Annotated in this window: 48 protein-coding genes and 4 tRNA genes (1 of these 52 running past the window's edge); 18 read left to right on the forward strand and 34 right to left on the reverse strand. The window is 69.6% G+C overall.

Annotated elements, in window-relative coordinates:
* The 3 genes from murI to AC07RM_RS16280 all read left to right on the forward strand — a co-directional run.
* Positions 1-323, forward strand: partial view of a glutamate racemase gene (gene murI, locus AC07RM_RS16270; RefSeq protein WP_495335190.1) — the 3' end only. 541 nt of this gene lie to the left of the window's left edge; the window shows 323 of its 864 coding nt (coding positions 542-864); its start codon lies off the left edge, out of view; it ends in the stop codon at positions 321-323.
* A 16-nt stretch (positions 324-339) separates the two neighbouring features.
* Complete coding sequence (locus AC07RM_RS16275) at positions 340-1119, forward strand: PA3715 family protein (RefSeq protein WP_495335191.1); 780 nt, start codon at positions 340-342, stop codon at positions 1117-1119.
* Between the two features lie 96 nt (positions 1120-1215).
* Entirely contained in the window at positions 1216-3408 is a 2193-nt protein-coding gene (locus AC07RM_RS16280) for an Ig-like domain-containing domain (protein ID WP_495335192.1), read from the forward strand.
* 3 nt (positions 3409-3411) lie between these two features.
* On the opposite strand, the gene AC07RM_RS16285 is transcribed toward AC07RM_RS16280, so the two are convergent.
* From AC07RM_RS16285 to AC07RM_RS16345, 13 genes are all read right to left on the reverse strand, one after another.
* Positions 3412-4731, reverse strand: coding sequence for an MFS transporter (locus tag AC07RM_RS16285; RefSeq protein ID WP_495335193.1), 1320 nt, complete (start codon positions 4729-4731; stop codon positions 3412-3414).
* A gap of 41 nt (positions 4732-4772) precedes the next feature.
* The gene (locus AC07RM_RS16290; protein ID WP_093344220.1) at positions 4773-5411 is read right to left on the reverse strand and encodes a DUF6806 family protein; all 639 of its coding nucleotides are present in this window, start codon (positions 5409-5411) and stop codon (positions 4773-4775) included.
* Positions 5412-5432: 21 nt separating this feature from the next.
* A tRNA-Leu gene (locus AC07RM_RS16295) sits at positions 5433-5524 on the reverse strand.
* A gap of 97 nt (positions 5525-5621) precedes the next feature.
* A tRNA-Cys gene (locus AC07RM_RS16300) sits at positions 5622-5695 on the reverse strand.
* Positions 5696-5759: 64 nt separating this feature from the next.
* Positions 5760-5835: transfer RNA gene (locus AC07RM_RS16305), tRNA-Gly, on the reverse strand.
* 75 nt (positions 5836-5910) lie between these two features.
* The gene (gene lon / locus AC07RM_RS16310; protein ID WP_093344222.1) at positions 5911-8349 is read right to left on the reverse strand and encodes an endopeptidase La; all 2439 of its coding nucleotides are present in this window, start codon (positions 8347-8349) and stop codon (positions 5911-5913) included.
* A gap of 119 nt (positions 8350-8468) precedes the next feature.
* Positions 8469-9734 carry an ATP-dependent Clp protease ATP-binding subunit ClpX gene (gene clpX, locus AC07RM_RS16315; RefSeq protein WP_093344223.1) on the reverse strand — a complete coding sequence of 422 codons (1266 nt, stop codon included), beginning with the start codon at positions 9732-9734 and terminating at the stop codon, positions 8469-8471.
* 126 nt (positions 9735-9860) lie between these two features.
* Entirely contained in the window at positions 9861-10469 is a 609-nt protein-coding gene (gene clpP / locus AC07RM_RS16320) for an ATP-dependent Clp endopeptidase proteolytic subunit ClpP (protein WP_093344225.1), read from the reverse strand.
* 116 nt (positions 10470-10585) lie between these two features.
* A complete protein-coding gene (gene tig / locus AC07RM_RS16325; RefSeq protein WP_093344226.1) occupies positions 10586-11905 on the reverse strand; it encodes a trigger factor in 1320 nt (439 codons plus the stop codon).
* Positions 11906-11931: 26 nt separating this feature from the next.
* A tRNA-Leu gene (locus AC07RM_RS16330) sits at positions 11932-12018 on the reverse strand.
* A gap of 183 nt (positions 12019-12201) precedes the next feature.
* Positions 12202-15408 (reverse strand): efflux RND transporter permease subunit, encoded by a 3207-nt coding sequence (locus tag AC07RM_RS16335; protein ID WP_495335194.1) that lies wholly within the window; start codon positions 15406-15408, stop codon positions 12202-12204.
* Positions 15405-16601, reverse strand: a complete 1197-nt coding sequence (locus AC07RM_RS16340) for an efflux RND transporter periplasmic adaptor subunit (protein WP_296799532.1) — start codon at positions 16599-16601, stop codon at positions 15405-15407. The genes AC07RM_RS16335 and AC07RM_RS16340 overlap by 4 nt, the downstream gene beginning before the upstream one ends.
* A gap of 117 nt (positions 16602-16718) precedes the next feature.
* Positions 16719-18632: a potassium transporter Kup gene (locus tag AC07RM_RS16345; protein ID WP_495317874.1), complete on the reverse strand. Its 1914-nt coding sequence runs from the start codon at positions 18630-18632 to the stop codon at positions 16719-16721.
* 60 nt (positions 18633-18692) lie between these two features.
* Between AC07RM_RS16345 and hpnC the strand changes: the two genes are divergently transcribed.
* The 4 genes from hpnC to AC07RM_RS16365 are packed head-to-tail and all read left to right on the forward strand — an operon-like array spanning position 18693 to position 22007.
* A complete protein-coding gene (hpnC, locus tag AC07RM_RS16350; RefSeq protein ID WP_495325923.1) occupies positions 18693-19619 on the forward strand; it encodes a squalene synthase HpnC in 927 nt (308 codons plus the stop codon).
* A complete protein-coding gene (gene hpnD / locus AC07RM_RS16355; RefSeq protein WP_093344234.1) occupies positions 19616-20455 on the forward strand; it encodes a presqualene diphosphate synthase HpnD in 840 nt (279 codons plus the stop codon). Before hpnC ends, hpnD begins: the two co-directional genes overlap by 4 nt.
* Positions 20452-21705: a hydroxysqualene dehydroxylase HpnE gene (hpnE, locus tag AC07RM_RS16360; RefSeq protein ID WP_495335195.1), complete on the forward strand. Its 1254-nt coding sequence runs from the start codon at positions 20452-20454 to the stop codon at positions 21703-21705. The genes hpnD and hpnE overlap by 4 nt, the downstream gene beginning before the upstream one ends.
* Positions 21702-22007 (forward strand): hypothetical protein, encoded by a 306-nt coding sequence (locus AC07RM_RS16365; RefSeq protein WP_495335196.1) that lies wholly within the window; start codon positions 21702-21704, stop codon positions 22005-22007. The genes hpnE and AC07RM_RS16365 overlap by 4 nt, the downstream gene beginning before the upstream one ends.
* Here the strand turns inward: AC07RM_RS16365 and AC07RM_RS16370 are convergent.
* A complete protein-coding gene (locus AC07RM_RS16370; protein WP_493207852.1) occupies positions 22004-22648 on the reverse strand; it encodes a LysE family translocator in 645 nt (214 codons plus the stop codon). The genes AC07RM_RS16365 and AC07RM_RS16370 overlap by 4 nt on opposite strands.
* Before the next feature lie 124 nt (positions 22649-22772).
* Between AC07RM_RS16370 and AC07RM_RS16375 the strand changes: the two genes are divergently transcribed.
* Positions 22773-23078, forward strand: coding sequence for an NIPSNAP family protein (locus tag AC07RM_RS16375; protein WP_495335197.1), 306 nt, complete (start codon positions 22773-22775; stop codon positions 23076-23078).
* Between the two features lie 3 nt (positions 23079-23081).
* Here the strand turns inward: AC07RM_RS16375 and AC07RM_RS16380 are convergent, their stop codons facing one another.
* Positions 23082-23813, reverse strand: a complete 732-nt coding sequence (locus AC07RM_RS16380; RefSeq protein WP_093344241.1) for an HAD family hydrolase — start codon at positions 23811-23813, stop codon at positions 23082-23084.
* Positions 23814-23828: 15 nt separating this feature from the next.
* Between AC07RM_RS16380 and hemH the strand changes: the two genes are divergently transcribed.
* Both hemH and AC07RM_RS16390 read left to right on the forward strand, forming a co-directional pair.
* Entirely contained in the window at positions 23829-24851 is a 1023-nt protein-coding gene (gene hemH / locus AC07RM_RS16385) for a ferrochelatase (RefSeq protein ID WP_495335198.1), read from the forward strand.
* Positions 24848-25696 (forward strand): class I SAM-dependent methyltransferase, encoded by an 849-nt coding sequence (locus tag AC07RM_RS16390; RefSeq protein ID WP_495335199.1) that lies wholly within the window; start codon positions 24848-24850, stop codon positions 25694-25696. Before hemH ends, AC07RM_RS16390 begins: the two co-directional genes overlap by 4 nt.
* A 19-nt stretch (positions 25697-25715) precedes the next feature.
* Here AC07RM_RS16390 and AC07RM_RS16395 read toward each other — a convergent pair whose 3' ends face one another.
* The 13 genes from AC07RM_RS16395 to AC07RM_RS16455 all read right to left on the reverse strand — a co-directional run bounded on the left by AC07RM_RS16395 (position 25716) and on the right by AC07RM_RS16455 (position 37805).
* The gene (locus tag AC07RM_RS16395) at positions 25716-26279 is read right to left on the reverse strand and encodes a thioredoxin family protein (RefSeq protein ID WP_495335200.1); all 564 of its coding nucleotides are present in this window, start codon (positions 26277-26279) and stop codon (positions 25716-25718) included.
* Positions 26280-26432: 153 nt separating this feature from the next.
* Positions 26433-26939, reverse strand: coding sequence for a DUF1993 domain-containing protein (locus AC07RM_RS16400; RefSeq protein ID WP_495335201.1), 507 nt, complete (start codon positions 26937-26939; stop codon positions 26433-26435).
* A gap of 67 nt (positions 26940-27006) precedes the next feature.
* A complete protein-coding gene (locus AC07RM_RS16405) occupies positions 27007-27897 on the reverse strand; it encodes an alpha/beta fold hydrolase (protein ID WP_495335202.1) in 891 nt (296 codons plus the stop codon).
* An 8-nt stretch (positions 27898-27905) separates the two neighbouring features.
* Positions 27906-28982: a branched-chain amino acid ABC transporter permease gene (locus tag AC07RM_RS16410; RefSeq protein WP_495335203.1), complete on the reverse strand. Its 1077-nt coding sequence runs from the start codon at positions 28980-28982 to the stop codon at positions 27906-27908.
* Between the two features lie 10 nt (positions 28983-28992).
* Entirely contained in the window at positions 28993-29973 is a 981-nt protein-coding gene (locus AC07RM_RS16415) for a branched-chain amino acid ABC transporter permease (protein ID WP_209545137.1), read from the reverse strand.
* Positions 29970-30695 carry an ABC transporter ATP-binding protein gene (locus AC07RM_RS16420; RefSeq protein ID WP_495335204.1) on the reverse strand — a complete coding sequence of 242 codons (726 nt, stop codon included), beginning with the start codon at positions 30693-30695 and terminating at the stop codon, positions 29970-29972. The genes AC07RM_RS16415 and AC07RM_RS16420 overlap by 4 nt, the downstream gene beginning before the upstream one ends.
* On the reverse strand, positions 30692-31459 hold the full coding sequence (locus AC07RM_RS16425) for an ABC transporter ATP-binding protein (protein ID WP_208508136.1): 768 nt from the start codon (positions 31457-31459) through the stop codon (positions 30692-30694). Before AC07RM_RS16425 ends, AC07RM_RS16420 begins: the two co-directional genes overlap by 4 nt.
* A gap of 45 nt (positions 31460-31504) precedes the next feature.
* The gene (locus AC07RM_RS16430; RefSeq protein ID WP_495335205.1) at positions 31505-32962 is read right to left on the reverse strand and encodes an extracellular catalytic domain type 2 short-chain-length polyhydroxyalkanoate depolymerase; all 1458 of its coding nucleotides are present in this window, start codon (positions 32960-32962) and stop codon (positions 31505-31507) included.
* A 180-nt stretch (positions 32963-33142) separates the two neighbouring features.
* Positions 33143-34330 carry a substrate-binding domain-containing protein gene (locus AC07RM_RS16435; RefSeq protein WP_057594307.1) on the reverse strand — a complete coding sequence of 396 codons (1188 nt, stop codon included), beginning with the start codon at positions 34328-34330 and terminating at the stop codon, positions 33143-33145.
* A gap of 144 nt (positions 34331-34474) precedes the next feature.
* Positions 34475-34750: a hypothetical protein gene (locus AC07RM_RS16440; RefSeq protein WP_495335206.1), complete on the reverse strand. Its 276-nt coding sequence runs from the start codon at positions 34748-34750 to the stop codon at positions 34475-34477.
* Positions 34747-35079: a hypothetical protein gene (locus AC07RM_RS16445; protein WP_057594309.1), complete on the reverse strand. Its 333-nt coding sequence runs from the start codon at positions 35077-35079 to the stop codon at positions 34747-34749. Before AC07RM_RS16445 ends, AC07RM_RS16440 begins: the two co-directional genes overlap by 4 nt.
* A 49-nt stretch (positions 35080-35128) precedes the next feature.
* Positions 35129-36238 carry a DUF4272 domain-containing protein gene (locus tag AC07RM_RS16450; protein ID WP_495335207.1) on the reverse strand — a complete coding sequence of 370 codons (1110 nt, stop codon included), beginning with the start codon at positions 36236-36238 and terminating at the stop codon, positions 35129-35131.
* Positions 36239-36278: 40 nt separating this feature from the next.
* On the reverse strand, positions 36279-37805 hold the full coding sequence (locus tag AC07RM_RS16455) for a sigma-54 interaction domain-containing protein (RefSeq protein WP_495335208.1): 1527 nt from the start codon (positions 37803-37805) through the stop codon (positions 36279-36281).
* A 302-nt stretch (positions 37806-38107) separates the two neighbouring features.
* Here AC07RM_RS16455 and AC07RM_RS16460 point away from each other — a divergent pair, with 302 nt between their 5' ends.
* The 4 genes from AC07RM_RS16460 to AC07RM_RS16475 are packed head-to-tail and all read left to right on the forward strand — an operon-like array spanning position 38108 to position 44798.
* The gene (locus AC07RM_RS16460) at positions 38108-38872 is read left to right on the forward strand and encodes a CerR family C-terminal domain-containing protein (RefSeq protein WP_495335209.1); all 765 of its coding nucleotides are present in this window, start codon (positions 38108-38110) and stop codon (positions 38870-38872) included.
* Positions 38869-40467 (forward strand): efflux transporter outer membrane subunit, encoded by a 1599-nt coding sequence (locus tag AC07RM_RS16465; RefSeq protein WP_495335210.1) that lies wholly within the window; start codon positions 38869-38871, stop codon positions 40465-40467. Before AC07RM_RS16460 ends, AC07RM_RS16465 begins: the two co-directional genes overlap by 4 nt.
* Positions 40464-41672 (forward strand): efflux RND transporter periplasmic adaptor subunit, encoded by a 1209-nt coding sequence (locus AC07RM_RS16470; RefSeq protein WP_495335211.1) that lies wholly within the window; start codon positions 40464-40466, stop codon positions 41670-41672. Before AC07RM_RS16465 ends, AC07RM_RS16470 begins: the two co-directional genes overlap by 4 nt.
* A gap of 21 nt (positions 41673-41693) precedes the next feature.
* The gene (locus tag AC07RM_RS16475) at positions 41694-44798 is read left to right on the forward strand and encodes an efflux RND transporter permease subunit (protein ID WP_296781904.1); all 3105 of its coding nucleotides are present in this window, start codon (positions 41694-41696) and stop codon (positions 44796-44798) included.
* On the opposite strand, the gene AC07RM_RS16480 is transcribed toward AC07RM_RS16475, so the two are convergent.
* From AC07RM_RS16480 to AC07RM_RS16505, 6 genes are all read right to left on the reverse strand, one after another.
* Positions 44795-47224 (reverse strand): TonB-dependent receptor, encoded by a 2430-nt coding sequence (locus AC07RM_RS16480; protein WP_495335212.1) that lies wholly within the window; start codon positions 47222-47224, stop codon positions 44795-44797. The two genes, AC07RM_RS16475 and AC07RM_RS16480, sit on opposite strands and share 4 nt — an antisense overlap.
* A gap of 127 nt (positions 47225-47351) precedes the next feature.
* On the reverse strand, positions 47352-48323 hold the full coding sequence (locus AC07RM_RS16485; RefSeq protein WP_495335213.1) for a FecR domain-containing protein: 972 nt from the start codon (positions 48321-48323) through the stop codon (positions 47352-47354).
* Positions 48320-48832: a sigma-70 family RNA polymerase sigma factor gene (locus tag AC07RM_RS16490; protein WP_296801521.1), complete on the reverse strand. Its 513-nt coding sequence runs from the start codon at positions 48830-48832 to the stop codon at positions 48320-48322. Before AC07RM_RS16490 ends, AC07RM_RS16485 begins: the two co-directional genes overlap by 4 nt.
* Positions 48833-49002: 170 nt before the next feature.
* Positions 49003-50523: a tripartite tricarboxylate transporter permease gene (locus AC07RM_RS16495; RefSeq protein WP_495335214.1), complete on the reverse strand. Its 1521-nt coding sequence runs from the start codon at positions 50521-50523 to the stop codon at positions 49003-49005.
* 1 nt (position 50524) lies between these two features.
* The gene (locus AC07RM_RS16500; RefSeq protein ID WP_296781936.1) at positions 50525-51064 is read right to left on the reverse strand and encodes a tripartite tricarboxylate transporter TctB family protein; all 540 of its coding nucleotides are present in this window, start codon (positions 51062-51064) and stop codon (positions 50525-50527) included.
* Positions 51065-51180: 116 nt separating this feature from the next.
* Positions 51181-52140, reverse strand: a complete 960-nt coding sequence (locus tag AC07RM_RS16505; RefSeq protein WP_093344272.1) for a Bug family tripartite tricarboxylate transporter substrate binding protein — start codon at positions 52138-52140, stop codon at positions 51181-51183.
* Between the two features lie 165 nt (positions 52141-52305).
* On the opposite strand from AC07RM_RS16505, the gene AC07RM_RS16510 reads away from it, so the two are divergent.
* The 4 genes from AC07RM_RS16510 to AC07RM_RS16525 all read left to right on the forward strand — a co-directional run bounded on the left by AC07RM_RS16510 (position 52306) and on the right by AC07RM_RS16525 (position 55705).
* Positions 52306-52986: a response regulator gene (locus AC07RM_RS16510; RefSeq protein ID WP_495335215.1), complete on the forward strand. Its 681-nt coding sequence runs from the start codon at positions 52306-52308 to the stop codon at positions 52984-52986.
* Positions 52983-54404, forward strand: a complete 1422-nt coding sequence (locus AC07RM_RS16515) for a sensor histidine kinase (protein ID WP_495317839.1) — start codon at positions 52983-52985, stop codon at positions 54402-54404. The genes AC07RM_RS16510 and AC07RM_RS16515 overlap by 4 nt, the downstream gene beginning before the upstream one ends.
* A 3-nt stretch (positions 54405-54407) precedes the next feature.
* Entirely contained in the window at positions 54408-54836 is a 429-nt protein-coding gene (locus AC07RM_RS16520; RefSeq protein WP_093344276.1) for an RNA-binding S4 domain-containing protein, read from the forward strand.
* Positions 54837-54898: 62 nt separating this feature from the next.
* Positions 54899-55705: a PPK2 family polyphosphate kinase gene (locus AC07RM_RS16525; RefSeq protein WP_495335216.1), complete on the forward strand. Its 807-nt coding sequence runs from the start codon at positions 54899-54901 to the stop codon at positions 55703-55705.
* The last annotated feature ends 134 nt before the right edge of the window (positions 55706-55839 follow it).

Consider the following 55839-nt stretch of genomic DNA (forward strand, 5'->3'; position numbering starts at 1 on the left):
CCGGCCCCTTCGGCGGCGACGCCGGCGAGACCGACACCGTGGTGCTCGGCTGCACCCACTATCCGCTGCTGCAGGACCGGCTGCGGCGGCTGGCACCCTCCGCCGTCCGTTTCCTCGATTCCGGCGTGCCGGTGGCGCTGCAGACGCGGCGGCTGCTCGGTACGGCGGGGCTGCTGCGCGAAGATGCCGCGGCCCACGGCGAAGGCTGGGTGGCGCTGCGCAGCAGCGGCGATGCCGCGGTGCTCCAGGCCGCGGCCGCGCGCTGGCTGGGGCTGCGGCCTGCCGACCTGCTCCCCGACCGCCCGCAGGCGACCACGGCCTGAACGGCCGCCTCGTTCCATGCGCCCGCTGCGCCACCTCGCCCTCCTGCTCGCCGGCCTGCTCGCGGCCGGCGCGGGCCATGCGGCCTGCGAGAGCGGACTGGCCGAGCGCATGCACGCCAAGCTGCATCCGCACCGGCCGCTCGACGAGCGGCTTGCCGCCTGCAAGCCCTGGCCGGCCTATCCGGGCCGCAGCATCGTCGTGCTGCCGATGCCGCGCGAGACCAGCGACAACGGCGCCAAGGTCTACGACCTCGAGGTGCTGCTGATCCAGCGCCCCGACAACGGCAACACCGAGCGCGACACCGTCATCGGCCGGCTCTTCCAGGCCGAGGCGCTCGACGAGGACCGCCACAACCTGATCCAGGACGTGCGCATCGACACCTCGCGCTACGTGCTCGCGAGCGACACCCGCGCCTTCGGCCTGCGCGTGCGCTACCGCGACATCGGCGCCGCCAGCGCCGCGAGCGAGACGCTGCGCCTCTACGTGCAGCAGGGCTCGAAGCTGCGCCAGGTGCTGCAGGAGATCGAGCTCGACCGCGAGAGCGGCGAATGGGATGCCTCGGCCTGCGCCGGGCATTTCGAGAAGCTGCGCACCATGCTGTCGGTGGGCAAGGCCGCGAGCAACGGCTATGCCGACCTGATGCTGTCGCGCACCGTCGTGCAAAGCCGCGCGCAGGCATCCGAGGACCAGGGCTGCGTCGAGAAGGCGCTGCCCGCGCGTTTCAATTCGGTGACGCTGCGCTACGACGGCGAACGCTACAAGGTACCGAAGTCGCTGCGGCAGTCTTCGTTCTGACATCGCGTCTTTACCGTGAAGCACCTCGGTGTTTCACTGAAATGTCATCCCAAAGTACCAGCATGCGCGGTTTGTTCAGAACAACCAACGCGCACCATGACAACGCCCACTCCGCTTCGCTCGACCCGCATTCCCTTCAAGCCCATGCTGCTCGCCAGCGCCCTCTCGCTGATGCTGGCCGCCTGCGGTGGCGGCGGTAGCGACGGCGGTTTCATCGGCTTCCTGCCGCCCCCGCCGCCCGCCACGGCGCCGCCGCCGCCTGCGCCGCAGGGCCAGTTGGTCTCGAGCGCGACCTTCACGCCCAATGCCGGTACCAAGGTCGGCTCCTCCGACGCTTCCACCGCCTTCGCGCTGCCCGACGGCTTCATGATCGTGGCCGACGACGAGGCCAACGTGCTGCGCGTGTATCCGCGTGCCGGCGGCGCCGCGGTCAAGGAATGGAGCTACCAGGACAACGACCCCAAGCTGACTGGCGAGCTCGATCTCGAGGCCGGCGTGCGCATCGGCGACACGCTGTATCTCACCGGCTCCAACAGCAACAAGAAGGACGGCTCGGACGCCCCCGCGCGGTCGCACCTGCTCGCGATCAAGGTCAGCGGCACGGGTGCCGCCACCGCCTTCAACTACGTCGGCGAGTTCGCCCAGCTCGAAAGCCAGCTCGTGGCCTGGGACACCGGTAACGGCCACGGCCTGGGCGCCGACCACTTCGGCTTCGCCGTCTCGGCCGGCAAGGGCGTGATCCCCGAGCAGGTCAACGGCTTCTCGATCGAGGGCATGACCTCCTCGCCGGGCGACACCGCGCTGTGGCTGGGCTTCCGCGCACCGCAGACCAGCACCTCGACGCGCACCAATGCCCTGATCGTGCCGGTGCAGAACTACGCCGCGCTGGTGAACAAGACCGCCACGCAGGCCAGCTTCGGCGCGCCGATCGAGATCGACCTCGGTGGCCGCGGTATCCGCTCGATCGACAAGGGCACAGATGGCCGCTACCTGATCACCGCCGGCCCCGCGGGCCCGGCCAGCGCCGACGTGGACCGCAACTTCGCGCTGTTCTCGTGGAGCGGCAATCCGGCCGAGGCACCGGTCGAGCTCTCGAACGACCTCGACGCGCTGCGCAAGGCCACCGGCGGCAGCTTCGAGTCGGCCGTGGAAGTGCCCGGCCCGGTCGCGGCCGGCACGCAGGTGCAACTGCTGCTCGACAACGGCGACACCGTGTGGCCGGGCCAGACCGACGCGTCGAAGGACCTGCCGCCGGCCGACCAGAAGTTCGAGGGCTTCGTCGTGCGCCTGGGCCAGCCCTGGGTCGATACCGCCGCGCCGGTGCTCAAGAGCGCCTCGCCCAAGGCCGGCGACGGCAGCGTGGGCGTGAACTCGAAGATCACGCTGAATTTCAACGAGGGCGTGCGCCTGGGCGCGGGCAACATCGTGCTGCACAAGGCCGACGGCAGCGTGGTCGAAACCTTCTCGGCCGCGAGCCCGGCCGCGCGCGTGCAGCGCAGCTTCAACGTGCTGACCTTCGCGCCGAGCCAGCCGCTCGCCGCGTCCACCGGTTACTACGTGACCGTGGACGCCAACGCCGTGCTCGATGCCAAGGGCAATGCCTTCGCGGGCGTGTCCGATGCGAGCACCATCGCCTTCACCACCAGCGCGCCGCCCTCCTTCGGCCCCGGCGACATCCTGTTCCTGGGCCTGAACGCCGACAAGACCGACGCCTTCGCCTTCGTGCTGCTCAAGCCGATGGATGCCGGCACGCGCATCGTGTTCACCGACCGCGATCGCACCGCCGACAAGGAGTTCGACGGCGTGACCAACGAGAGCGCCTATGTCTGGACCGCCGACCGCAATCTCACGGTGGGCACCATCGTGACCATCCAGCCGGACGTCAGCAAGAACACCAACCCGATCGCCAACATCGGCACCACGCAGGGTGCGGGCGGCGGCCTCAGCGCGACCAACGAGACGGTCTATGCCTTCGTCGGCGGCACCGTCGCGGGTCTGGGCGACGGCGCGGCTGGTGCAATCAGTGGCGTGGGTACCTACCTGGCCAGCATCACGGTGGGTCCGGCCACGGGCGCGGGCAGCATTCCCGCCGCGCTGAGCAGCGCCGGTGTCGCGATCAACTTCCCCGACAAGTTCGACGTGCTCTACAGCGGTCCGATGCTGCCGGCCTCGCCGACGCCGACCGACATCGCGAACTTCACGGCCAGCGTGAAGAACACGGCGAACTGGAAGTCCCAGGCCGGTACCGGCTGGCCCCTGACCAACGGCAGCCTGTTCGGCGGCTCCTGAGACCTACGCCTGCCCTCGCAGCGCGGCCTCGCGGCCGCGCCGCACGTCGATCGGCCACAGCAGCAGCAGGCCGGCGACGAACAGCACCGCGGTCGACAGGATCGCGATGCGCTGGTTGCCGGCCGTGAGCCAGGTGACCGCGCCGTAGGCCAGCGGGCCGACGATGCTCGCGAGCCGCGTGGCGAAGGACCAGAGGCCGAAGAACTCGGCCATCTGGGCCGGCGGCGCGAAGTAGCCGGTCATCGCGCGGCCGGCCGACTGGCTCGAACCCATCGCCAGGCCCGCGATGGCCGCGGCCCACCAGAAGCCGCCCTTGGTCGTGACCAGCGCGGCGATCACGCAGACGGCGATCCAGGCCACCAGCGTGACGGCCAGCGAGGTCTTGTGGCCGATGCGGTCCTGCAGGTAGCCGAAGCCGAAGGCACCGAGCGCCGCCGCGATGTTGAGCACGAAGATCAGCACCATGGTCTCGCTCGCGACGAAGCCGATCACCTGCTCGGCATAGATCGCGGCCAGCGTGATCGCCACCGCCACGCCGCCCTGGTAGCAGACGGTGCAGGCCAGCAGGGTCATGAAGTCGCGGTAGGCGCGCGCCTGGCGGAAGGTGGAACGCAACTGCTGCCAGGCACCCGGCGCCTTGGCGTCGCCGAGGGCCTGCGCGCTCGGCTTGGCGCGCTCGGGCAGCAGCGCGAAGGTGGCGCAGGCGGCCGTGCCGTAGATCGCGGCGGTGATCAGCATCGTCACGGGCACGAAGTGCGAGGCCGGCAGGCCGCGGGCCTGCGACCACAGCACGTAGGCCAGGCACAGGCCCAGCGCCAGCATGCCGCCGACATAGCCGAAGGCCCAGCCCCAGCCGCTGACCTTGCCCATGCCCTCGGGCGTCGCGAGCTCGGGCAGGAAGGCGCCGGTCAGCGACTCGCCGTAGGAGTAGAAGGTGTTCGACACCACGATCAGCAGCATGGCGACCGCCACGCCCGTGGCGCCCGAGAAGCGCGGCGAAAGCGCCAGCGCCGCGGTGCCGATCACGCAGCCCAAGGTGGTGATCGCCAGCAGCCGCTTCTTGGCCGCGCGCAGGTCGGCCCAGGCACCGATGGCCGGCATCGTGAACATCACGATCGCATAGGAGATGCTGAGCGCCACGGTCCAGGCGAACGGACCCCAGGCCGCGCCCTTGGCGATGCCGCCCACGAAATAGGCGGCGAACACGGCCGTGATGACCACGGTCGTGTAGCCCGAGTTGGCGAAGTCGTACATGGCCCAGCCGAACACCTCGCGCTTGCGCACGCCGGCGTTGAGGGCGGAAGAAGGAAAGAGCGCTGCCATGCGGCGGATGGTGGTGGCGCCGCGTGGCAGGCGTGTGGCGCTCAGTGCAGGTGGCGAGGGCGGCGTCCGCCGCCATGGCCGCTGCTGCCGCCGCCACCGGTACCGCCGGTGCCGCGCGGGCGCTTGCCGATCTCGAGCGAATTCACCAGGGCATCGAAGCGGTCGCTGAACAGGCGGTCGATCTCGGCCACCACGCCGCCGAGTTCGGAGCCGTCGAAGTGGCGCTCCATCAGGTTCACCACGTCCTCGACCAGCAGGTCGCGCTGCACCTGCATGATCGCGGCCGGATTCGGGCCCACGAACAGCATCACGAAGTCGTCGCGCGACTCCTCGTCGGGGTCGCCCTCTTCCTCGTCGAAGTCGGTGTCGTAGAAGGTGACCTCGATGGCCGCGCCGCGCTCGGACAGTTCGTTCAGCGCCATGCACATCTCGTCGAGCGCCTGGCGGAAGTCCTCATCGCCGGCCACGGTCCAGCACATCTGGAGCATGTGGTCCTTGGGCTCGAAGCGGATGCCGGGTTCTTCCTCGTAGGAGCTGGCGGCGCCGTCGGCGAGCGACTTGGCGCCCGCGTATTTCCACAGTGGCTTCAGCGCTTCCTGGATCTGGTCGAAACCGACGTCCGAACGCAGGGCCACGTCGCCATGCACATGAATTTCGAATGGAGCGTTGTAGCGAGGCATTGAATGCTCCCTTGTTAGATGTGGTGCCCGGAACGGGGGTCGAACCCGTATGCCCCGATTAAGGAAGCGGCGGATTTTAAGTCCGATGTGTCTACCAATTTCACCATCCGGGCCCCGGGTTGAATGACGACGATACCCCAAATGAAAACAGCCCCGTCAACGTCGGTTGGCGGGGCCTGGGATCATCGAAGCTGTTCAACGGGAGAAGTGTGGAGGCGCGATCCGGAGTCGAACCGGACTAGACGGATTTGCAATCCGTTGCATAACCGCTTTGCTATCGCGCCACGCAGAAAAAACGAAATCGAACTAGCGAAAAAAAGGGAAGCTGTTGCTTCCCTTTTTCAAAACTGGAGCGGGAAAAGAGTCTCGAACTCTCGACCTCAACCTTGGCAAGGTTGCGCTCTACCAACTGAGCTATTCCCGCGTTTCGAGCCTTGAATTATAGACCAGATTTTCGAGGTTTCGCAAGGCGAGCCCCCGAATTTCATGATCGTGTCGTTCAGTGCTTGACCGAGCCTTCCGAAGCCTGCGACTCGCGCTGCTTCGCGATCTCGGCCACGGCCGCCGCCGAGGCCGCGACCTCTTCGTCGGACAGCGGCGTGGGCAGCTTCTCGAGCGCGATCTCGAGCACCTTGTCGATCCACTTGACCGGCACGATCTCGAGGCCGTTCTTCACGTTCTCGGGAATGTCCTGCAGGTCCTTGGCGTTCTCCTCGGGGATCAGCACCGTCTTGATGCCGCCGCGCAGGGCCGCCAGCAGCTTTTCCTTCAGGCCGCCGATCGCCGTGACTTCGCCGCGCAGCGTGATCTCGCCGGTCATCGCCACATCGGCGCGCACCGGGATTCCCGTGAGCGCCGACACGAAGGCCGTGGTCATCGCCGCGCCCGCGCTCGGGCCGTCCTTCGGCGTGGCGCCGTCGGGCACGTGGATGTGGATGTCGCGCTTCTCGAACACCTCGTCCTTGATGCCCAGGCGGCGCGAGCGGCTGCGCACCACGGTGCGCGCGGCCTCGACCGATTCCTTCATCACGTCGCCCAGCGAACCGGTGCGGCTGATCACGCCCTTGCCGGGCATGGTCACGGCCTCGATCGTCAGCAGGTCGCCGCCGACCTCGGTCCAGGCGAGGCCGACCACCTGGCCGACCTGGTTCTGCTTCTCGGCCAGGCCGAAGGTGAACTTGCGCACGCCGAGGAAGTCGTTGAGGTTCTCGCCGGTGACCGTGACCTTGGGCGTCATCTGCTTGAGCAGCAGGCCCTTGACCACCTTGCGGCAGATCTTCGAGAGCTCGCGCTCGAGCGAACGCACGCCGGCTTCACGCGTGTAGTAGCGCACGATGTCGCGCACGGCCTCCTCGGTGACGAGCAGTTCCTCTTCCTTCACGCCGTTGTTCTTCAGCTGCTTGGGCAGCAGGTACTTGATCGCGATGTTGGTCTTCTCGTCCTCGGTATAGCCCGACAGGCGGATGACTTCCATGCGGTCCAGCAGCGCCGGCGGGATGTTCATCGAGTTCGAGGTGGCGACGAACATCACGTCGCTCAGGTCGAAGTCGACTTCCACGTAGTGGTCGCCGAAGGTGTGGTTCTGCTCGGGATCGAGCACCTCGAGCAGCGCGCTCGACGGGTCGCCGCGGAAGTCGGTGCCCAGCTTGTCGATCTCGTCGAGCAGGAACAGCGGGTTGCGCGTGCCGATCTTGCTGAGCCCCTGAAGCACCTTGCCCGGCAACGCGCCGATGTAGGTGCGGCGGTGGCCGCGGATCTCGGCTTCGTCGCGCATGCCGCCGAGCGCCATGCGGGTGTACTTGCGGCCGGTCGCCTTGGCGATCGACTGCCCGAGCGAGGTCTTGCCCACGCCCGGCGGGCCCACGAGGCACAGGATCGGCGCCTTGACCTTGTCGACACGCTGTTGCACCGCGAGGTACTCGAGGATGCGGTCCTTGACCTTCTCGAGGCCGTAGTGGTCGGCGTTGAGCACCGCCTCGGCATTCGCGAGGTCGTGCTTGATCTTGGTCCGCTTGGCCCAGGGCAGGCCCACCAGCACGTCGATGTAGTTGCGCACCACGGTGGCTTCGGCCGACATGGGCGACATCAGCTTGAGCTTCTTGAGCTCGCCCTCGGCCTTCTTGAGCGCGTCCTTGGGCATCTTGGCGAGCTTGATCTTCTTCTCGATCTCCTCGATGTCCGCGCCCTCCTCGCCTTCGCCGAGCTCCTTCTGGATCGCCTTGACCTGCTCGTTGAGGTAGAAGTCGCGCTGGTTCTTCTCCATCTGGCGCTTCACGCGGCCACGGATCTTCTTGTCGACGTTGAGGATGTCGACCTCGCGCTCGAGCTGGCCGAACAGGTTCTCCAGCCGTGCCTTGGTGTCGTCGAGGTCGAGCACCGCCTGCTTGTTGTCGAGCTTGAGCGGCAGGTGCGCGGCGATCGTGTCGGCCAGGCGACCCGGATCGTCGATGCTCGAGATCGAGGTCAGGATCTCGGGCGGAATCTTCTTGTTGAGCTTCACGTACTGGTCGAACTGCTGCATCACAGCGCGGCGCAGCGCCTCGACCTCGGTGCCCTTCTCGCCGCCCTCGGGCGCCGCCACCGGCGTCACGTTGGCCGAGAAGTGGGTCTCGCCGTCATCGATGCGGTTCACGCGGGCGCGCTGCTGGCCTTCGACCAGCACCTTCACCGTGCCGTCGGGCAGCTTGAGCATCTGCAGGATGGTCGAGACGCAGCCGACCTCGAACATGTCCTCGACCGAGGGCTCGTCCTTGGCGGCGGCCTTCTGGGCCACCAGCATGATGCGGCGCTCGGCCTCCATGGCCAGCTCGAGCGCCTTGATGCTCTTGGGGCGCCCCACGAACAACGGGATCACCATATGGGGGAACACGACGACATCGCGCAGCGGCAGCAGCGGCAGATCGATGGCGTCGGCGGGCAGAGGGGTATGACCGGACATGGATATCCTTTGATTGATCAAGCAAAGATGGTCGGCGACACGGGCATTTCAAGCCCGCGGCCGCAGTCTTTGTCGAAGACGCCGGGCATCTCGGGGGGAAGAGCCGGCTTGGGAGTCACTCAGGCCTTCTTGGCTGCCTCGCGGTACACGAGCAGCGGGGGCTTGTTTTCGTCGATGGTCGATTCCTCGACCACGACCTTGTCGACGTTGGTGGCATTGGGCAGCTCGAACATCGTGTCGATCAGCGACTGCTCGAGGATCGAGCGCAGGCCGCGCGCGCCGGTCTTGCGGGCCAGGGCCTTGCGCGCGATCGCCTTGAGGGCGGCGGGGCGGATCTCGAGGTCCACGCCCTCCATCTGCAGCAGCTTGGTGAACTGCTTGACCACGGCGTTCTTGGGCTCGGTGAGGATGCGCACCAGCGCGTCCTCGCTGAGCTCGGCCAGCGAGGCCACCACGGGCATGCGGCCCACGAGTTCGGGGATCAGGCCGAACTTGATCAGGTCCTCGGGCTCGACCTCGCGGAACACCTCGGTGAGGCTGCGCTGGGCCTTGCTCTTGACGCTGGCGCCGAAACCGATGCCCGAGGCCTCGGTGCGGTTCTCGATCACCTTCTCGAGGCCCGCGAAGGCACCGCCGCAGATGAACAGGATGTTGGTCGTGTCGATCTGCAGGAAGTCCTGGTTCGGGTGCTTGCGCCCGCCCTGGGGCGGCACGCTGGCCATGGTGCCTTCGATCAGCTTGAGCAGCGCCTGCTGCACGCCCTCGCCCGACACGTCGCGCGTGATCGAGGGGTTGTCGGACTTGCGCGAGATCTTGTCGATTTCGTCGATGTAGACGATGCCGCGCTGTGCGCGCTCGACCTCGTAGTTGCAACTCTGCAGCAGCTTCTGGATGATGTTCTCGACGTCCTCGCCGACGTAGCCGGCCTCGGTCAGCGTGGTGGCGTCGGCCATCACGAAGGGCACGTCGAGCTGGCGCGCCAGCGTCTGCGCCAGGAGCGTCTTGCCCGAGCCCGTGGGGCCGATCAGCAGGATGTTGCTCTTGCTGAGCTCCACGTCCTCGCCCTTGGCCTTTTCCTTGTGGCGCAGGCGCTTGTAGTGGTTGTAGACGGCCACCGACAGCATGCGCTTGGCCGGCTCCTGGCCGATCACGTAGTTGTCGAGGTTGGTCTTGATCTCGAGCGGCGTGGGCAGGTCGTTGCGCGCCTCGCGCGCTTCCTCGCCGGCCGGCAGTTCGTCGCGGATGATCTCGTTGCAGAGGTCGATGCACTCGTCGCAGATGAAGACCGAAGGACCCGCGATCAGCTTCTTCACCTCGTGCTGGCTTTTGCCGCAGAACGAGCAGTAGAGCGTTTTTTCGCTGGAAGTGCCTTTTTTCTCGGCCATGGACAGGTGCCTCGTAACGGGTTTGGACAATGATAACGAAACAAAAACGGCGTTTCCCGTGTGGAAAACGCCGTTGTTGCCTTTTTGGCGCCTCCGGCATCGCGACGCCGGTGCGCCGAACCCCGCTCAGGGGCGCTTGGCGATGACCTGGTCGACCAGGCCGTAGTCCTTGGCCTCGTCGGCCGTCAGGAAGTAATCGCGCTCGGTATCGGACTTGACCTTGTCCAGCGGCTGGCCGGTGCGCTCGGCCAGGATGCGGTTCATCTGGTCCTTGGTGCGCAGGATGTCGCGCGCATGGATCTCGATGTCGGTGGCCTGGCCGCGGGCGCCGCCGAGCACCTGGTGGATCATGATCTTCGAGTTGGGCAGCGAGAAGCGCTTGCCCTTGGCACCGGCCGCGAGCAGGAACGCGCCCATGCTGGCCGCGAAGCCCACGCACAGGGTCGAGACCTCGGGCTTGATGAACTGCATGGTGTCGTAGATCGCCATGCCGGCCGTGACGCTGCCGCCCGGGGAGTTGATGTAGAACGAGATGTCCTTGTCGGGGTTCTCGCTCTCGAGGAACAGCAGCTGGGCCACCACGAGGTTGGCGGTCTGGTCGTTGACCTCGCCCACCAGGAAGATGATGCGTTCCTTGAGGAGCCGCGAGTAGATGTCGTAGGACCGTTCGCCACGGCCCGATTGCTCGATGACCATCGGGACCATGCCGAGGCCTTGGATTTCCTGTGCGCTCATGAATTTGCTCCGGAGAAGGGTTCGTTCGCTGTCGTCAATCTGAACTGTACGCCTGAGTGAAATGGGGCTCGTGCCGCAAAGCACAAGCCCCATGGCGTCCCGGGCCGAGGCGGCGATCAGGCCTGTTGCTGCTGCGCCATCAGTTCGTCGAACGATACCGACTTCTCGGCGACCTTGGCTTTGCCGAGCACGAAATCGGTCACGTTGTTCTCGATCACCACGGCCTCGACTTCGGCCAGGCGGTTGTTGTCGCTGAAGTACCAGCGCACCACGTCGGCCGGCTTCTCGTAGCTCGAGGCGAGCTCGTCGATGTGGGCCTTGATCTGCTCGGGCTTGGCCTGCAGGTTGTTGGCACGCACCAGCTCGGCGACCACCAGGCCCAGGCGCACGCGGCGCTCGGCCTGGGGACGGAACACTTCCTCGGGGATCGGGGCCTTGTCGGCGTCCTTGATGCCGCGCTGCTTGAGCTCGGCGCGCGCGCCTTCGATCATGCGGTTGACTTCGGACTGCACGCTGGCGTTGGGCAGGTCGAGCTCGGCGTTGGCCACCAGCGCGTCCATCACGGCGTTCTTGTTGCGCGCCAGCAGGCGGAACTTGACCTCGCGCTCGAGGTTCTTCTTGATGTCGGCGCGCAGGCCGTCGACCGTGGCATCGGCGATGCCGAGCGACTTGGCGAGCTGCTCGTTGACTTCGGGCAGGTGCGAGGCTTCGATCTTCTTCAGCGTGACGAGGAAGTCGGCCTGCTTGCCGGCCACGTCCTGGCCGTGATAGTCGGCCGGGAACGACAGCGGGAAGGTGCGGCTGTCGCCGGCCTTCATGCCGCGCACGGCGTCTTCGAATTCCTTGAGCATCTGGCCTTCGCCGACCACGAACTGGAAGTCCTCGGCCTTGCCGCCCTGGAAGGGCTCGCCGTCGATCTTGCCTTCGAAGTCGACGGTCACGCGGTCGTCGTCCTGGGCCACGGCATCCTGCGCGCGCTGCGCGAAGGTGCGGCGCTGCTTGCGCAGGATGTCCAGGGTCTTGTCGATCGCGTCGTCGCCCACTTCGGCCGACAGCTTCTCGACTTCGGCGCCCGACAGGTCGTTGATCTTGACTTCGGGGAACACCTCGAACACGGCGTCGAAGGACAGCTCGCCCTCGGGCGCGCCTTCCTTCTCGGTGATGCGGGGCTGGCCGGCCACGCGCAGCTTGGCTTCGTTGGCGGCCTGCGAGAAGGCCTCGCCGACCTTGTCGTTCATGACCTCGAACTGCACCGAGTAGCCATAGCGCTGGGCCACGACGTTCATCGGCACCTTGCCGGGACGGAAGCCGTCCATCTTGACGGTGCGCGCGAGCTTCTTGAGGCGCGAATCGACTTCGGACTGGATGATGCCGACCGGCAGGGTCAGCGTGATCTTGCGTTCGAGCTTCTCGAGGGTTTCAACGGTCACGGTCATGAACTTCTTCCTAATGAGGGATTGGCTGGTGCGCGGGGCCGGACTCGAACCGGCACGTTCTTGCGAACGTCAGGACCTAAACCTGGTGCGTCTACCAATTTCGCCACCCGCGCTTTTGCCTTTTTCAGGTGAATGCAAAAGCGGACGGCCTGGGCGCCGGGAAGAACCCGGCAGTCCAAGACCGTCCGCTCGAAATCGGTCAACCGCGCATTTTAGTCGAAACCGGAAGGCTCCCGGCTTCTCCCCGGCACGGAGTTCGCTGCCTGGCGGGGCGGGACAAACCCTGCATCCGCCCGTCAGGCCGCCTGGGGGCCCGGCAAGGCGCCGGTGCCCTGCGGTGGCGGCGGCTTCGCTTCCTCGCGCTTGACCCGGAACGCCGCCGCATACATCGCCGGCAGCGCCAGCAAGGTCAGCACCGTCGCCACGATCAGCCCGCCCATGATGGCGACCGCCATCGGGCCCCAGAACACGCTGCGCGAGAGCGGGATCATCGCCAGCACGGCGGCCGCGGCGGTCAGCACGATCGGGCGCAGGCGGCGCACGGCCGACTCGACGATGGCGTCCCAGGCCGGCACGCCGGCCGCGCGGTCGTGCTCGATCTGGTCGATCAGGATCACGGCGTTGCGCTGGATCATCCCCATCAGCGCGATCACGCCGAGCAGCGCGACGAAGCCGAAGGGCCGGTTCAGCACCAGCAGCGCACCGGCCACGCCGGCGATGCCCATGGGTCCGGTGATGAACACCAGCAGCGAGCGGCTGAAGCTGTGCAGCTGCAGCATCAGCAGCGTGAACACCAGGAACAGCATGATCGGCACGCCGGCCACGATGGAGGCCGAGCCCTTGCTGCTCTCCTCCACGGCACCCGCCACCTCGATGCGGTAGGCGCCCTGCCCGGCCGCGTGCCAGCCGGCCTCGAGCTCGCGCAGCTTCGGCAGCAGCTGGTCGGTCACGGTCGCGCCCTGCAGGCCCTCGGTCACGTCGCCCTGCACGGTGATCGCGTAGTCACGGTTCTCGCGCCACATCACGCCCGGCTCCCAGGTGAACACCGGTCGGGCGATCTGCGTCAGCGGGATCGAGCGGCCCGAGGCCGTCGGCAGGTAGGCATTGCCGATGTCCGAGATGGCTTCGCGCTCGTCGGCCGACTGGCGCAGCACGATGTCGATCAGCAGGTCGTTCTCGCGGTACTGGCCCACGGTGGTGCCGCTGAACATGGTGCGCGAGGCCTGCGCGATGGCCTGGCTGGTCACGCCGAGCGCGCGCGCCTTGGCCTGGTCGACCTCGAGGCGGATCACCTTCACCGACTCGTTCCAGTTGTCGTTCACGCCGCGCATGTTGGCGTTCTCGCGCAGCACGGCCTTGACCTCGTCGGCATGCGCGCGCAGCTGCGCCGGATCGGTGCCGATCACGCGGAACTGCACCGGGTACGGCACCGGCGGCCCGTTGGGCAGCAGCTTCACGCGGCCGCGCACCTCGGGGAATTCCTGCGCCAGCAGGCCGGGCAGCGACAGCCGCAGCGTCTCGCGCACCTTGAGGTCGCTCGCCAGCACGATCAGCTGCGAGACGTTGGACTGCGGGAACACCTGATCCAGCGGCAGGTAGAAGCGCGGCACGCCCGAGCCGATCCAGGTGCTGACGGTCTTCACGCCCGCTTCCTTGAGGATGCGCTGCTCGACCCGCTTCGCCACCTCCTCGTTGGCCTGGAACGAGGTGCCCTCGGGGAACCAGATGTCGACCAGGATCTCGGGCCGGCTCGAGTCGGGGAAGAACTGCTGCTGCACCTTGCCCATGCCGACGATGCCGAGCGCGAAGATCAGCACGGTGGCGCCGATGGTCAGCCAGCGATGCTGCACGCACCAGTTCACCGCGCGGCGGAAGGCGTTGTAGAACGGCGTGTCGAACAGCTCGTGCGGCGGCGCGTCCGGGTCGTGCGGCTTGACCTTGAGCAGCAAGGTGCCCAGGTACGGCACGAAGTACACCGAGACGATCCACGACAGCACCAGCGCGATCACCGTCACCGCGAAGATCGCGAAGGTGTATTCGCCGGTCACCGACTTGGCGATGCCGATCGGCAGGAAGCCCGCGGCGGTGATCAGCGTGCCGGTGAGCATGGGCTTGGCCGTCACGTCGTAGGCGAAGGTGGCGGCGCGGACCTTGTCGTAGCCCTCCTCCATCTTCCGCACCATCATCTCGACCGCGATGATCGCGTCGTCCACCAGCAGGCCCAGCGCGATGATCAGCGAGCCCAGCGATATCTTGTGCAGCCCGATGCCGAAGTAGTTCATCGCCAGGAAGGTCACGGCCAGCACCAGCGGGATGGTGATCGCCACCACCAGGCCGGGACGCATGTCGATGTACCAGCCGAAGCGCCCGCCCTTGTGCAGGCCCAGCGAGATGATGCTGACCGCCAGCACGATGGCCACGGCCTCGATCAGCACGCGCACGAACTCGTTGACCGAGCTCGCCACGGCGACCGGCTGGTCCTGCACCTGCGCGAGCTTCACGCCCAGCGGCAGCTGCTTGTCGATGCTCGCGGTGGCCGCGCGCAGCGCCTTGCCCAGCGCGATGATGTCGCCGCCCTTGGTCATCGACACGCCGAGCGCGATCACTTCCTTGCCCTGGTGGTGCACCTTGACCGCGGGCGGATCGATGTAGCCGCGACGGATCTCGGCGATGTCGCCGAGCTTGAGCTGGTTGCCCGAGCTGCCGCGGATCGGCATCTCGCGCAGCTGGTCGACGTTGGTGAACTGGCCGCCCACGCGCACCTGCACCACGTCGAGCGGCGACTGGATCGTGCCGGCGCTCTCGACCGCGTTCTGCGAACCGAGCTGCTGCAGCACGGCGTTGAAGTCGAGGCCCAGCTGCGCCAGGCGCTTCTGGGATATCTCGATGAAGACCTTCTCGTCCTGCACGCCGAACTGGTCGACCTTGGCCACGTCCTTCACGCGCAGCAGCTGCTGGCGCACGTCGTCGGCCAGGGTCTTGAGCTCGGCATAGCTGAAGCCCTCGCTCTCGAGCGCGTAGATCACGCCGTAGACGTCGCCGAAGTCGTCGTTGAAGAACGGCCCCTGCACGCCCGCGGGCAGGGTGCCGCGCATGTCGCCGATCTTCTTGCGCACCGTGTACCAGACGTTGGCGACCTCGCTCGCCTTCGAGGAGTCCTTGATCTGGAAGATGATCTGCGACTCGCCGGGCTTGGAGTAGCTGCGGATCTTGTCGGCGTACGGCGCCTCCTGCAGCGTGCGCTCGAGCTTGTCGGTGACCTGCTCGGCCACCTGCTGCGCGGTGGCGCCGGGCCAGTAGGTGCGCACCACCATCGCGCGGAAGGTGAAGGGCGGATCCTCGTCCTGCCCGAGCTGGAAATAGGCGAAGGCGCCCAGCAGCATCAGCACCAGCATCAGGTAGCGCGTGAGCGGCGCGTGGTCGAGCGCCCATTTCGAGAGATTGAAGCCGCCCGCGCGGGCGGCCGGCTCGGCGCCGTGGTTCGCCTTGTCAGCGCCGCTCATTTGCCGGCACCCGCTGCGATCTCCTTCTTGTTGGCGGCCACGGGCGCGACGCCCTGCGTGGCACTGCCCGCGTCCGCACCGCCCGCCGCCACTTCACGCGGCTGGTAGATCGTGACCTTCTGGCCCGGCGACAGCACGTGCACCCCCGCCACCACCACCTGCATGCCGGGCGTCACACCGGCGCCGATCACGGCCTCGTTGCCGTCGGCGGTCGCCACCTGCACCGGCTGCGAGCGCACGGTCATGGTCGACTTGTCGAGCACCCACACGGCCGTGCCCTTGCCTTCCTGGCGCAGCGCGCTGGTCGGCAGCTTGACGACGGCCGGGCCGCTGCGCGCGAGCGCCTGCGGCCGCGCATAGACCGTGGCGCCGAGCGCGGGCGCGCTCGCGGCATCGATCGCCACCTTCACGGTGAAGGTGCGGGTCACGGCGTCGGCGCTGGCCGCCACCTCGCGCACCTGGCCCTGCAGTTCCTCGCCGCCCGACCAGCCGCGCACCGCGACCGCCGAGCCGGGCTTGATCAGGCCCGCGCGGTCCTCGGGCACCGCGAACACCACGTCGCGCGCGCCGTCCTGCGCGATCCGCACCACCGGCGTGCCGGCCTGCACCACCTGGCCCGGTTCGGCCTCGATGGCGGTGATGACGCCGGCCACGTCGGCCACCAGCGTCGTGTAGTTGGCCTGGTTGCCCTGCGACGAGAGCTGGGCCTGCGCCTGCTCGAGCTGGGCCTGGGCCGCCTTCCAGGTCGATTCGCGGCGCTCGAGCTCGGCGCCGCTGATGAAGTTCTGCTCGCGCAGCTCGCGGTAGCGCTTCAGGTCGGCCGCGGCCAGGTCGCGGTTGGTCAGCGCCGCGGCCTGCTGGGCACGGGCGGCCTCGGCGGCCAGCCGGTAGTCCTGCGGATCGAGCTGGGCCAGCACCTGGCCGGCCTGCACGCGCTGGCCGAGCTCGGCCTGGCGGCGCGTGATCTTGCCTGCCACGCGGAAGCCCAGGCGCGACTCGACGCGCGCCCGCACCTCGGCCGAGAACTCGGGCTGGGCATCGAATTCGCTGGTGCCCACTGTCACCAGCTTGACCGCGCGGACCGGTTCCTCCGCGGGTTTGGACGGCGAGCAGGCGGCCAGGGCCACGAGGGCGGGAACCAGCAGCCAGGCGGCCGCGCGGTCGAGCGAGAAGATGGATTGGGAGGCGGTCATGAGACACCCTGGAAGGAACGAACCGGGTCTTTAATGACCCACCGGTTAGTAATCTAGGGTAAACGTGAACCGCTGTCAATTACCCGCCGGTCAGTAGCGCCGGCGGCCGCCTTGTGCTCAGGTCCGCTGGCCCATTTCCACCAGCCGGTTGTCGGGCAGCTCGAAGTAGTCCGAGGCGCGCCCCGCGTTGCGCTGCAGCCAGCCGAACAGCGCGCGCCGGATCGGGTTGAGGCCCGGCAGGTTCTCCTCGCCCACCGAGGCGCGCGAGACGAAGTACGAGGTCTTCATCGAGTCGATCGCCAGCGTCTTCTGGTAGGCCAGGATGCGGATGAACTCGGGCACGTCGGGCCGTTCCATGAAGCCGTGGCGCGCCGTCACGACCCAGATGCCGGTCATCAGCGACTCGGCCTCGATGCGCAGGCGCGCGTCGACGCGCGGCGTGTCGCAGGGCAGCACGCGCAGCACGATCACCTGCTCGTGCAGCACCTGGTTGTGCTTGAGGTTGTGCAGCAGCGCATGCGGCACCGACGTGACGTTGACGTTGAGGAACACCGCCGTGCCCTGCACCCGGTGCGGCATGTGGTGGGCCAGCGATTCGAAGAAGGGCCGCAGCGGCAGGCTCTCGGCCGCGGCCGCCTCCAGCCCCAGGCGGCGTCCCTTGGCCCAGGTGGTGAACAGCAGCATCACGCCCGCGGCCACCGCCAGCGTGAGCCAGCCGCCCTCGGCCACCTTGAGGCTGTTGGCGACCACGAAGGTCAGGTCGACCGCCGCGAAGGCCGCCACGCCCAGCGCCACCGCCGGCTTGTTCCAGCGCCACAGCCCCCAGGCCACGATGCCGGCCAGCAGGGTAGTCGTGACCATGGTGATCGACACCGCGATGCCGTAGGCGGCCGACAGCGCGCTCGAGCTGCGGAAGCCCAGCACCAGCAGCAGCACGCCCACCATCAGCAGCCAGTTGACGGTCGGCACGTAGATCTGGCCGATGGCCGTGCCCGAGGTCTGGATCACGCGCATGCGCGGGAGGTAGCCCATGCGCATCGCATGCGCCGTGAGCGAGAAGGCGCCCGAGATCACGGCCTGCGAGGCGATCACCGTCGCCATCGCGGCCAGCAGCACCATCGGCAGCACGCCCCAGGCCGGAAAGAGCCGGAAGAAGGGATTGTCGATGGCGGCTGGATTGGCCAGCACCAGCGCGCCCTGGCCGAAGTAGTTGAGCACCAGCCCCGGCAGCGCGATGAAGAGCCACGCGAGCCGGATCGGCCGCGCGCCGAAGTGGCCCATGTCGGCATACAGCGCCTCGCCGCCGGTGAAGGCCAGGAACACCGCGCCCAGAACCGCCAGCGACTGCAGCCGGTGCTCGACCAAAAACAGCACGGCGCGCCGCGGATCGAGCGCCGCCAGCACCTGCGGCTGGGCCAGCACCTGCAGCAGCCCGGCCACGCCGATCACCACGAACCACAGCAGCATCACCGGTCCGAACACCTTGCCGACCGCGCCCGTGCCCTTCTTCTGCACCGCGAACAGCGCGATCAGGATCACCACCGTGATCGGCAGCACCGCGCGCTCGAGCATCGGCGCGCGCACCTCCAGCCCCTCGACCGCCGACAGCACCGAGATCGCCGGCGTGATCAGGCTGTCGCCGTAGAACATGGCCGCGCCCACCAGGCCCAGCAGTCCGATCAGGTGGCCGAGCCAGGGCTTCGCACCGATGCGCGAGGCGGCATTGCGCGCCAGCGCCTGCAGCGCCAGGATGCCGCCCTCGCCGTCGTGGTCGGCGCGCAGCACGAACACCACGTACTTGAGCGTCACCACGAACAGCAGGCCCCAGAAGATCAGCGACAGCAGGCCCAGCACCGCGTCGGGCGAGAACGGCACGCCGTGCTCGGGATTGAGCGTTTCCTTGAAGGCGTACAGCGGCGAAGTGCCGATGTCGCCGAACACGACGCCGAGCGCCGCGATCACGACCAGGCCCTTGCCGGCCGGGTGCGCCGCGTCGCCTTGCGCGGTGGAGGTCCTGGCCGGTGCATTCATGGGGCAAGAATCGGGAGTGGGGACGCCGGGAGCATAGCCGTGCTGGTTGACAATCGCAGCGTGTCCCAGACGCCCCCTCCCCCCCTCGCCGCCGCCGCCCCGACGCACTACGAGAATTTTCCCGTGGCCTCGTGGCTGTGCCCGCCGCGGCTGCGCGCGCCGATCGCGGCCATCTACCACTTCGCGCGCACGGCCGACGACATCGCCGACGAGGGCCAGGCCACGCCCGCGCAGCGGCTGGCCGAGCTGCACGCCTACCGTGCCGCGCTGGCCGATGCGGCCCAGGGCCGGGTCGACCCGGCCGGGCGCTGGGCCGGGGTGTTCGGCCCGCTGGCCCACAACATCGAAACCTTCGGCCTGCCCGAGACGCTGCTGGCCGATCTGCTCGACGCCTTCATGCAGGACATCGTGAAGACCCGCGACGGCAGCGACTACGCCGACCGCGAGGAGCTGCTCGACTACTGCCGCCGCTCGGCCAACCCCGTGGGCCGGCTGCTGCTGCACCTGTACGGCGTGCACGACGCGCCCTCGCTGGCGCAGAGCGACGCCATCTGCAGCGCGCTGCAACTCATCAATTTCTGGCAGGACCCGAGCGTGGACCTGCCGCGCGGGCGCTTCTACTTCCCGCTGACCGACTGCGCCCGGCGCGGCTTCACGCGCCAGCACTTCAAGGTGTTCGCGCCGCTCTCGCCCGCCTACCCGCCGCCGCAGGAGGCGATCAACCTGATCTCGGTGGTGTCGTTCTGGGCCCGCGAGCTGATGCACCAGGGCGCGCCGCTGGTGCACCGACTGCCGGGGCGCGCCGGCTGGGAGCTGCGCCTGGTCGTGCAGGGCGGCCTGCGCATCCTCGACAAGATCGAGGACCTGGGCTTCGACAGCTTCACGCAGCGGCCCACGATCGGCAAGGCCGATGCCCCCGTGCTGCTCTGGAAGGCGCTGCGGATGCGGAGACAATCACGGCCCATGAACGCAGCGCCCTCCCGATGAATCCCGAGCAATACGTGCAAGACAAGGCCGCCGCCTCGGGCAGCAGTTTCTATTACGCCTTCCTGTTCCTTCCCAAGCCGCGGCGCGCGGCCATCACCGCCTTCTACGCCTTCTGCCGCGAGGTCGACGACGTGGTCGACGAGGTCAGCGACCCCGGCGTGGCCGCCACCAAGCTCGCCTGGTGGCGCACCGAGGTGGCCCAGGCCTTCGCGGGCACGCCGCGCCATCCGGTGATGCAGGCGCTGATGCCGCACGTGGCGGCCTACGGTATCGAGGCGCGCCAGCTCGACCAGGTCATCGAGGGTTGCCAGATGGACCTCGAGCAGACCCGCTACCTCGACTTCCCCGGCCTCGCGCGCTATTGCCACCTGGTGGCGGGCGTGGTGGGCGAGGTGGCGGCGCGCATCTTCGGCCAGACCGAGGCGCAGACCACCGCCTACGCGCACAAGCTCGGGCTCGCGCTGCAGCTCACCAACATCATTCGCGACGTGGGCGAGGACGCCCTGCGCGGGCGCATCTACCTGCCGGTCAACGACCTGCAGAAGCACGAGGTCAAGGCGCACGAGATCCTCAACCGCGTGCATTCCGAGCGCTTCGTCGCGCTGATGAAGTTCCAGGCGCAGCGCGCCCATGCCGCCTACGACGAGGCGCTGGCGCTGCTGCCCGCGGCCGACCGCCGCGCGCAGAAGCCCGGCCTGATGATGGCCAGCATCTACCGCACCCTGCTGCGCGAGATCGAGCGCGACGACTTCCAGGTGCTGAACCAGCGCGTGAGCCTCACGCCCGTGCGCAAGCTGTGGCTGGCCTGGAAGGTGCAGGCGCTGGGCCGGCTGTGAGGCTGGCGGTCGTCGGCGCCGGCTGGGCCGGCCTGGCCTGCGCGGTCGAGGCCGTGCGCCAGGGCCATGCGGTCACCCTGTTCGAGGCCGCACCCAGCGCTGGCGGCCGCGCGCGCCGCGTCGACGACATGCACGGCATGGCGCTCGACAACGGCCAGCACATCCTGATCGGCGCCTACGCCGCCACGCTGCAGCTGATGCGCGATGTCGGTGTCGATCCCGAACGGGCGCTGCTGCGCCTGCCGCTGTCGCTGCGCTTCGCCGATGGCGGCGGCCTGCAGCTGCCGCGGCTGCCCGCACCGCTCGACCTGCTGGCGGGCATCTTCCGGGCGCGCGGCTGGACCTGGCGCGACAAGTCCGCGCTGCTGCGCACCGCGATCGGCTGGCGCCTCAAGGGCTTTCGCTGCGACGCCTCGACCACCGTGGCCGAGCTCTGCGCGGGCCTCACGCCGCGCGTGATGCAGGAGCTGATCGAGCCGCTGTGCGTCTCGGCGCTCAACACGCCCGTTGCGCAATCGAGCGGCCAGGTCTTCCTGCGCGTGCTCCACGACGCATTGTTCAGCGGCAGCGGCGGCGCCGACCTGCTGCTGCCGCGCGCCGACCTCGGCGCGCTGCTGCCCGATGCGGCGCTCGCCTGGCTGCGCGCGCATGCCGCGAGCCTGCGCATCGGCCAACGCGTGCGCGCGATCGCGCCCGAGGCGAAGGCCTGGCGCGTCGACGGCGAAGCCTTCGACCGCGTGGTGCTGGCCTGCGCGCCCTGGGATGCCGCGCGGCTCGTGCGCGCCAGCGGCCTCCCGGCCGAGGCCTGGTGCGCCAACACCGAAGCACTACGCTTCGAGGCCATCGCCACGATCTACCTGCGCGGCGCCACGCCGCTGGCCGAACCGATGCTCGCGCTACGCAGCGACCCGGCCACGGCGCCGGCCCAGTTCGTGTTCGACAAGGAACGGCTCTGCGGCCTGCCGGGCGTGCTCGCGATGGTCGTGAGCGCCAACGAGACGCCGCGCGAGCTGCTCGAGACGCAGGCGCTCGCGCAGGCGGCCGCGCAACTGGGCCAGGCCGGCCTGCGGGTGGTGCAGACCGTGGTCGAGAAGCGTGCGACCTTCGCCTGCACGCCTAGACTGGCGCGGCCACCGGCCACCATCGCGCCCGGCCTGCTGGCCTGCGGCGACTATGTGGCAGGCCCCTACCCCGCCACGCTCGAGGGCGCGGTGCTCAGCGGCCTGGCCGCTGCGAGGGCGACGGCATGAGCAGCGAGTTGCGCTACCTCGACTTCGACTACAGCGAGGACGCCGACGGCCATGGCAGCTTCGATGCGATGGCCTCGGTCGCGCCCGAACGCGTGGGCGAGGTCCGCGCCGAGATCGACCGGATGCTGGCCTGGGCCGAGGCCGCCTTTCCCGATGCGCGCGGCGCGCTCGACGAGGGGGCGGTGTGGGACTATGACCTGCAGCACACGCGCGACGATGCGCGCTTCGAGACCCTGGCCTTCTCGCTGAGCGGCACGGCCGATTTCTGCGCCGCGCTGCGCGAGCGCTTCGGCCTCGACTAAGCGGCAGCCTTGTTGCGCAGCCGCAGCAGGCTCAGCCCCAGCAGCACGAAGGCGCCACCCGAGACCTTGTTGAACAGCCGCGTGCGGCGCGGGTCCGACAGCTGCTTGCGCAACAGGCGCGCCAGCAGCACATAGAAGGCATGCGACAGCACCGAGGCGGCCGCGAAGGTGGTGGTCAACACCGCGAACTGGGTGGCGATCGGCGCGTCCTGCGTGAGGAACTGCGGGAACAGCGCCGAGAAGAACAGGATGCTCTTCGGGTTCGTCAGTGCCACCGTCAGGCCATGGCCGAACAGGCGCCAGCTCGAACGCGGCGAGCCCGCCGCCGAGGCGCCCTGCAGGTCGGCGAACACGCTGCCCTGGCTGCGCCACTGCTTGATGCCGAGGTAGATCAGGTAGGCCGCGCCCGCCAGCTTCAGCACCATGAAGGCATGGGCCGAGGTCGAGAGCACCACGCCCAGCCCGGCCATCGCGGCGGCCGACACCATGAAGAGCCCCGTCGCATTGCCCAGCGAGCTGATCATCGCGCGGCGCGGACCCACGGACATCGAGTTCGACACCGCCAGCAGCACCGCGGGGCCGGGCGTGAAGGCGACGAGCAGGGTCACGCCGCAGAAGAGGAGCCAGTTGGACAGATGCATGGGGAGCTTTCGCGCGGCGCGCTCGCGCCGCAGGCCGGGGAAGCAAAACTATAGTCGGGCCACCCGTTCGCCGCAGCCGCGGCGGAAATTGCCCTCACGGCCCACCCTCCCCCTTCACCCCACCATGGTCACCTGCTACCTGCGCTACATCGTCGACCCCTACAAGCTCAAGGAGTTCGAGCACTACGGCAAGCTCTGGATTCCCTTGGTCGAGAAGTTCGGCGGCCAACACCACGGCTACTTCCTGCCCTCGGAGGGCGTCAGCAACGTGGCGCTCGCGATGTTCAGCTTTCCCAGCCTCGCGGCCTACGAGCGATACCGCGCCGACTCGATGCAGGACGCGGACTGCCAGGCCGCCTTCCGCTATGCCGAGGAAACGCGCTGCTTCCTCAGCTACGAGCGCAGCTTCTTTCGTCCGGTCTTCGCCTGAGGATCAGGCGCCGAGCGCCACGCACAGTGCATGCAGGTTCGGCACGATCAGCTGCGGCCGCGCGCCATGCACCCAGGGCCGCTCGTCGCGCACCAGCCAGGCGGCCTGCATGCCGGCGTTGAGCGCGCCCACCACGTCGAGCTCGGCATCGTCGCCCACGTGCAGCACGTCCTTGGGCAGCAGGCCGACCGAGGCCGCGGCCGCGCGGAAGATCGGCGCATGCGGCTTGCCGCTGCCGAAGGCGCGCGCATTGAAGGCGGTGCGGAACCAGCGCGCCACGCCGGTCTTGTGGATGTCGGCATTGCCGTTCGACACCGCCACCAGCGGATAGCGTTCGCTGAGCCACTTGAGCGCGGGCAGCGCATCGTCGTAGAGCGTCACGCGCTGACGTTCGGCGAAGAAGGCATCGAAGGCCGGATCGGCCAGCGCCGGGTCCTCGCCTGCGCGGCGCAGCGCGGTGCGTATCGATTCGCGGCGCAGCGCGCTGAGGTCGTGCGCGAGGTCGGAACGCTCCTTGGCCGTGGCTTCGCGCAGTTCGCGCAGCACGCCCGGCGTGACCAGCAGCGCGGCCGTCTTCGGCGCCTCGCGCAGCAGCCAGGCATGCAGCACGGCCTCCGCGCGTTCGATGGTCGGCCAGATCGGCCAGAGGGTGTCGTCGAGGTCGAGGGTGATGGCGCTGATGCGCTTGAGATCGAGCGGCGCGTTGCTCGCGGGGACCGTGGGGTCGGAAGTCATGCCCGAGAATATCGCATGCCTCCAAGTCCCTCGCTCGCCCCCGGCAACGCCCCCCGCAGCACCGCCGTCCTCTGGTGCAACCTCGGCTCGCCCGATGCCCCCACCGCCAGCGCCGTGCGCAGCTATCTCGCGGACTTCCTCGGCGATCCGCGCGTGGTCGAGATCCCGCGCCTGCTCTGGCTGCCGATCCTGCACGGCATCATCCTGCGCGTGCGACCCGCGAAGTCGGCCGCCAAGTACGCGAGCATCTGGCTGCCCGAGGGCTCGCCGCTCAAGGTCTGGAGCGAACGGCAGGCCCAGCGCCTGGGCGACACGCTGGGCCGGCGCGGCCACCGCGTGGCGGTGCGCGATGCGATGCGCTATGCCAACCCGTCGATCGGCGCGCGGCTCGATGCGCTGCAGGCCGAAGGCGTCGAGCGCGTGCTCGTGCTGCAGGGCTATCCGCAGTACTCGGCCACCACCACCGCGAGCGTGATCGACGCCGTCAACGACTGGAGCCGCGCGCAGCGCAGCGTGCCCGAGTTCCGCTTCGTCAACCAGTTCCACGACGACCCCGGCTACATCGAGGCGCTGGCACGGCGCATCGAGGCGCACTGGCGCGACCAGGGCCGCGGCGAGGTGCTGCTGCTGAGCTTCCACGGCATTCCCGCGCGCAACATCGAGCTCGGCGATCCCTACCAGTCGCAGTGCCTCGAAACCGCGCGCCTGCTCGCCGCGCGCCTGGGCCTCGCGCCCGCGCACTACCGCGTGACCTTCCAGTCGCGCTTCGGCAAGGCCAAATGGCTCGAGCCCTATACCGAACCCACGCTGCGCGAACTCGGCGCCGCGGGCGTGAAGCGTGTCGACGTGGCCTGCCCGGGCTTTCCGGCCGACTGCCTCGAAACGCTCGAGGAGATCGCGATGGAAGGCCGCGAGGCCTTCCTGCATGCGGGCGGCCAGCAGTTCAGCTACATCCCCTGCCTCAACGACGGCCCGGCCTGGATCGACGCCCTCGCCGACATCGCCGAGCGCCATCTCGCAGGCTGGAGCACGCGATGAAGCCCGAGCTGCACGAGGCCAACCGCCTCTCGTGGAACGCGGCCACGCTCGCGCACAACAGCCACAAGGGCGACCAGGCGGCCTTCTTCCGCGACGGCGGCAGCACCCTGTTCCCCGAGGAGGCCGAACTGCTCGGCGAGGTGAAGGGCCTGTCGGTGCTGCACCTGCAATGCAATGCCGGGCAGGACAGCCTGAGCATCGCGCGCCTCGGCGCCGAGGTGACGGGCGTCGACATCTCCGACGAGGCCATCGACTTCGCCACCCGGCTCTCGCAGCAGTCGGGCATCGCGGCGCGCTTCGTCCGCTCGGACGTCTACGACTACTTCCGCGACGCGCAGGCTCGCGGCGAGCGCCACGACATCGTGTTCTGCTCGTACGGCACGCTGTGCTGGCTCTCCGACATCGCGGCCTGGGCACGCGGCGTGGCGCAGTTGCTCGCGCCCGGCGGCCGCTTCGTCTTCGTCGAGTTCCATCCGTTCGCGCTGGTGTTCGACCCGGCCTGGAAGTTCCACTACGACTACTTCAACGACGCCCCCGTGCCCGAGGAAGGCGTGGGCGACTACGTGGCCGCGTCGGGCGACGGCCTCGTGCGCGAAGACTACGAGCGCGGCGTGGAGAACTTCAGCAACCCGCACCCGAGCTTCGAATTCACCTGGGGCCTGGGCCAGGTGACGACCGCGCTGTCGCAGGCCGGGCTGGTCATCGAGCGGCTCGACGAGTACCCCTACGCCAATGGCTGGAAGCCCTTCGAGGGCATGCGCGACATCGGCGGCCGCCGCATGGCGCCGCCCGAGGGCATGCCGCGCATTCCGCTGATGTATTCGATCCGCGCGCGCAAGCCCTGAGCTGCCGCCGGTGCTGCGCTCAGCTCGCGGCCCGGCGCGCCAGCAGCGCCTCGATCGCGGCTTCCATCTCGGCGTATTCGCCCTCGCCGAAATGCCGCCGCATCACCTGCCCCTTGGCGTCGACCAGATAGAACGCGGGCCAGTACTGGTTGTCGTAGGCCTTCCAGGTGGCGAAGCCGTTGTCCTGCGCCACCGGGTAGCGGATGCCGAAGCGCTGGATCGCGTCCTGCACGTTGCGCGTCGACTTCTCGTAGGCGAACTCGGGCGAATGCACGCCCACCACCACGAAGCCCTGGTCCCTGTACTTCTCGTACCAGCGCACCACGTGCGGCAAGGTGCGGATGCAGTTGATGCAGGAGTAGGTCCAGAAATCGACCAGCACCACCTTGCCGGCCAGCCCCTGCAGGGTGAGCGGATCCGAGTTGAGCCACCGGTCGATGCCCGCGAACTCGGGCGCCTTGCCGTAGTCGCGCAGGCCCGGCGACACGGCCAGCGCGCTGCGCACCGGCCATCCGCCGCCCACGGCCGCCACGAACGCGGGAGCGCCGACCGCCAGCCCCGAGAACGCCCTTCTGGACACCATGTTCATGATCGCGAACCTCGCTCGAATGTCAGACCGACAGCGGTCAGGCGCGATTGTTCGCGGCACGCGCCGTGCGTGCGCAGGTGTCACGGCAATTTGAAGGTTGTCCCGGCGGCGTAAAGACCAGGGTCAGGGCCGCCGCCCTTCGCGGCCTCAGAACTTGCCGAGATAGTCCATCTTGCCCACCGGCACGCCGGCGTTGCGCAGCACGTCGTAGGCGGTGGTGGCGTGGAAGAAGAAGTTGGGCAGCGCGAACTGCAGCAGGTAGCGCTGCGCGGTGAAATGCACCTCGGTGCCGCGCGCGGTGATGACCACCGGGCGCTCCTCGTGGCCGTCGATCAGCGCGCGGTCCACGCCGAGCAGGAACTCCTCGGTCTTCGCGATGCGCACCAGCAGTTCGTCGTAGCTCTTCTCCTCGTCGGGGAAGCTGGGCGCGGTCACGCCCGCGATGCGCGCGGTGCCGAGCTTGCAGGCATCGCTCGCGCGCTGCACCTGGCCGGCCAGCGTGAGCATGTCGGGCGCGAGGCGCGCATCGACCAGGGTCGAGGGATCGATGCCGTTGGCCTGCGCATGGGCCAGGCCCTTGCCGAGCACGTGGCGAAGCTGGGCCAGCCCGCGGGTGAAGACCGGCACGGAAATGTCGTACATCGAAAGCGCCATGGTGCGAATGCCTCTGTGTGTTGCTGTGGGGTGATGACCGGCGGCGATTGTGGAGGCCGCCGTCCCCTCAGCGGCCGGCGGCGCGAATAAACCCTTCGATGCACTCCAGTTGTTCGGGCACGTTGAGCGCGGGCGCGTGGCCGCAGCCCTGGATCTCAACGACTTCGAGCCGCCCCGCCGCGCCCGGGCCGCGATGCCGCATGGCCTCGATCACCTCGGGCAGCACCAGGTCGGACTCGGCGCCGCGCAGGCACAGCACCGGCGCCTCGATGACGTCGTAGTGCGGCCAGATCAGGTAGTCGTCCTCGCGCGTGCTGAACTGGCGCACCATGGCCGGGTCGTAGTGCGGTGTGACGCGGCCGTCGGGCAGCCGGCGCGTCGAGGTCTCGGCGAGCCGGCGCCACTGCGCGTCGCTGAGCCAGCCGTAGGGCTTGTAGACGCCGCGGAAGAAGGTCTCGAGTTCGCTCACCGTGTCGAAGGCCGGCGGGTTGCCGGCATAGGCACGGATGCGCTCGATCGCGGCCTGCGCGAGTTCGGGCGCGTTGTCGTTGAGCACCAGGCTCGCGATGCGCGCCTTCATGCGCGGCACGACCAGGCCGCCCGCGCAGACGGTGCCGATCGCGCCGCCCATCGAGGTGCCGACCCAGTGCACGCGCTCGAGCGCCAGTTCGTCGCACAGCGCCTCGGCCAGTTGCGCATAGAAGGCGAGCCGGTACTCCTCGTCGGGCAGCGGGCTCCACTGGCTCAGGCCGCGGCCGATGGTGTCGGGGCAGATCACGCGAAAGCCGCGCGCGGCGAAATGCTCGGCCAGTTCGTCCATGTCGCGGCCGGTGCGCGCCAGGCCGTGCCAGGCGATCAGCACCTGCGGATCGGGCCCGGTCGCGGGCCAGTCGAGCCAGTGGATCTCGCGGCCCGCGAGCCGTGCGTAGTGGGAGGAAGGAACGATGCGGGAAGTCATGAGGTCGCTCATCGCGCGGCGCTGGCGCGGCGGGCCCGCAGCTTGCCGACGATGCCGGTGGGGAAGTAATAGACGGACAGCACGAACAGCACGCCGAGCCACAGCAGCCAGCGGTCGGGCGACAGCAGCGCCGCCAGCCACGGCAGGCCGCTCGCGGCCTCGCTGCCCATGCGCAGCAGGTCCTGCAGATAGCTCTGCGCGACCACGAACAGCACGGCGCCGATGGCCGCGCCGTAGATCGTGCCCATGCCGCCGATCACCACGATCAGCAGCACGTCGACCATGATCTCGAAGCTCAGCGAGGTGTCGGGGCCGTTGTAGCGCAGCCAGATCGCGAGCATGGCGCCGGCCAGCGTGGCGAACAGCGCCGACAGCACCGCGGCCGTGGTGCGGTAGACCACCACGCGGTAGCCGATCGCCTCGGCGCGGAACTCGTTCTCGCGGATCGCCTGCAGCACGCGGCCGAAGGGGGAGTTGACGATGCGCAGCATCGCCAGCACCAGCACCACGGCGGCCACGAACAGCAGGTAGTAGCACAGCAGGCGACCGTCGAGGGAGACGCCGAGGAACGGTTCCTCCGCGAACTCGAAGCTCGGCGAGATCAGCTCGGGCAGCTTGAAGGTCAGGCCGTCCTCGCCGCCGGTGAAGTCCGACAGCTGCGAGGCCAGCGTCTGGAAGGCCGAGGCCACGGCCAGCGTGATCATCGCGAAGAAGATCGCGCGCACCCGCAGCGAGAACAGGCCGATGGCGAACGAGAGCAACAGCGAGACCGCGAGCGAGGCGCCCAGGCCCAGCAGCACCGCGCCCCAGTCGGGCCCGAGCCGCGAGGCCGAGATCGCGATGCCGTAGGCACCGATGCCGAAGAACATGGTGTGGGCGAAGCTCACGATGCCCGTGTAGCCCAAGAGCAGGTCGAAGCTCGCGACCAGCACCACGAACACCAGGATCTTGGCCGCGACGCTGAGCGCCTTCACGCCCGGGAACAGGAAGGGCGCGAAGGCCAGTGCGAGGAACAGCGCCACCAGCAGCACGGCCAGCAGGCGGCTTCGGGGCATGTCGTTGGAGAGGAGTCGTTTCAGGAACATGGCTCGGTCCTCAGCGGTTCGCCACCGGATACACGCCCTGCGGACGCCACAGCAGCACAGCCACCATCAGGAAGATGCTCGCGAACTGCGTGAGCGCGGGCAGCACGAAGCCGATGTAGTTGGTCATCAGGCCCACGAGCAGCGCACCGAGCAGCGCGCCGCCGGTGGAGCCGAGGCCGCCGATGATGATGACGATGAAGATCAGCACGTTGACCTGCGCGCCCATCTGCGGCACCAGGTTCTGCTGGAACAGGCCCCACATCACGCCGCCCAGCCCGGCCAGCGCGCTGCCGACCACGAACACGCCGACGAACAGGCGGCCGATGCGGTAGCCGAGCGACTCGACCATCTCGCGGTCCTGCACGCCGGCGCGGATCAGCAGGCCGATCTTGGTGCGGCTCAGGGTCCAGGCCAGCAGGCCGAACACCACCACGCCCACCGCCACCGCGAGCAGCCGGTACTTGCTGATCGCCGCGTCGCCCACCAGCAGCGAGCCGCGCAGCGCCTCGGGCAGCGGCAGCGGCACCTGCGCCGGGCCCCAGATCACCTTGATCAGTTCCTCGCCGATGATCATGCCGCCCATCGTGATGAGGATCTGCTTCAGGTGCTGGCCGTAGACCGGCCGCACGATGAAGCGCTCGAAGGCCAGGCCGACCGCGCCGGCCACCGCCATCGCGACCAGCATGGCCGGGAAGACCGCCACCAGGTTGCGCCACAGTTCCTGCGAACCGGTCCAGTCGCCCATCAGGCCGAGCACGCTGCTGGCCACGAAGGCGCCCAGGGCAATGAACACGCCGTGGCCGAAGTTCAGCACGTCCATCAGCCCGAACACCAGGGTCAGGCCCGAGGCGATGATGAAGATGATCATGCCCATCGCGAGCCCCGCGACCGTGAGCGTGAGCCAGGTCGAGAACGAGCCCGTGAGCGGCAGCGCGACCAGCGCGAGGACGGGCACCAGCAGCAGCGGCTTCCAGTCGAATTCGATTTTCATAGGGCCAGTCCGAGCAGCGACTGCTGCAGTTGCGCATCGGCCGCGAAGGCCGCCATCGAGCCGCTGTGCACCACGCGCCCGTTGTCCATCACCGCGACCGCGTCGCCGAGGCGCAGCGCGAAGTTGATGTTCTGTTCCACCAGCAGGATCGTGACGCCGCTGCGCTTGAGTTCGTCGAAGGCGTCGATCATGTTGTTGATGATGGCCGGCGCGAGGCCCTTGCTGGGCTCGTCGACGATCAGCAGCTCGCGCGGCTCGACGATGGCGCGCGACACGGCGAGCATCTGCTTCTGGCCGCCCGAGAGCTTGCCCGCCGGGTGGTTCCAGAACTTCTCGACCGCGGGGAACAGCTTGAAGATCCACGCGAGGCGCGTGTCGTCCATCTGCTGCGCGTTCTTCGCGCCGCGCGCGGCCAGCAGCATGTTCTCCTTCACCGTGAGGTCGGAGAAGATGCCCATGTTCTCGGGCACGTAGGCGATGCCCAGCTCGGCGATCTGCGGCGTGCGCAGGGCCGTGATGTCGCGCTCGCCGAAGCGCACCCTGCCCTGCGACGCATGCCACAGGCCCATGACGGTGCGCAGGGTGGTGGTCTTGCCCGCGCCGTTGCGGCCCAGCAGCATCGTGAGCTGGCCCTTGGGCACGGCGAGGTCGACGCTGTGCAGGATGTGATAGGCCCCGATGTGCGTGTGCACGCCCTCGAGGGTCAGCAGGTTGGTGCTCATGCAGCAGCCTCCTTCGCGATGCCCAGGTAGGCTTCCTGCACCACCGGCGAAGCGATCACGGTGGCCGGATCGCCGTCGGCCACCAGCGTGCCGTTGTGCAGCACGATGATGCGGTCGGCGAGCTCGCGCACCACGTCCATCTTGTGCTCGACCAGCAGGATGGTCTTGCTGCGGTCCTGCTTGAGCTGGCGGATCAGATCGAGGATCACGGGCGCCTCGGCCGCGTTCATGCCGGCCGTGGGCTCGTCGAACATGAAGACCTTGGGCTCGAGCGCCATCAGCAGCGCCACCTCGAGCTTGCGCTGGTCGCCGTGCGGCAGGCTGGCCACGGTGGCGTGCTCGCGCGACTTGAGGTTGGTCTGCGCCAGCAGCTCGTCGGCGCGCGCGGTCAGCGCCGCATGGTCGCTCCAGATGCTCCAGAGGTTGAGCCCGCGGCGGTGCGCGCCCTCGCGCGTGGCCTGCACCGCGAGGCGCACGTTCTCCAGCACCGTGAGGTTGGGGAACAGGTTGGTGAGCTGGAAGGCCCGCCCCAGCCCGGCGCGGGTGCGGGCCGACGGCGACAGCCCCGACAGCGGCTGGCCGTCGAGCGACACCGTGCCCGCGCTCGCCTTGAGCTGGCCCGAGATCAGGTTGAAGTAGGTGGTCTTGCCCGCGCCGTTCGGGCCGACGATGGCCGTCAGCGTGCCCGGCGCGAATGCGCAGCTCACGCCGTTGACGGCCACGTGCCCGCCGAAGCGGATGGTCAGATCTCGGGTCTCAAGCATCGTTGGTCATTGCGAAAACGAAGAATCCAGGAAGGTCGACCGGCCTCAACAGCTGCCGATCACGTAGTAGTTGGGGCCGGTCTGCTTCAGCGTGGTGGTCACGTAGATGTTCCACAGGCCCATCGATTGCCCCGAACCGTAGGCATAGGTCAGGCCCCACAGCGCATAGGCGCGGCCGGCCACGGTGTGGGCGTAGTTGCTCGCCGTGAAGCAGGTGCCGCCGCCGCTGCCGCCCGTGGTGGTGCCGGTGGCCGCGGTCGACATCGCGCCCTCGGCATTGGCCGCGGTCAGGCCGGTCACGGTCCAGCTGTAGCTGGTCGAGGGTGCCAGGCCGGTGTCGGTGTAGCTGGTGCCGGCCACGGGCGAGGCGTTGACCTTGCTGCCGCCGCGGTAGACGTTGTAGCCGCTCGCTCCGGCCACGGCGGTCCAGCCGATGACCATGCTGGTGCTGGTCGCGCCCGAGGTGCCCACGCCGGTGGGCGCGGGCAGCGCGCTGCCGCCCCCGCCGCCGGTCACGCGGTCGACCATGGCCTTGACGGCCGCCATCTGCGGGCCGGACTTCTTGGCGTAGTTGACGCTGCCGTAGCCCCACCAGTCCCAGCAGCTGTTGGTGGCCGCGGTGCTGGTCTGCGGATAGACCAGCACGATGTTGTTGGTGTCGGCCCAGCGGTTGTAGCCGGTCCTCTTCACGTACTGGTCGCCCACGTCCGTGTAGTTCTGCTTGCAGCCGTGCAGCACCACGTGCACGCGGCAGCTGTTGCCGCTGCCGGCCGCGCAGGCCGCGGGCGTGTAGAGCCAGCCGGTGGCGGCCATGCCCGAGCCGCCCGAGAACTCGCCCTGGTTGAACTCGGTGAAGCTGCCGCCCAGCGTGCCGTTGTTGCGTGCGTTGAGCGGGCCGTAGAGGTGCGTGAGGATTTCGCCCGCGAGATCGAAGCCGCAGTTGTTGATGTAGGGCGAGGCCGTGGTGGCGCAGGCACCGCCGTAGTCGTCGGTGACCATCGCATGGCCCGCGCCGAGGTTGTTCTTGTAGACCGTGTTGGCCGCCGGCACGAAGCTCTGGTAGTAGGTCTTGAGGTCGTCCATCACCGGCTGCTTGACCGTGTTGTCGGAGGTGCCTGAGAACAGGTAGACCTTCGAGCCCGTGAGGTTCGACACCGGATCGATCGCGCCGCTGGCGGCCCAGCTGTTGGTGGTGCTCACGAGCGTGGACACCGGGATGCTGCTCGCATGCGTCATGCAGCGGCCGGTGGCGTTGAGCACCGAGCCTTCGGCGCAGTAGTACGGGCCGCCGGCCACCACGCCGGCGCCGCGCTTGAAGGTGGCCGAGTAGGCCACGTGCAGTTGCACCGCCATGAAGCCGCCGGCCGACAGGCCGGACACGCTGACCTCCGCCGGGTTCGCGCCGAGCGCCGGCAGCGGCACAGCCGCCGCCGCGCCCTGCGCGGCCACCGCCATGGCCGCGGCCATGGCCAATCTCTTCCAGTTCCAATTCATCGCTGGCATCGCTGTCTCCTTCCGTTATGGGCGTAAGAACGCTGCTTGGCTGATCGAGGACTCGGCCGTGGAGCGCGCCGCCCGCGCGGACGCAGGCTGGCGCTTCGCCCGGCGGCCATCCGGGGCGAAAGAGAAAGAAAAAGGTGGGCGGCGCTCGGCGCCGCGTTCGGGTGGCGGGAAGCGCCGGACTCAGCGCTTGTTCTTGATCGGAATGTCCATCTCTTCGGGCTTGATCTCGTGCACCAGCTCCGGCACGCCCCAGGCGAAGGCCGGGTCGACCTTGATCTTGAAGTGGTACATCGACTGCATCGCCTGATGGTCTTCCTTGCGGAAGGTCATCTTGCCCTTGGGCGTGTCGAAGCTCATGCCTTCCATGGTGCTGATGAGCTTGTTGGTGTTGGTGTCGCCGTTGGTCTTCTTGAGCGCCGTCACCACCGCCATCGCGGCCGAGAAGCCGCCGGCCGTGAAGAAGTCCGGCGGCGTCTTGAATTCCTTGTAGTGCGCCGCGACCATCGCCTCGTTCACCGGGTTCTTCGGGATGCCGAAGTAGTAGTAGGCCGCGCCTTCCATGCCCGGCAGCGCCTTGTAGGCCGCCATGGCCGGCAGGATGTTGCCGCCGGTGGCGATCTCGATGCCGTAGCGCTTGAGGTCGAGGTCGACGATCTTGAACGGGTTGCCCGCGCCGGCCCAGACGATCCAGATGATCTTGCGGCCCGGCTGGTCCTTGAGCTTGTCGATCAGGCGCTGGGCGCCGGCCGTGAAGTCGGTGGTGGCGGGCGGCAGGTACTCCTCGTGGACCAGCTTGGCCTTCTTGAGCGCGGCACCGAAGGCCTTCACGCCGTCGCGGCCGAAGGCGTTGTCCTGCGCCAGCGTGGCGACCGTCACGCCGGCCTTGTCGACCGCCACCGCGTTGGAGATCGCGTCCTGGCTCGAATTGCGGCCGGTGCGGAAGATGTACTTGTTCCACTTGTCGCCGGTGATCGAGTCGGCCACGGCGGGCTCGACCAGCAGGATCTTCTTGTACTCCTCGGCCACCGGCAGCATCGCCAGCGCCACGCCCGAGGCGGTCGGGCCGACGGCCAGCGCGGCCTTGTCGTCGGAATAGGCCGCGGCCAGCAGCGACTTGCCGAGGTCGGGCTTGCCCTGGTCGTCCTTCTCGATCACGACCAGCTTCTTGCCCGCGACGGTCATCGTGCCCTCGGTGGCGTAGTTCAGGCCCATCATGAAGCCGGTCTGCGTCTGCTTGCCGTAGGCCTCGAGCGCGCCGGTCTTGCTGTAGATGTGGGCGATGCGGATCTCCCCGGACTGGGCCCAGGCGGGTGCGGCGGCGGCGCAGGCGGCGAGCGCGGCCAGGGCGACGAGGTGGCGACGGTTCATTCGTTGTCTCCTGATAAAGATGACTGAATATTGCACACTTCGTGCCACGCGCTAAGCCGTTGATAACAAAGGTTTCTCCATTCGGAGAAAGCGCGATTCGGCTGAATTCAGAACAGTTGTCGTGTCTGAATTTCAGGCGACTGTCTATTTTTCATTCAGGGTTTTCGCGGAGGCCCGGCGCTCCTCGATCCATTGCCTGAACTGCCGCTCGGCCTGCAGCCGGAATTCGTTGCGCGCGTGGTTGCAGGCCGCATGGGCCAGCCGCCGGTGCTTGGGCGAGCGCACGCCGCCCAGGGTGGCGTCGACCAGGTGCTCGATGGTGGCCGATTCGGGCCGACCATGCGGCTCCTCGAAGTCCATCGGCAGGCCGCACCAGTGGCAGTTGGGGCCGAAGGTGGAACGCAGGGCGCGGACGCTCACAGGCTGGCGTACTCGAGGATTTCCTGGCCCATCAGCGTGCAGTCCTTGCCCGCCACGTGATAGATCAGGCGCATGCGGTAGTTGCCCTTGTAGATCGAGCCCCAGACCTCGAGCACGCGGAACTGCTGCGCCTTGTTGGCGGGGTTGCGCAGCGGCGGCAGTTCCTTGACCTCGGAGCCGACGCGGATGCGATCGTCCTCGCCGAAATGGAACACCAGCAGCTTCTTCGCGCGCGCGACCGCCTCGTCGGCGCAGGGTGGCGCGGCCAGGGCGGCGCCGGCACAGGCGCACGATGCGGCGAGGACGAGGGAGCGGATCGGTGTCTTCATGGAAGGCTCTGGTGGAAGGCAGGTTCGCAGGCGGGTGGAGGCCGCATTGTCAGGTGGGCGTGTCGACCTCGTCCCACTCGCGGTCCTCGAAGCGCACCAGCCAGTTCAAGGCGCGATGCCGCTCGGCAATCACGCCCGCATCGAGCTCCGGCGGCACGGGGACCTGCTGGAGCCCGGCCTGGCGTACGCGCCAGTGCAACCGGTAGTGCAGGTCGAGCCCATCGAGGATTTCGCCTTCGCCGCGCATGCGCAGCGAACGCAGCGCGCCCGGCAGGTCGCGGGCTTCCAGCATCGTGCGCGCGGCGAGCGGCACGTCGCAGATCGCGCCGGGAAAAGGCAGCGCATCGACCAGGCCCATCGCCCACTCGAGCAGATACAGGCACTCGTAGCGCCAGCCGAACTGGACGACATCGGACGCCAGCGGTTCGGGGTCCGAGAGGAAAGCCTGTTCCGCCGGCGTGAGATGCGCCCGTGCCGAGGGCAGCCGCTCGAACAGGTCCTCGGGCGCCAGCGGCTCCTTGCTCGCGAGGGACTCGGCCCGTGCCGATACCGCCAGCAGCGCGAAGGCCCGGCCCGCGATCTCCTGCGGCGCGCGCAACCGCAGCTCGGGCTCGCAGACCAGCGGCGGCAGGTGCCGCGGGACCTCGATGCCCCGCGCCGCGAGCGCTGCCTCGGTGCGCGCCTTGCGCTCCCAGGCCTCGGACGGATAGGGCAGCGCGGCTTCGCCATCGGGCTCCTCGCCCGCCGCCGACAAGAGGATGCGCCCCCGGGGATCGCGGATGCTGCCGTCGGGCAGGAACACGATCGCGTTCGCGCGCACGGCCCAGTCCGAGAACGCATCGAGCAGGCCCTCGTCGATCGACAGGCTCAGGTGCTGGCGCACGCGCTGGACATGACGCATCACGTGATAGCGGTTGCGCGACATCGTGCCGTCGCCGCGACTCAGCACGTAGCCGACGAAGCCGGCCAGGTGGGGCGCGAGTTCGGGGTCCGACAGATCGCGGCGACCCTGCAGGGCATGGGGAAATTCGAGCGCCGGTACATCGGCGCGCGTGCAGTAGGCGTTGACCAGGACCCGCTCGCCCTGCCCGGCCTCCTCGGCGCGGCTTGGCGCCGGCCGGCCCAGCGCCCCCTTCAATCGCGTCAACAAGCCCTTCATCGATGCTGTCCTCCTTCGTGGTCCGCGCTCGGCGCGCGGGTCAATCCGCCTGGTTCGTCATGCGCTCGTACAGGGTCGCCCGCGAGATCCCCAGCAGCCGCGAGGTCGCGAGCTTGTTCCCCCCGGTCGCCGCCAGCGCCGCGCCGATCGCGCGGCGCTCGAGCTCGGCCACCTGCTGCGCGAGCGGCCGCAGCAGCGCGGCTTCCTCGTCGGCATCGTGGGCGTCGCGCAGCGCGGCGGGCTGCGCGATCTGCTCGAGGCCGGCTTCGCGCAGGATGCGCTCGAGCTGCGCCGCGTCGATGCGCTGCGAGTCGCTGCGCATGGTCACCTGCTCGAGCACGTTGCGCAGCTCGCGGATGTTGCCGCGCCAGTGCTGGCCGGCCAGCAGCGCGAGCGCATCGGGCGTGAGCTCGGGCGGGGCCTCGCCGCTGCGCAGCGCCATGTCCTCGCCGAGCGCCTCGACCAGCGCCGGGATGTCGGAGCGCCGCTCGCGCAGCGGCGGCACGCGCAGCGGCAGCACGTTGAGGCGGTAGTAGAGGTCCTCGCGGAACTGGCCGCGGCGCACCAGCTCGGGCAGGTCGCGCGAGGTGGCGGCGATCACGCGCGCATCGAAGGGAATCAGCTTGTTCGAACCGAGCGGCTCGATCTCCCCTTCCTGCAGCGCGCGCAGCAGCTTGGCCTGCAGGCCCAGCGGCATGTCGCCGATCTCGTCGAGGAACAGGCTGCCGCCGTCGGCCAGCTTGAACTTGCCCTCGCGCCCGCGCTTGTCGGCGCCGGTGAAGGCGCCCGGCGCGACGCCGAAGAACTCGGCCTCGAGCAGGGTGTCGGGCACGGCCGCGATGTTGAGGCTCACGAACTGGCCCCTGGCGCGCGCCGAGGCCGCATGGATCGCATGCGCGAGCAGTTCCTTGCCGGTGCCGGTCTCGCCGAGCAGCAGCACCGGGCTCGCCGACTGCGCCGCGCGGCGCGCATGGCGCTTGACCTCGACCGCGGCCGGGCTGCTGCCGATGAAGCTCGCGAAGGTGTACTTGGAGCGCCGCTGGCCCTCGGCCGCCTGCTGGTAGAACGGGTTGTTGCGCTGGCTCGCGAGCTCGCGCCGCGCATCGTCGAGGTCGCGCTGCAGCAGCGCGAACTTGCTGATCAGCGGCTGCAGGGTGGTCTCGGGCTGGTCGAACAGCACGATGCCGATGGCGCCGATCACCTCGCCCGCGCCGTCGGCACGCTCCTCGCGCAGCGGGATGCGGCTCACGACGAAGGTGCCCGCCTTGTTGGTCAAGAGGTCGATCAGGATCGGCTCGCCGCTCTCGAGCACGCGGCGCATCTGGGTGTTGGGGATCACGTCCTCCACCATGTGGCCGAGGAACTGGTCGATCGACGAGAAGCCCAGCGCGGGCAGGAAGCGCCGGTAGCCCTCGTTGACCCAGACGATGCGCCCGCTGCGGTCGACCAGGAACATGCCCTGGCTCATGCGCGAGAACAGGTGGAACATGGAACGCGCGGCCAGCGCGAGGATGCCGTCGGCATCGAGCGGCAGGGCGGAGGGCGCGGCGGCGGTGGAGGCAGGCATGCGCGAATCGTAGCCTGCATCAATCCGCAACAAATCCGGCATCGCCGGCCGGCGCGGCCGGGTCAGAATGCACGGGCGCGCGAGCCGGCACCGCGATCGAAAACCACACCAAGAACAGGGTGCCGCCGCCAGGCAGCGATGGGCCCCTCCCCGCCACCCACGCGCGCCGCCAGAACGCTGCGCCCCGCTCCCGATCGCCCACCATCCTCCGTTGCACCTTGTCTTCAGGAGCCCTTCAGCATCGCCTCAGGCGAGCCTAAGTTAATCAATCGTTTGATTTTCGGCATGGTGTAATCGCCCGCATGAAGTCCACGGCCCCTCCCTCGACGCTGCCGGCGCGCAAGACCGCCGCCGCCCCGCGCGCGCCGCGCAGCGACGGCGCCGAGGCGCGCCAGCGGCTGCTCTACACCGCGCTGCGGCTGTTCGCGCAGAAGGGCTTCGCCAAGACCTCCACGCGCGAGATCGTGCGCGAGGCCGGGGTCAACATCTCGGCCATCAGCTACTACTTCGGCGACAAGGCCGGCCTCTATGCCGCCACCTTCAGCGAGCCCATGGGCGGCAACGCCGGCGACTTCGTGGCGCTCTACGCCGCGCCCGGCCTGTCGCTCGAGGAATCGCTGCGCATCTTCTTCGCCAAGATGGTCGAGCCCTTCGACCAGGGCGAGGTGGTGCGCCAGTGCATCCACCTGCACATGCGCGAGATGCTCGAGCCCACCAGCCTGTGGGCCAAGGAGCTCGAGCGCGACATCAAGGACCCGCACCGCGCGATCGCCGCGATGCTGTGCCGCCACCTCGGCGTGGCCCGCGCCGACGACGACATCCACCGGCTGACCTTCGCGATCACGGGCCTCGCGATGCAGCTGTTCGTGAGCCAGGACGTGATCGAGGCGATCCGTCCCGCGCTGCTGCGCACGCCGCGCGCCGTCGACACCTGGGCCCGGCGCCTCGCCGGCTATGCGGTGGCGCTGGTCGAGGCCGAGGCGCTGCGCCGCGCCGCCGACCCGGTGCCGCCTGCGCGCACGCAGGTGCGCCGCCCCCCATCCCGCTCCGGGAGAAAGACAGCATGAGACGAGTTCCACGACCGATCGCCATCCTCTGCCTCAAGGCAGGCCTCGGGCTCGGCCTGGCCGCCGGCCTCGCCGGCTGCGGCCTGACCCGCCCGCCCGCCGCGGTCGGCGCGCCCGCCCCCGCGCAATGGCATGCGCCGCTGCCGCATGGCGGCTCGCTCGCCCAATTGGCCGAATGGTGGCGCCAGCTCGACGATCCGCTGCTGGTCGACCTGATCGCTGCCGCCGAGGGTGCGAGCCCCAACGTGGCGAGCGCCGCGGCGCGGCTGGCCGAGGCGCGCTCGACCCGCGTGCAGGCCGGCGCCGCGCTGCTGCCCAGCCTCGATGCGACGGGTTCGGCGAGCCGGGGCACCGCGGGGCTGACGGGCGGCACGCCCGGTGGAAGCAGCGGCGGCGCCAGCTCGGGCTCGGGCAGCACCTCGGCCACCACGCCCATCACCACGCTGCAGGCCGGCCTGCAGACCAAGTGGGAGATCGACCTGTTCGGCCGCCTGCGCGCCGACCGCGACGCGGCCGTGCAGCGCGAGCGCAGCGCCGATGCGAAGTGGCACGAGGCGCGCGTGTCGGTCGCGGCCGAAACCGCCAACGCCTATTTCGCCGAGCGCGCCTGCCAACAGCAGCTGCGCGTGGCCGAATCCGACACCCGCTCGCGCGGCGAGACCGCGCGCCTGACCGACCTCTCGATGCGCGCCGGCTTCACCGCGCCGGCCGATGCCGCGCTCGCACGCGCCAGCGCCTCCGACGCCTCGGGCCGGCTGACGCAGCAGCGCGCGCAGTGCGCGGTGCAGCGCAAGGCGCTGGTGGCGCTCACCGGCATTGCCGAGACCGAGCTCGAGACCCGGCTCGCGGCCGCGCCCGCGCAGCGCGCGCTGCCGGCCGTGGGCCGCATCGACAGCGTGCCGGCCAATGCCATCGCCCAGCGGCCCGACGTCTACGCGGCCGAACTCGGCGTGGCCGCGGCCAGCGCCGACGTGGGTTCGGCCGAGGCCGAGCGTTATCCCCGGCTCACCATCTCCGGCAACATCGGCCGCACGGGCTTTCGCGTCAGCGGCTTCCGCGAATCGATCGAGACCTGGACCGTCGGCCCGGTGGCGCTCACCGTACCGCTGCTCGACGGCGGCGCGCGCGCGGCCAATGCCGACGCGGCCAAGGCGCGCTACACCGAGGCCGTGGCGCTCTACCGCGCCAACGTGCGCCAGGCGGTGCGCGAGGTCGAGGAGGCGCTGGTCAACCTCGACGCCACCGACGCGCGCACCGGCGACGCCGACACCGCGGTGCAGAACTACCAGGCCTCGTTCAATGCCACGCAGGCGCGCTTCGACAGCGGCCTGGCGAGCCTGTTCGAGCTCGAGGATGCGCGCCGCACGCTGTTCAGCGCGCAGACCGCGCGCGTCTCGCTGCAGCGCGAGCGCGCCGAGGCCTGGGTCGCGCTGTACCGCTCCATGGGCGGCGGCTGGACCCGCCCGGGCACCGCGGCAGCCGCCGTCGAAGCCGCGCCGAAGCGCGTCCCCGTGACCATCATCACCACGCCGGGCCGCACCCTCACCATCTACCGCTCCTCCACCCCGGCCGCCAAGGTCGCGACGTCGCCATGAAAAGCCCCTCCCGCTCCACCCTCATCGTCGTCCTGGTCGTCATCGCCGCCGTCGCCGCGGCGCTGTTCCTGTTCGGCCGCGGCAAGCCCGCCGACGCACCGGCGCAGCAAGGCCAGCAGGCGCCCGCCAAGGATGGCAAGGCCGCGCCGTCGCGGCCCGTGCTCACGGTCACCATCGGCCAGCCCGAGACCACCGAGCTCGCGGTGACGCTCGCGGCCAACGGCAACGTCGCGGCCTGGCAGGAGGCCAGCGTGGGTTCCGAATCGAACGGGCTGCGGCTGGCCGAGGTGCGCGTCAACGTCGGCGACCTGGTGAAGAAGGGCCAGGTGCTCGCCACCTTCTCGCCCGAGACGGTTCAGGCCGACATCGCGCAGGCCAAGGCCTCGCTGGCCGAGGCCCGCGCCACCGCGGCCGATGCGGCCGGCAACGCGGCGCGCGCGCGCACCCTGCAGGCCACGGGCGCGCTGAGCCAGCAGCAGATCAACCAGTACCAGACCAGCGAGCAGACCGCGAAGGCGCGCGTCGAGGCCGCCGAGGCGGTGCTGGCGGCGCAGCAGGTGCGCGGCCGCAACACGCAGGTGCTGGCGCCCGACGACGGCGTGATCTCCGCGCGCAGCGCCACCGTCGGCAGCGTGGTGTCGGCCGGCACCGAGCTGTTCCGGCTGATCCGCCAGGGCCGGCTCGAATGGCGCGCCGAGGTCACCTCGGCCGAGATCGCGCGCATCGCGCTCGGCACGCCGGTGTTCGTGGTGGGCGCCAGCGGCGCGCAGGTGCAAGGCAAGGTGCGCAGCATCGCGCCCACGGTCGATCCGCAGACGCGCGCGGCGCTGGTCTACGTCGACCTGCCGCCGGTGCAGCAGAACACCGGCATCAAGGCCGGCATGTTCGCGCGCGGCGACTTCGAGCTCGGCCGCAGCAGCGCGCCCACGGTGCCGCAGAGCGCGATCGTGCCGCGCGACGGCTTCAACAACCTGTTCCTGCTGAAGGAGGACAACCGCGTCTCGCAGCTCAAGGTCCAGACCGGCCGCCGCGTCGGCGACCGCGTGGAGATCACGAGTGTGCTGCCGCCGGGCGCGCGCATGGTGGTCCAGGGCGCGGGCTTCCTCAACGACGGCGACTTGGTGAAGGTGGTCGATGCGCCGGCGCGCGCCCCGGCCGCCGCAGCATCGGCCCCGGCCGCGCCGTCCGCCGGCAACGGCAAGTAAGCCAGCCCCGGAGAAACCGCCATGAACGTTTCCGCCTGGTCCATCCGCAACCCCATCGCGGCGGTGATGCTGTTCGTGCTGCTCACCTTCGGCGGGCTGCTGTCCTTCAACGCGATGAAGGTGCAGAACTTCCCCGACATCGACCTGCCGACCGTCACCGTCTCGGCCTCGCTGCCGGGCGCCGCGCCCTCGCAGCTCGAGAACGACGTCGCGCGCAAGATCGAGAACTCGATCGCCACCGTGCAGGGCCTCAAGCACATCACGACCAAGGTGCAGGACGGCGCGGTCACGCTGATCGTCGAGTTCCGGCTCGAGAAGCCGGTGCAGGAGGCCGTGGACGACGTGCGCTCGGCGGTGCAGAAGGTGCGCGCCGACCTGCCGGCCGACCTGCGCGACCCGGTCATCACCAAGCTCGACTTCGCGGCCCAGCCGGTGCTGGCCTTCACCATCGCCTCGAGCCACATGGACGCCGAGGCGCTGTCGTGGTTCGTCGACAACGACGTGAGCAAGAAGCTGCTGGCGCAGCCCGGCGTGGGCGCGGTCGCGCGCGTGGGCGGCGTCACGCGCCAGGTGCACGTGGACATCGATCCCAACAAGCTGCAGGCGCTCGGCGCCACCGCCGCCGACATCTCGCGCCAGCTGCGCCAGGTGCAGGTGGAGAGCGCGGGCGGCCGCTTCGACCTCTCGGGCAGCGAGCAGCCGGTGCGCACGCTCGCCACCGTGACCTCGGCCGACCAGTTGAACGCGATGCAGATCGCGCTGTCGGACGGCCGGCGCGTGCGCCTGGACCAGGTGGCGCGCATCAGCGACACCATCGCCGAGCCGCGCGCGGCCGCGCTGCTCGACGGCAAGCCGGTGGTGGGCTTCGAGGTGGCGCGCAGCCGCGGCGCCAGCGAGGTGGAAGTGGGCGCGCTGGTGCACAAGGCGCTCGACGACCTCAAGGCCCAGCATCCCGACATCGAGCTCACCGAGGCCTTCAACTTCGTGGAGCCGGTGCAGGAGGAATACGACGGCTCGCTGCACCTGCTGTACGAGGGCGCCATCCTCGCGGTGCTGGTGGTGTGGCTGTTCCTGCGCGACCTGCGCGCCACCTTCGTCTCGGCCGTGGCGCTGCCGATGTCGGCGATTCCGGCCTTCATCGGCATGCACCTGCTGGGCTTCTCGATCAACGTGGTGTCGCTGCTGGCGCTGTCGCTGGTGATCGGCATCCTGGTCGACGACGCGATCGTGGAGGTCGAGAACATCGTGCGCCACCTGCGCATGGGCAAGTCGCCCTACGACGCGGCGATGGAGGCGGCCGACGAGATCGGGCTGGCGGTGATCGCCACCACCTTCACGCTGATCGCGGTGTTCCTGCCCACGGCCTTCATGAGCGGCGTGGCCGGCAAGTTCTTCAAGCAGTTCGGCTGGACCGCCTCGCTCGCGGTGTTCGCCTCGCTGGTGGTGGCGCGGGTGCTCACGCCGATGATGGCGGCCTACCTGCTCAAGCCCATCGTCGACCAGGAGAAGGAGCCGCGCTGGCTGTCGGTCTACATGCGCTGGGTCACCTGGTGCATGACGCACCGCTTCAAGACCATGGTGCTGGCCACGCTGTTCTTCTTCGGCTCGCTGGCGATGATCCCGCTGCTCAAGACCGGCTTCATCCCGCCCGACGACAACTCGCAGACCCAGGTCTACCTGTCGCTCGCGCCCGGCGCCACGCTGGCGCAGACGCAGGCCACGGCCGAGGAGACGCGGCGCCGGCTGATGGAGGTGCGCCACGTGCGCAGCGTCTACACCACCGTGGGCGGCGGCAGCGCGGGCGGCGATCCGTTCGCGAACTTCGGCACGCCCGAGACGCGCAAGGCCACGCTGACGGTGAAGCTCGATCCGCGCGGCGACCGGCCGCGCAAGCAGGTGATCGAGAACGAGATCCGCCGCGCCCTCGAGACCCTGCCCGGCGTGCGCAGCACCGTGGGCCTGGGCGGCTCGGGCGAGAAGTACATCCTCTCGCTGTCGGGCGACGACCCGGCCACGCTGGTGGGTGCCGCGCGCGACGTGGAGCGCGACCTGCGCACCATCGCCGGCCTGGGCAACATCACCTCCACGGCCAGCCTGATCCGGCCCGAGATCGCGGTGCGCCCCGACTTCGCGCGCGCCGCCGACCTGGGCGTGACCAGCAGCGCGATCGCCGAGACGCTGCGCGTGGCCACCCTGGGCGACTACGACCAGTCGCTGCCCAAGCTCAACCTCGCGCAGCGCCAGGTGCCGATCCTGGTGAAGCTCGAGGACAGCGCGCGGCAGGACCTGGCGCTGCTCGAACGGCTGACCGTGCCCGGCAGCCGCGGCCCGGTGATGCTGGGCCAGGTGGCGCAGCTCACGGTCGAGGGCGGCCCGGCCGTGATCGACCGCTACGACCGCTCGCGCAACGTCAACTTCGAGATCGAGCTCTCCTCGGTCGGCCTGGGCGACGCCAAGAACGCCGCGATGGCCCTGCCCTCGATCCGCAACCTGCCGCCGGGCGTGCGCGTGACCGAGGTCGGCGACGCCGAGGTGATGACCGAGCTGTTCAACAGCTTCGGCCTGGCGATGCTGACCGGCGTGCTGTGCATCTACATCGTGCTGGTGCTGCTGTTCAAGGACTTCCTGCACCCGGTGACCATCCTGTGCGCGCTGCCGCTCGCGCTGGGCGGCGCCTTCGTCGGGCTGCTGCTGGGGCAGAAGGCGCTGTCGATGCCCTCGCTGATCGGCCTGATCATGCTGATGGGCATCGCGACCAAGAACTCGATCCTGCTGGTGGAGTACGCGATCGTGGCGCGCCGCGACCACGGCATGAACCGCTGGGAGGCGCTGCTCGACGCCTGCCACAAGCGCGCGCGGCCGATCATCATGACCACCCTGGCCATGGGCGCCGGCATGGCGCCGATCGCCTTCGGCTGGAGCGCCGCCGACTCGAGCTTCCGCTCGCCGATGGCGATGGCGGTGATCGGCGGGCTGATCACCTCGACGGTGCTGAGCCTGCTGGTGGTGCCGGCCGTGTTCACCTACGTCGACGACATCGAGCATTGGATCCGGCGCATGGTGCGCAGGCTGCGCCGGCAGCCGCCGGATCCGCACATCGACGACGACCTGGCGAAGGCGCCCTAGAAGTCGAAGCTGGCCTGCACCTGCCAGGTCCGCGGCGGCGCCACCGAGATGAAGTTGCGCCCCGCGATGGTCCAGTAGTTGTCGTCGAGCAGGTTCGAGATGCCGGCGCGCAGGGTGGTGGCCACGCCGTTCACGCGCGTGGCGTAGCGCGCGCCGATGTCGATGCGCTTCCACGAGGGCACGCGCTGCGTGTTGGCGAGGTCGACCCAGGCGCTGTCGGTGTAGATGTAGCGGCCGGTCAGCGTGAGGCCGGGCACGGCGGGCACGTCGTACTCCAGGCCGAGGTTGGCGGTGAACTCGGGCACGCCGATGGCCTTCTTGCCGTCGCTCGCGCCGCCCGCCGTCTTCGACATGCGCGCGTCGATCCAGGCCACGCCGCCCAGCAGGCGCAGGCCCTTGCCGATCTCGCCGAAGCTCTCGATCTCCACGCCCTTGTTGCGCTGCAGGCCGGCGGCGCGGAAGAAGTTGTCGCTGTCGACGAAGGCCGTGGCCTTGCGGATGTCGAAGTACGCGACCGTGAGGCCATGGCTGCCTCGGTCCCACTTGAGGCCGAACTCGTGCTGGCGCGACAGGTAGGGCGCGAGCTGCTCGCCCGCGTTGCGCGCACCGGCCGGCGCCACCGCGCCCTGGGCCAGCGACTCGGCGTAGTTGCCGTAGATCGAGATGCCGTTGTCGAACCTGTAGAGCGCGGCCACCGTGGGCGTGGTCTTCGACTGGTCGTAGGGCAGCTTCCTGATGCGCTGGTGGCGCGCGCCCAGCGTGACGAACAGGCGGTCGCCGAAGGCCGAGATGGTGTCGGCCACGGCGAGGCTGTCGAGGTCGAGCGCCGGGCTGTCGACGCCCGGCACCAGCGGCACGCCGAAGGCGAAGGGGTTCGGCACCAGGTTCTGCGTGTAGATGCTGCCGACCACGCGCTGGGGCAGCGGCAGCGACTGCGAACGCATGTCGAGCAGCTGCTGGCGCTGCGACACGGCGCTGAGCGCGAGCTTGTGCTTCGTCGCCCCGAGCGAGAAGCTGCCGCGCACGCCGACATCGGCCACCTGGTTGGACTGCGTCCACAGCAGGCTCGAGGCGCTGCTGTAGTTGACCTGGCCCAGTCCGTTGATGGTGGTCTGGTCGATGTAGCGGCGCTCGGGCGCGGTCTCGCGCAGCTTGCCGAAGCGCGCGTAGGCGGTCCAGTTGTCCGCGAAGTCCCACTCGGTGCTCAGCAGCGCGAAGGGCTGGCGCACCTCGAGCATCTCCCACGAGGGCTTGGGATGCACCTTGGGATCGGGCGGCGGCGGCAGCGCGGCGCCGGCCTGCAGCAGCCAGTGGTTGAACAGCGGCGACGAGGTGCGCCGCGTGTAGCCGGCATCGAGCACGGCGCGAAAGCGGTCGCCGCGGTAGTCGAGCGCGATCTGCGCCGCGGCCAGACGCCGGTCGGCGCCGTCGTAGACCCGGCCGTCCTCGGCGCTGAGGTTGATGCGCGCGCCGAACTGGTGGTCGGCGCCGAAGCGCTGGCCCAGGTCGACGTGGGTGCCGAGCAGCGAGCGCTGGTTGGCCGAGAGCGTGATCGAGCGCACCGGCGCGTCGGTGGCGCGCTTGGGCACCAGGTTGAAGCTGCCGCCGGTGGTGCTGCCGTAGCCCGAGGCGCCGACCAGCCCGGTCGCCGGCCCCTTGAGCACCTCGAGGCGCTCGTAGTGCTGGATCGGGATGTTGCTGTACGCGAACAGACCCTCGAGGCCATCGAACAGGTAGGCGTCGCTGTTGGTGAGGAAGCCGCGGATCGAGCTCTGGTCGAGCGGCGAGGTGGCCGACAGGCTGGTGCGGATCGAGGGATCGTTGGCCACCATGTCGTTGACGTTGCGCGCGCCCTGGTTGCGGATCAGCTCGGCCGTGTAGGCCTTGGTACTGAACGGCGTCTCGAAGATGTCGGCCGTGCCCAGCATGCCGAGCCGGCCGCCGCGCGCCACCTGCCCGCCCGCGTAGGGCGCTGCCAGCACTTCGGCCGCGGGGCCGGCGGCCGTGACGGTCACCGGCGCCAGTGCCGCGCCGCCGGCCCCGGGGACCACGGGCGCGCGCGTCTCCACCCGGCGCAACGAGAAGCCGCCGCCCTGGCGCGGCACGGCCTCGAGCGCGCTGCCGGCCAGCAGCGCGGCCAGTCCGCTCGCGATGCCGTGGCGGCCCTCGAGCCCGCGCGTGACGGCGCCCGCGACCAGCGCCGGGTCATAGCTGAGGTTGACGCCCGCGCTGCGCGCGAAGCGGTCGAGCGCGGCATCGAGCGGGCCGGCGGGCACGCTGAAGCTGCGGATCTCGTCGGGTGCCTGCGCGCGCGCCGCCTCGGGCAGCGCGGCGGCGGCGAACACGGCCAGGGCCAGCGCGGCATGCAGCGCCGTGTGCAGCGCGAAGGTCGGCGCGCCGGCGGCGCGGAATCGGGAAAGGCTCATGGGTCTGGACAGGCTCGAAGGATGGAAGGCGCTCGTCGCCGAGCGGGTTCATCCAGGAGGTCGGACGAGAAACGCGATCCCCTCAGTTTTTTCGCGCCGTTCTCTAAAAAATTTTCGAAGGACCCGCTCAGGCCGGCGGCCCGACCGAGACCCAGTAGCGCGTGCGCAGCCGCACCGAGATCGGCTGCGTCTGCGCGAGGAACTGCAGCGCGCGGTCGCTGTCGCGCACATGGAACACGCCCGAGACGCGCAGTTCGGCCACGGCCGGATCGCACAGCACCACGCCATGACGGTAGCGGCCGAGCTCGGCCAGCAGGTCGGCCATGCGGATGTTGCGGCCGGCGATCACGCCGTCGACCCAGCCGTCCTCGTCGAAGCCGCGGCTGGCGGCCGGCGTGCTGCCCGATTCGGCCAGCCAGCGGCTCTGGCCTGCCTGCACCACGGCCTCGGCGGGACCGTCGCCCGGATGCAGCGCCACCGCGCCCTGCTGCACGCTGACGCGCGCGCGCCGTTCGTCGATGCGCACCACGAAGCGCGTGCCCAGCGCCTGCATCCGGCCGAACGGCGTGTAGACCCAGAACGGGCGCTTCGCGGCGGCGCCGGCATCGTCGCCGGTGCTGACCATGATCTCGCCGCGCCGCAGCACCACGAGGCGGCGCTCGCCGCCCAGGTCGGTGCTGACCGCGCTGTCGGTGTTGAGCACCAGCGTCGTTCCGTCGGCCAGCCGCAGGGTGCGCTGCTCGCCGGTGTCGGTGCTGGCATCGGCCAGCAGGCGCTGCCACGGCGCGTGCTCGCGCAGCAGCCAGCCGGCGCCCAGCGCCACGCCGGCCAGCGACAGCAGCTTGAGCGCGGTACGGCGGCCGCGCTGCTGCCGGTGCAGCTGCGCGGCCTGCAGGGTGTCGCGCGCGGGGCCGGCCGGCATGCCGGCAAAGCCGCGCCGCAGGTCGCCGACGCGCTGCCAGGCTTGCGCATGGCGCGGATCGGCCGCCAGCCATTGCGCGTGCGCGCGCTGCATCTTCGGCGTGGGCTCGCCATGGGCCAGCCGCACCGACCACAGGATGGCGGCGTCGATCACGTTGTCCGGCAAAACAGTGCTCATGCTTCGAAGCGGAACGCGTAGCAAGCGCGCAACGCCTTCGCCACGTAGCGCTCGGCGGTGGCGAGCGACACGCCCAGCCGCTCGCCGATCTCGCGGCAGCTCAGGCCGTCGAACTGGGCCAGCAGGAAGGCGGTGCGCACGGCGGGCTTGAGCGTGTCGAGCATGCGGTCGATCTCGACCAGCGCCTCGAGGATCAGCAGGCGCTGCTCGGGCGAAGGCGCGGTCGCCTCGGGCATCTGCGCGAGGGTTTCGAGCCAGGCCTGCTCGAGCTCGCGGCGGCGCCAGTGGTCGATCACCAGGCCGCGCGCCACCGACGACAGGTAGGCCCGCGGCTCCTTCATGCCCACCGGTTCGCGCCGCGCCAGCAGGCGCAGGAAGACGTCGTGCGCGAGGTCCGCGGCATCGAAGGCATTGCCCAGCCGACGGCGCAGCCAGCCCTGCAGCCAGCCGTGATGGTCGCTGTACAAGCTTCGGACTTCCTGCTGCAAGGCGGATTCGGCCGCGGCCATGGCACCTCTCCAACGAGTGCCGGGCACCCATCAACGAATAAGAATAGTTCTCATTTTATGGAATTCGGCCACCGTCTGAAACCGTTCGTGTTCGCGCACAGGGCGGCAACCCAAAGAAAAAGCGCCGCGGGCATCGCTGCCCGCGGCGCTGTGTCGGTTGGCGACCGGCCTCAGCTCGAGGCCGCGAGCCGCGCGAGTTTCTTCTCGCTCATGCGCTTGGCCACGCGCGGCAGCACCAGCACGGCGACGATCACGATGACGATCACGATCGACTCGGGCCGCTGGAAGAACACCACCGGGCTGCCCTGCCCCATCGAGATCGCGTTGCGCAGGTTGGCCTCGGCCAGCGGGCCCAGGATCATGCCGACCACCACCGGCGCGGTCGGGAAGTCGAAGCGCCGCATCACCACGCCCAGCAGGCCGATGGCATAGAGCAGGAACAGGTCGAAGGTGTTCTGGCGCATGCCGTAGGCACCGACGGTCGCGAAGATCAGGATGCCGGCATAGAGCTGCGGCTTCGGGATCTTGAGCAGCTTGACCCATAGGCCCACCATCGGCAGGTTCAGCACCAGCAACATGATGTTGCCGATGTAGAGCGAGGCGATCAGCGCCCACACCAGCGCGGCCGAGGTGGTGAACAGCTGCGGGCCCGGCTGGATGCCGTAGTTCTGGAACGCGCCCAGCATGATGGCCGTGGTGTTCGAGGTCGGGATGCCGAGCGTGAGCAGCGGGATCAGCGCGGCCGTCACGGTGGCGTTGTTCGCGGCCTCGGGACCGGCCACGCCCTCGATGGCGCCGGTGGTGCCGAACTCCTGCTTGGCGTCGGCGTCCTTCGCCATCTTCTTCTCGGTGGCATAGCTCAGGAAGGTCGGGATCTCGGTGCCGCCGGCCGGGATGCAGCCGAAGGGCGTGCCGATGGCGGCGCCGCGCAGCCAGGCCGGGATCGAGCGCTTCCAGTCGCGCTTGGTCATGTGCACCCGGGTCAGCTTGTTCTGGCCCTCGACCACGCGGCCTTCGTAGAGCACCGCGTAGAGCACCTCGGCCACGGCGAACAGGCCCACGGCCACCAGCACGATCTCGATGCCGTCGAGCAGCTCGGGCATGTCGCCCGTGTAGCGGCCCTGGCCCGAGATCTGGTCGAGGCCGACGCAGCCGATCGCGAGGCCCGCGAACAGCGCCGTCATGCCGCGCAGCGTGCTCTTGCCGAGCACCGCGCTCACGGTGGTGAAGGCCAGCAGCATCAGGAGGAAATACTCGGGCGCCGCGAGCCGCACCGCGTAGTCGGCCACGAAGGGCGCGAACAGCGTGACGACCACGGTGGCGATGGTGCCGGCGACGAAGGAGCCGATGGCCGCGGTGGCGAGCGCCGCGCCCGCGCGGCCACTCTTGGCCATCTTGTTGCCCTCCATCGCCGTCACCATGCTGGCGGTTTCGCCGGGCGTGTTGAGCAGGATCGAGGTGGTGGAGCCGCCGTACATGGCGCCGTAGTAGATGCCCGAGAAGAAGATCATCGAGGCCGTGATGTCGACCTTGCCGGTGATCGGCAGCAGCATCGCCACCGCGACCGCGGGGCCGATGCCGGGCAGCACGCCGACGGCCGTGCCCAGGGCGCAACCAATGAGGCACCACAGCAGGTTGATCGGGGTGATCGCGGCCGCGAAGCCGCTCATGAGGGCGTTGAAGATGTCCATGTCAGATCCACCCGGTAGCAGTGAGGCCCGGCAGGCTGATGGCCAGGAACTTGGTGAACATCCAGAACACCGGCGCCGAGATCGCGACGCCGGTCAGGAAATCGACCACCCAGGTGCGCGCCGAGCCGGCGGCCGACTGGCCGCTCGCGCGGCGCAGGCCCTGCACCGCGAGCAGATAGCACAGCGCGCAGCTCAGGATGAAGCCGATGGTGGTGATCAGCGCCGCGTTGAGCAGCAGCCCGGCCGAGACCCAGACGAACCCGGGCCAGTAGGCGCGGTCGTCGCCCGAGGGCGCCTCGAGTTCGCGGAAGCCGCCGCTGCGCGCTTCCCAGGTGATCCAGGCGCCGCAGATGATCAGCACGATGGACACCAGCCAGGGCAGGAAGTTGGGGCCGACGCCGCCGTAGCCGGCCTCGGAGGAGATGCCGATGGCGCCGAAGGCCAGCGCGGCGCCGGTCAGCAGCACGCCGACGCCGACGACCGTTTGAGGCCACGGCGCGGACGGCGCGGCGGGGGCGGCGCCCGGGTCGGGCGGCGCCATCGAGGGATTTGGTGTTGTCATTTCTGGCTCCCGGATTCGAGCGAGACGGGCTGGATTTGAAAACGGCACGCTGTCGTGAGGGACAGCGCGCCGTGTGGGCTGGGTGGAGCGGAGGCTCAGACCATGCCGGACTTGGCCATGATGGCGCGCAGGCTCGCGAAGTCGTCGTCGACGAACTTGCTGAAGGCGTCGCCCGAGAGCACGGCCGGCGTCCAGTCGTTCTTCTTGAGCGACTCGGCCCACGAGGCGCTCTTGAGCGCGGCCAGCACCATCTCGGTCAGGGCCTTGCGCTGCTCGGCGCTGATGCCGGGCGCGCCGTACACGCCACGCCAGTTGCCGATCTCGACGTCGATGCCCTGCTCCTTGAGCGTGGGCACGTTGATGCCGGGCAGGCGCTGGGCCGAGGTGACGGCGATGGGCTTCATCTTGCCGGCCGCGATGTATTCGGCGAACTCGCTGTAGCCGCTGCCGCCGATCGTGACGTTGCCGCCGAGGATGGCCGCGGTGGCCTCGCCGCCTCCGCGGAATGCCACGTAGTTGATCTTCGAGGGATCGGCGCCGACCTTCTGCGCGATCATGGCCGCGGCGATGTGCTCGGTGGAGCCGCGCGAACCGCCGCCCCACTTCACGCTGCCCGGGTCCTTCTTGAGCTGCTCGACCACGTCCTTCATGGTCTTGAACGGCGAGTTCGAGGGCAGCACGAAGACGTTGTATTCGGTGGTCATGCGCGCGATCGGCGTGGCCTGCTCGAGCTTGACCGGCGGCTTGCCGGTGATGATGCCGCCCAGCATGACCGAGCCCATCACCATCAGCGCGTTCGGATCGCCCTTGGAACCGTTGACGAACTGGGCCAGGCCCAGTGCACCGGCGGCGCCGCCCTTGTTGTCGTAGGCCACCGTGTCGGCCACCTTGGCGTCGGTCAGCGCCTTGCCCAGCGCGCGACCCGTGGTGTCCCATCCGCCGCCGGGGTTGGCGGGAATCATCATCTTGACGTTGGCCGCGGCGCGTGCCGACAGCGGCAGCGCGCCGGCGGCGGCCAGCGCGGCCAGGGACTTCAAAAAGGTATCGCGACGCATCGTTGGTGTCTCCTGAGGGGGAAAAGGAACGGAACCTGACTTGGACCTGAACCGCTATCATGCGCCGCCCCGCTGTCAGTTGGCTGTCCACCGGACTGGGGAAAACACCGAAGCCCACCCCGCCCCGAGTCCCCGTGTGCGCGCGCCCGCGGGCCGCCCCGATCCATGAAGTTGCTGCTGGTCGAAGACGATCCCTCGATGCAGGTCACGCTGCAGCGCAGCCTCGCGCGCCGCAAGATCGACGTGCGGGTCTGCGGCGATGGCGCGCTCGCGCTCGAGCACTGGCGCGCGGTCGAGCCCGACGTGGTGGCGCTCGACCTGAGCCTGCCCAATCTCGACGGCCTGCAGGTGCTGGCGCAGGCGCGCGCCGAGGGCCTGCGCACGCCGGTGCTGCTGCTGACCGCGCGCGGCACCGTGGGCGACCGCATCGTCGGCCTCAACGCCGGCGCCGACGACTACCTGCCCAAGCCCTTCGACCTCGACGAGCTCGAGGCCCGCATCCGCGCGCTGCGCCGGCGCAACCAGAACGCCGGGGCCGACCCGGTGCTCAATCCGCAGGAGGTCGGCGGCCTGCGCTTCGAGCCCGACAGCGGCGCCATCTACCACCGCGCCGAGGTGCTCGAGCTCACGCCGCGCGAGCTCGCGCTGCTCAAGGCGCTGATGATGAAGCCCGGCCACGCGCTCACCAAGGAACGGCTGTTCGAGCTGGTGTTCCCGGGCGAGACCGACGTGCAGTACGAGGCGGTCGAGGTGGTGGTGTACCGGCTGCGCAAGAAGCTCGTGGGCACCGGCGCCGCGCTGATGACGCTGCGCGGCCTCGGCTACCTTCTTCGCGCGGAGCCATGACGACCAACCTGTCGCTGCGCGCGAGGCTGCTGTTCGGCATCCTCGCGCCGGTCGCGCTGCTGATCGTGATCAACAGCGTGAGCCTCTACCGCCAGAGCCTGGCCGCCGCCACCACCGCCTACGACCGCACGCTGCTCGCCTCGGCCAAGACCATCGGCGAACAGCTCGACGTGGAAGGCTACGACGAGCATGCCGAGCTGCGCGCGATCGTGCCCTACTCGGCGCTCGAGGCCTTCGAGGCCGACAACCGCAGCCGGCTCTTCTACCGCGTCTCCACGCTGCATGGCGAGATGATCTCGGGCTTCGGCGAGCTGCCGTTCTGGCACGGCCGCATTCCCGATCGCACGCCCTACGCCGCGCTGGTCGACTTCTATGACGCACGCTTTCGCGACCAGCCGGTGCGCGTGGCGGTGCTGCTGCAGCCGGTGGCCAGCGCGCGCGGCCGCGGCATGGCCGTGGTGCAGGTGGCCGAGACCCTGGAACTGCGCGAGACCCTGGTGCGCAAGCTGCTGCTCGACACCCTCTGGCGCCAGTTGCTGCTGATGGGCGTGATCGCGGCCGTCACCGTGTTCGTGGTGCAGCGCGCGACCCGGCCGGTGCGCCAGCTCGGCGAGGCGATCGACCGGCGCGCCGCCGACGACCTGTCGCCGATCGACGCGCCCGATGCGCCGCGCGAGCTGCGTCCGCTGATCGATGCCACCACCGAGGTCATGGGACGGCTGCAGCGGCTGCTCGACCACCAGAAGCGCTTCGTGCGCGACAGCGCCCACCAGTTGCGCACCCCGCTGGCGGTGCTCAAGGCGCAGGTGCAGTCGGCGCGGCGCGGCGACCTGGCGCCCGAGCAGGCGCTGGTCGAGATCAATCAGACCGTGGACCGCGCGACCGCGCTGGCCAACCAGATGCTCTCGCTGGCCAAGGTGGAGCAGCTGCGCCAGCAGCCCGAGTCGGTGCGGCTCGACCTGGCCGAGGTGGCGCGCCAGATCGTGCTCGACCTGTCGCCGCTGATCGCCGACAAGGCGCTCGACTTCGAGCTCGATGCCGACGCGCCGGTGCCGGTGCGCGCCCACCGCTGGATGCTGCAGGAGCTCACGCGCAACCTGCTGCACAACGCGATCAAGCAGTCGCCGGCCGGCGGCGCGTTGTCGGTGGCGGTACGCGCCGAGGCCGGCGAGGCGATGCTGCGGGTGCGCGACAGCGGCCCGGGCATCTCCGCCGAGCTGCGGCAGCGGCTGTTCGCGCCCTTCTCGGCCGGCGACAGCGCCAGCGGCTCGGGCCTGGGCCTCGCGATCTGCCGCGAGATCGTGCTCGCGCTCGACGGACGGATCGCGCTCGACAACCGCACGGGGCCCGACACGCGGGACAATATCGCCGGGCTCGACGCCGTCGTGCACCTGCCCCTGGACCGGCACACCTCCTGATTTATGGATCGTCTTCGCATCGACAAATGGCTTTGGGCCGCCCGCTTCTTCAAGACCCGCTCGCTGGCGGCCGAGGAGATCGGCAAGAACCGCATCCTGGTGAACGGCGACGTCGCCAAGGCCTCGCGCGAGGTCAAGGTCGGCGACGCCGTCGCGATCCGGCTCGGCCCGTTGACCCGCACCGTCACCGTGCGCGGCCTCAGCGGCCAGCGCGGCCCGGCGCCGGTGGCCCAGCAGCTCTACGAGGAAACGCCCGAGAGCCTGGCCGCGCAGGCCGCCTTCCGCGAGCAGCGCCGCATGGGCAGCGAGCCCGCGCTCGCCATCGAGCAGGGCCGCCCGACCAAGCGCGACCGGCGCGTGCTCGACGACGCGGCGCGCCATGCCGAGTGGGACAACCGCTGGAGCGCCTCGATCGATCCCGACGAGCGCTGACAGCCGCGGCGCGCGCATCGCGTACCCTGTGGCCTTCGTTCATTCAACGGAGACCGCAGGCCATGGCCAGCTTCAAGAAGTACCGCGTCGGCAGCAAGTTCCAGCTTTCCCGCATCGATCCCGGCGACACGCCCTTCCTCAAGGGCAACGAGGCCGCGCAGCGCGACCGCCTCGACGCCCTGGCGATCGAGCTCGACGAACAGCAGAACCTGCTGCATGCCGAAGGCCGGCGCAAGCTGCTGGTGGTGCTGCAGGGCATGGACACCAGTGGCAAGGACGGCACCGTGCGCTGGGTGTTCTCGCGCACCTCGCCGCTGGGCGTGCGCGTGAGCGCCTTCAAGGCGCCCAACGACGAGGAGCGCGCGCACGACTACCTGTGGCGCTGCCATGCCGTGGTGCCGCGCACCGGCGAGGTCATGGTGTGGAACCGCAGCCACTACGAGGACGTGCTGGTGCCGGTGGTCGAAGGCTGGATCGACAAGGCCGAAACCAAGCGCCGCTATGCGCAGATCGAGGACTTCGAGCGCCTGCTCGTGGAGACCGGCACCACCATCGTGAAGTGCATGCTGCACATCGACAAGGAGGAGCAGCGCCAGCGGCTGCAGGCGCGCATCGACACGCCCGGCAAGGAATGGAAGTTCAGCATGGCCGACCTCGAGGTGCGCACCAAGTGGGATGCCTACCAGCGCGCCTACGACAAGGCACTGGCCGCGACCTCGAGCGCGCATGCGCCCTGGCACGTGATCCCGGCCAACAGCAAGCGGCACCGCAACCTGATGATCGCCGAGCTGCTGGTGAAGACCCTGCACGAGATGGACCTGAAGCCGCCGCCGGCCGATCCCGCGCTGCGCGGGCTGGTCGTGAACTGAGCTGCACGCCTTCAAGGGCCGAGCGCCCGCGCGCGGACTGCGCGAGCGCCTACGCGACGCCGTCACCGAAGCGAACTAAGGTTCCACCGTGCGGATCGAAGCCCCTGCGACGGTGCTTCGCCGCGCATCCACTC

It is taken from the genome of Variovorax sp. GW821-FHT09B05 (assembly GCF_059418265.1).

Coding starts and splice junctions, on each gene's coding strand:
- AC07RM_RS16275 (WP_495335191.1), top strand. CDS start 340: ATGCGCCCGCTGCGCCACCTCGCCCTCCTGCTCGCCGGCCTGCTCGCG.
- AC07RM_RS16280 (WP_495335192.1), top strand. CDS start 1,216: ATGACAACGCCCACTCCGCTTCGCTCGACCCGCATTCCCTTCAAGCCC.
- AC07RM_RS16285 (WP_495335193.1), bottom strand. CDS start 4,731: ATGGCAGCGCTCTTTCCTTCTTCCGCCCTCAACGCCGGCGTGCGCAAG.
- AC07RM_RS16290 (WP_093344220.1), bottom strand. CDS start 5,411: ATGCCTCGCTACAACGCTCCATTCGAAATTCATGTGCATGGCGACGTG.
- lon (WP_093344222.1), bottom strand. CDS start 8,349: ATGTCCGGTCATACCCCTCTGCCCGCCGACGCCATCGATCTGCCGCTG.
- clpX (WP_093344223.1), bottom strand. CDS start 9,734: ATGGCCGAGAAAAAAGGCACTTCCAGCGAAAAAACGCTCTACTGCTCG.
- clpP (WP_093344225.1), bottom strand. CDS start 10,469: ATGAGCGCACAGGAAATCCAAGGCCTCGGCATGGTCCCGATGGTCATC.
- tig (WP_093344226.1), bottom strand. CDS start 11,905: ATGACCGTGACCGTTGAAACCCTCGAGAAGCTCGAACGCAAGATCACG.
- AC07RM_RS16335 (WP_495335194.1), bottom strand. CDS start 15,408: ATGAGCGGCGCTGACAAGGCGAACCACGGCGCCGAGCCGGCCGCCCGC.
- AC07RM_RS16340 (WP_296799532.1), bottom strand. CDS start 16,601: ATGACCGCCTCCCAATCCATCTTCTCGCTCGACCGCGCGGCCGCCTGG.
- AC07RM_RS16345 (WP_495317874.1), bottom strand. CDS start 18,632: ATGAATGCACCGGCCAGGACCTCCACCGCGCAAGGCGACGCGGCGCAC.
- hpnD (WP_093344234.1), top strand. CDS start 19,616: ATGAATCCCGAGCAATACGTGCAAGACAAGGCCGCCGCCTCGGGCAGC.
- AC07RM_RS16365 (WP_495335196.1), top strand. CDS start 21,702: ATGAGCAGCGAGTTGCGCTACCTCGACTTCGACTACAGCGAGGACGCC.
- AC07RM_RS16370 (WP_493207852.1), bottom strand. CDS start 22,648: ATGCATCTGTCCAACTGGCTCCTCTTCTGCGGCGTGACCCTGCTCGTC.
- AC07RM_RS16375 (WP_495335197.1), top strand. CDS start 22,773: ATGGTCACCTGCTACCTGCGCTACATCGTCGACCCCTACAAGCTCAAG.
- AC07RM_RS16380 (WP_093344241.1), bottom strand. CDS start 23,813: ATGACTTCCGACCCCACGGTCCCCGCGAGCAACGCGCCGCTCGATCTC.
- hemH (WP_495335198.1), top strand. CDS start 23,829: ATGCCTCCAAGTCCCTCGCTCGCCCCCGGCAACGCCCCCCGCAGCACC.
- AC07RM_RS16390 (WP_495335199.1), top strand. CDS start 24,848: ATGAAGCCCGAGCTGCACGAGGCCAACCGCCTCTCGTGGAACGCGGCC.
- AC07RM_RS16395 (WP_495335200.1), bottom strand. CDS start 26,279: ATGGTGTCCAGAAGGGCGTTCTCGGGGCTGGCGGTCGGCGCTCCCGCG.
- AC07RM_RS16400 (WP_495335201.1), bottom strand. CDS start 26,939: ATGGCGCTTTCGATGTACGACATTTCCGTGCCGGTCTTCACCCGCGGG.
- AC07RM_RS16405 (WP_495335202.1), bottom strand. CDS start 27,897: ATGACTTCCCGCATCGTTCCTTCCTCCCACTACGCACGGCTCGCGGGC.
- AC07RM_RS16410 (WP_495335203.1), bottom strand. CDS start 28,982: ATGTTCCTGAAACGACTCCTCTCCAACGACATGCCCCGAAGCCGCCTG.
- AC07RM_RS16415 (WP_209545137.1), bottom strand. CDS start 29,973: ATGAAAATCGAATTCGACTGGAAGCCGCTGCTGCTGGTGCCCGTCCTC.
- AC07RM_RS16420 (WP_495335204.1), bottom strand. CDS start 30,695: ATGAGCACCAACCTGCTGACCCTCGAGGGCGTGCACACGCACATCGGG.
- AC07RM_RS16425 (WP_208508136.1), bottom strand. CDS start 31,459: ATGCTTGAGACCCGAGATCTGACCATCCGCTTCGGCGGGCACGTGGCC.
- AC07RM_RS16430 (WP_495335205.1), bottom strand. CDS start 32,962: ATGCCAGCGATGAATTGGAACTGGAAGAGATTGGCCATGGCCGCGGCC.
- AC07RM_RS16435 (WP_057594307.1), bottom strand. CDS start 34,330: ATGAACCGTCGCCACCTCGTCGCCCTGGCCGCGCTCGCCGCCTGCGCC.
- AC07RM_RS16445 (WP_057594309.1), bottom strand. CDS start 35,079: ATGAAGACACCGATCCGCTCCCTCGTCCTCGCCGCATCGTGCGCCTGT.
- AC07RM_RS16450 (WP_495335207.1), bottom strand. CDS start 36,238: ATGAAGGGCTTGTTGACGCGATTGAAGGGGGCGCTGGGCCGGCCGGCG.
- AC07RM_RS16455 (WP_495335208.1), bottom strand. CDS start 37,805: ATGCCTGCCTCCACCGCCGCCGCGCCCTCCGCCCTGCCGCTCGATGCC.
- AC07RM_RS16460 (WP_495335209.1), top strand. CDS start 38,108: ATGAAGTCCACGGCCCCTCCCTCGACGCTGCCGGCGCGCAAGACCGCC.
- AC07RM_RS16465 (WP_495335210.1), top strand. CDS start 38,869: ATGAGACGAGTTCCACGACCGATCGCCATCCTCTGCCTCAAGGCAGGC.
- AC07RM_RS16470 (WP_495335211.1), top strand. CDS start 40,464: ATGAAAAGCCCCTCCCGCTCCACCCTCATCGTCGTCCTGGTCGTCATC.
- AC07RM_RS16475 (WP_296781904.1), top strand. CDS start 41,694: ATGAACGTTTCCGCCTGGTCCATCCGCAACCCCATCGCGGCGGTGATG.
- AC07RM_RS16480 (WP_495335212.1), bottom strand. CDS start 47,224: ATGAGCCTTTCCCGATTCCGCGCCGCCGGCGCGCCGACCTTCGCGCTG.
- AC07RM_RS16485 (WP_495335213.1), bottom strand. CDS start 48,323: ATGAGCACTGTTTTGCCGGACAACGTGATCGACGCCGCCATCCTGTGG.
- AC07RM_RS16490 (WP_296801521.1), bottom strand. CDS start 48,832: ATGGCCGCGGCCGAATCCGCCTTGCAGCAGGAAGTCCGAAGCTTGTAC.
- AC07RM_RS16495 (WP_495335214.1), bottom strand. CDS start 50,523: ATGGACATCTTCAACGCCCTCATGAGCGGCTTCGCGGCCGCGATCACC.
- AC07RM_RS16500 (WP_296781936.1), bottom strand. CDS start 51,064: ATGGCGCCGCCCGACCCGGGCGCCGCCCCCGCCGCGCCGTCCGCGCCG.
- AC07RM_RS16505 (WP_093344272.1), bottom strand. CDS start 52,140: ATGCGTCGCGATACCTTTTTGAAGTCCCTGGCCGCGCTGGCCGCCGCC.
- AC07RM_RS16510 (WP_495335215.1), top strand. CDS start 52,306: ATGAAGTTGCTGCTGGTCGAAGACGATCCCTCGATGCAGGTCACGCTG.
- AC07RM_RS16515 (WP_495317839.1), top strand. CDS start 52,983: ATGACGACCAACCTGTCGCTGCGCGCGAGGCTGCTGTTCGGCATCCTC.
- AC07RM_RS16520 (WP_093344276.1), top strand. CDS start 54,408: ATGGATCGTCTTCGCATCGACAAATGGCTTTGGGCCGCCCGCTTCTTC.
- AC07RM_RS16525 (WP_495335216.1), top strand. CDS start 54,899: ATGGCCAGCTTCAAGAAGTACCGCGTCGGCAGCAAGTTCCAGCTTTCC.